At 43.2% G+C, this 57,671-nt stretch carries 46 protein-coding genes (2 of these 46 cut by a window edge); 19 read left to right on the top strand and 27 right to left on the bottom strand.

Annotation, left to right across the window (positions count from 1 at the left end; genetic code table 11):
- From queG to ACXYMT_RS04410, 12 genes are all read right to left on the bottom strand, one after another.
- A protein-coding gene (queG, locus tag ACXYMT_RS04465) for a tRNA epoxyqueuosine(34) reductase QueG (protein ID WP_459057888.1) crosses the window boundary here: on the bottom strand, nt 1–596 show its 5' portion. 328 nt of this gene lie to the left of the window's left edge; the window shows 596 of its 924 coding nt (coding positions 1–596); its start codon is at nt 594–596; the stop codon falls past the left edge of the window.
- A 63-nt stretch (nt 597–659) separates the two neighbouring features.
- A complete protein-coding gene (locus ACXYMT_RS04460) occupies nt 660–2,033 on the bottom strand; it encodes an FAD-binding oxidoreductase (protein ID WP_459057887.1) in 1,374 nt (457 codons plus the stop codon).
- A gap of 318 nt (nt 2,034–2,351) precedes the next feature.
- Nucleotides 2,352–3,674, bottom strand: coding sequence for a cytochrome P450 (locus ACXYMT_RS04455; protein WP_459057886.1), 1,323 nt, complete (start codon nt 3,672–3,674; stop codon nt 2,352–2,354).
- Between the two features lie 53 nt (nt 3,675–3,727).
- Nucleotides 3,728–4,750 (bottom strand): Holliday junction branch migration DNA helicase RuvB, encoded by a 1,023-nt coding sequence (gene ruvB, locus ACXYMT_RS04450; RefSeq protein WP_459057885.1) that lies wholly within the window; start codon nt 4,748–4,750, stop codon nt 3,728–3,730.
- 84 nt (nt 4,751–4,834) lie between these two features.
- A complete protein-coding gene (locus ACXYMT_RS04445) occupies nt 4,835–6,655 on the bottom strand; it encodes a cytochrome c oxidase subunit I (protein ID WP_459057884.1) in 1,821 nt (606 codons plus the stop codon).
- Between the two features lie 21 nt (nt 6,656–6,676).
- A complete protein-coding gene (locus ACXYMT_RS04440; RefSeq protein WP_459057883.1) occupies nt 6,677–7,804 on the bottom strand; it encodes a cytochrome c oxidase subunit II in 1,128 nt (375 codons plus the stop codon).
- A 26-nt stretch (nt 7,805–7,830) separates the two neighbouring features.
- Nucleotides 7,831–9,222: a quinol:cytochrome C oxidoreductase gene (locus ACXYMT_RS04435; RefSeq protein ID WP_459057882.1), complete on the bottom strand. Its 1,392-nt coding sequence runs from the start codon at nt 9,220–9,222 to the stop codon at nt 7,831–7,833.
- 23 nt (nt 9,223–9,245) lie between these two features.
- On the bottom strand, nt 9,246–9,923 hold the full coding sequence (locus tag ACXYMT_RS04430; protein ID WP_459057881.1) for a c-type cytochrome: 678 nt from the start codon (nt 9,921–9,923) through the stop codon (nt 9,246–9,248).
- Nucleotides 9,924–9,928: 5 nt separating this feature from the next.
- Nucleotides 9,929–10,456 (bottom strand): DUF3341 domain-containing protein, encoded by a 528-nt coding sequence (locus ACXYMT_RS04425; protein ID WP_459057880.1) that lies wholly within the window; start codon nt 10,454–10,456, stop codon nt 9,929–9,931.
- A 5-nt stretch (nt 10,457–10,461) separates the two neighbouring features.
- Nucleotides 10,462–12,246, bottom strand: coding sequence for an NrfD/PsrC family molybdoenzyme membrane anchor subunit (nrfD, locus tag ACXYMT_RS04420; protein WP_459057879.1), 1,785 nt, complete (start codon nt 12,244–12,246; stop codon nt 10,462–10,464).
- Nucleotides 12,247–12,279: 33 nt separating this feature from the next.
- Nucleotides 12,280–15,357, bottom strand: coding sequence for a TAT-variant-translocated molybdopterin oxidoreductase (locus ACXYMT_RS04415; protein ID WP_459057878.1), 3,078 nt, complete (start codon nt 15,355–15,357; stop codon nt 12,280–12,282).
- Between the two features lie 23 nt (nt 15,358–15,380).
- The gene (locus ACXYMT_RS04410) at nt 15,381–16,742 is read right to left on the bottom strand and encodes a c-type cytochrome (protein WP_459057877.1); all 1,362 of its coding nucleotides are present in this window, start codon (nt 16,740–16,742) and stop codon (nt 15,381–15,383) included.
- Between the two features lie 216 nt (nt 16,743–16,958).
- Between ACXYMT_RS04410 and ACXYMT_RS04405 the strand changes: the two genes are divergently transcribed.
- Nucleotides 16,959–17,345 carry an SPOR domain-containing protein gene (locus tag ACXYMT_RS04405; protein WP_459057876.1) on the top strand — a complete coding sequence of 129 codons (387 nt, stop codon included), beginning with the start codon at nt 16,959–16,961 and terminating at the stop codon, nt 17,343–17,345.
- 70 nt (nt 17,346–17,415) lie between these two features.
- Here the strand turns inward: ACXYMT_RS04405 and infB are convergent, their stop codons facing one another.
- From infB to rimP, 3 genes are read right to left on the bottom strand one after another with little or no spacing between them, the layout of a single operon-like run.
- Nucleotides 17,416–20,202 carry a translation initiation factor IF-2 gene (gene infB, locus ACXYMT_RS04400; protein WP_459057875.1) on the bottom strand — a complete coding sequence of 929 codons (2,787 nt, stop codon included), beginning with the start codon at nt 20,200–20,202 and terminating at the stop codon, nt 17,416–17,418.
- Nucleotides 20,203–20,233: 31 nt separating this feature from the next.
- Nucleotides 20,234–21,478: a transcription termination factor NusA gene (nusA, locus tag ACXYMT_RS04395; protein ID WP_459057874.1), complete on the bottom strand. Its 1,245-nt coding sequence runs from the start codon at nt 21,476–21,478 to the stop codon at nt 20,234–20,236.
- A gap of 12 nt (nt 21,479–21,490) precedes the next feature.
- Nucleotides 21,491–21,955, bottom strand: coding sequence for a ribosome assembly cofactor RimP (gene rimP, locus ACXYMT_RS04390; RefSeq protein WP_459057873.1), 465 nt, complete (start codon nt 21,953–21,955; stop codon nt 21,491–21,493).
- 168 nt (nt 21,956–22,123) lie between these two features.
- On the opposite strand from rimP, the gene ACXYMT_RS04385 reads away from it, so the two are divergent.
- The 9 genes from ACXYMT_RS04385 to ACXYMT_RS04345 all read left to right on the top strand — a co-directional run bounded on the left by ACXYMT_RS04385 (nt 22,124) and on the right by ACXYMT_RS04345 (nt 31,598).
- Nucleotides 22,124–22,960: a universal stress protein gene (locus ACXYMT_RS04385; protein ID WP_459057872.1), complete on the top strand. Its 837-nt coding sequence runs from the start codon at nt 22,124–22,126 to the stop codon at nt 22,958–22,960.
- A gap of 136 nt (nt 22,961–23,096) precedes the next feature.
- Nucleotides 23,097–23,309, top strand: a complete 213-nt coding sequence (locus tag ACXYMT_RS04380; protein WP_324719973.1) for a hypothetical protein — start codon at nt 23,097–23,099, stop codon at nt 23,307–23,309.
- 234 nt (nt 23,310–23,543) lie between these two features.
- Nucleotides 23,544–24,785 carry a PAS domain-containing sensor histidine kinase gene (locus ACXYMT_RS04375; protein WP_459059142.1) on the top strand — a complete coding sequence of 414 codons (1,242 nt, stop codon included), beginning with the start codon at nt 23,544–23,546 and terminating at the stop codon, nt 24,783–24,785.
- A complete protein-coding gene (locus tag ACXYMT_RS04370; RefSeq protein ID WP_459057871.1) occupies nt 24,782–25,834 on the top strand; it encodes a response regulator in 1,053 nt (350 codons plus the stop codon). Before ACXYMT_RS04375 ends, ACXYMT_RS04370 begins: the two co-directional genes overlap by 4 nt.
- A gap of 99 nt (nt 25,835–25,933) precedes the next feature.
- Entirely contained in the window at nt 25,934–26,746 is an 813-nt protein-coding gene (locus ACXYMT_RS04365) for a universal stress protein (protein ID WP_459057870.1), read from the top strand.
- A gap of 192 nt (nt 26,747–26,938) precedes the next feature.
- Nucleotides 26,939–27,673, top strand: coding sequence for an iron-sulfur cluster repair di-iron protein (gene ric / locus ACXYMT_RS04360; protein ID WP_459057869.1), 735 nt, complete (start codon nt 26,939–26,941; stop codon nt 27,671–27,673).
- An 82-nt stretch (nt 27,674–27,755) separates the two neighbouring features.
- Nucleotides 27,756–30,038 carry a nitric-oxide reductase large subunit gene (locus ACXYMT_RS04355; protein WP_459057868.1) on the top strand — a complete coding sequence of 761 codons (2,283 nt, stop codon included), beginning with the start codon at nt 27,756–27,758 and terminating at the stop codon, nt 30,036–30,038.
- Nucleotides 30,039–30,108: 70 nt separating this feature from the next.
- On the top strand, nt 30,109–31,323 hold the full coding sequence (locus tag ACXYMT_RS04350) for a hypothetical protein (protein WP_459057867.1): 1,215 nt from the start codon (nt 30,109–30,111) through the stop codon (nt 31,321–31,323).
- Between the two features lie 56 nt (nt 31,324–31,379).
- Nucleotides 31,380–31,598 (top strand): hypothetical protein, encoded by a 219-nt coding sequence (locus tag ACXYMT_RS04345; protein WP_459057866.1) that lies wholly within the window; start codon nt 31,380–31,382, stop codon nt 31,596–31,598.
- A gap of 360 nt (nt 31,599–31,958) precedes the next feature.
- On the opposite strand, the gene ACXYMT_RS04340 is transcribed toward ACXYMT_RS04345, so the two are convergent.
- Together ACXYMT_RS04340 and dinB are read right to left on the bottom strand one after the other, a co-directional pair.
- The gene (locus ACXYMT_RS04340; RefSeq protein WP_459057865.1) at nt 31,959–34,991 is read right to left on the bottom strand and encodes a DNA polymerase III subunit alpha; all 3,033 of its coding nucleotides are present in this window, start codon (nt 34,989–34,991) and stop codon (nt 31,959–31,961) included.
- Nucleotides 34,992–35,686: 695 nt separating this feature from the next.
- Complete coding sequence (gene dinB, locus ACXYMT_RS04335) at nt 35,687–36,910, bottom strand: DNA polymerase IV (RefSeq protein ID WP_459057864.1); 1,224 nt, start codon at nt 36,908–36,910, stop codon at nt 35,687–35,689.
- A 784-nt stretch (nt 36,911–37,694) separates the two neighbouring features.
- Here dinB and ACXYMT_RS04330 point away from each other — a divergent pair.
- Nucleotides 37,695–38,096, top strand: coding sequence for a hypothetical protein (locus ACXYMT_RS04330; protein ID WP_459057863.1), 402 nt, complete (start codon nt 37,695–37,697; stop codon nt 38,094–38,096).
- A gap of 61 nt (nt 38,097–38,157) precedes the next feature.
- Here the strand turns inward: ACXYMT_RS04330 and ACXYMT_RS04325 are convergent, their stop codons facing one another.
- A complete protein-coding gene (locus tag ACXYMT_RS04325) occupies nt 38,158–38,694 on the bottom strand; it encodes a CIA30 family protein (protein ID WP_459057862.1) in 537 nt (178 codons plus the stop codon).
- A gap of 437 nt (nt 38,695–39,131) precedes the next feature.
- Between ACXYMT_RS04325 and ACXYMT_RS04320 the strand changes: the two genes are divergently transcribed.
- From ACXYMT_RS04320 to ACXYMT_RS04305, 4 genes are all read left to right on the top strand, one after another.
- Nucleotides 39,132–41,057 carry an MrcB family domain-containing protein gene (locus ACXYMT_RS04320; protein WP_459057861.1) on the top strand — a complete coding sequence of 642 codons (1,926 nt, stop codon included), beginning with the start codon at nt 39,132–39,134 and terminating at the stop codon, nt 41,055–41,057.
- Nucleotides 41,057–42,103 carry a DUF2357 domain-containing protein gene (locus tag ACXYMT_RS04315; RefSeq protein ID WP_459057860.1) on the top strand — a complete coding sequence of 349 codons (1,047 nt, stop codon included), beginning with the start codon at nt 41,057–41,059 and terminating at the stop codon, nt 42,101–42,103. Before ACXYMT_RS04320 ends, ACXYMT_RS04315 begins: the two co-directional genes overlap by 1 nt.
- Nucleotides 42,084–43,289 (top strand): nuclease domain-containing protein, encoded by a 1,206-nt coding sequence (locus ACXYMT_RS04310; RefSeq protein WP_459057859.1) that lies wholly within the window; start codon nt 42,084–42,086, stop codon nt 43,287–43,289. The genes ACXYMT_RS04315 and ACXYMT_RS04310 overlap by 20 nt, the downstream gene beginning before the upstream one ends.
- Before the next feature lie 102 nt (nt 43,290–43,391).
- Nucleotides 43,392–44,012, top strand: a complete 621-nt coding sequence (locus ACXYMT_RS04305) for a dioxygenase family protein (protein WP_459057858.1) — start codon at nt 43,392–43,394, stop codon at nt 44,010–44,012.
- 177 nt (nt 44,013–44,189) lie between these two features.
- Here ACXYMT_RS04305 and ACXYMT_RS04300 read toward each other — a convergent pair whose 3' ends face one another.
- Nucleotides 44,190–45,041, bottom strand: a complete 852-nt coding sequence (locus ACXYMT_RS04300) for a DUF5602 domain-containing protein (RefSeq protein ID WP_459057857.1) — start codon at nt 45,039–45,041, stop codon at nt 44,190–44,192.
- Nucleotides 45,042–45,270: 229 nt separating this feature from the next.
- Between ACXYMT_RS04300 and ACXYMT_RS04295 the strand changes: the two genes are divergently transcribed.
- A complete protein-coding gene (locus tag ACXYMT_RS04295) occupies nt 45,271–45,828 on the top strand; it encodes a DinB family protein (RefSeq protein WP_459057856.1) in 558 nt (185 codons plus the stop codon).
- Between the two features lie 249 nt (nt 45,829–46,077).
- Here ACXYMT_RS04295 and ACXYMT_RS04290 read toward each other — a convergent pair whose 3' ends face one another.
- On the bottom strand, nt 46,078–46,566 hold the full coding sequence (locus ACXYMT_RS04290) for a DUF4440 domain-containing protein (RefSeq protein ID WP_459057855.1): 489 nt from the start codon (nt 46,564–46,566) through the stop codon (nt 46,078–46,080).
- A 343-nt stretch (nt 46,567–46,909) separates the two neighbouring features.
- Between ACXYMT_RS04290 and ACXYMT_RS04285 the strand changes: the two genes are divergently transcribed.
- From ACXYMT_RS04285 to ACXYMT_RS04275, 3 genes are all read left to right on the top strand, one after another.
- A complete protein-coding gene (locus ACXYMT_RS04285) occupies nt 46,910–47,641 on the top strand; it encodes an SDR family oxidoreductase (RefSeq protein ID WP_459057854.1) in 732 nt (243 codons plus the stop codon).
- Between the two features lie 88 nt (nt 47,642–47,729).
- Nucleotides 47,730–47,909: a hypothetical protein gene (locus ACXYMT_RS04280; protein WP_324719925.1), complete on the top strand. Its 180-nt coding sequence runs from the start codon at nt 47,730–47,732 to the stop codon at nt 47,907–47,909.
- A 201-nt stretch (nt 47,910–48,110) separates the two neighbouring features.
- On the top strand, nt 48,111–48,551 hold the full coding sequence (locus ACXYMT_RS04275; RefSeq protein WP_459057853.1) for a hypothetical protein: 441 nt from the start codon (nt 48,111–48,113) through the stop codon (nt 48,549–48,551).
- Between the two features lie 26 nt (nt 48,552–48,577).
- Here the strand turns inward: ACXYMT_RS04275 and ACXYMT_RS04270 are convergent, their stop codons facing one another.
- The 7 genes from ACXYMT_RS04270 to ACXYMT_RS04240 form a co-directional block, all read right to left on the bottom strand.
- Nucleotides 48,578–48,931, bottom strand: a complete 354-nt coding sequence (locus ACXYMT_RS04270) for a response regulator transcription factor (protein WP_459057852.1) — start codon at nt 48,929–48,931, stop codon at nt 48,578–48,580.
- Nucleotides 48,932–48,970: 39 nt separating this feature from the next.
- The gene (locus ACXYMT_RS04265) at nt 48,971–51,364 is read right to left on the bottom strand and encodes a PAS domain S-box protein (protein ID WP_459057851.1); all 2,394 of its coding nucleotides are present in this window, start codon (nt 51,362–51,364) and stop codon (nt 48,971–48,973) included.
- A 168-nt stretch (nt 51,365–51,532) separates the two neighbouring features.
- Nucleotides 51,533–52,966 carry a glycosyltransferase family 2 protein gene (locus ACXYMT_RS04260; RefSeq protein ID WP_459057850.1) on the bottom strand — a complete coding sequence of 478 codons (1,434 nt, stop codon included), beginning with the start codon at nt 52,964–52,966 and terminating at the stop codon, nt 51,533–51,535.
- A gap of 1 nt (nt 52,967) precedes the next feature.
- Nucleotides 52,968–53,798, bottom strand: a complete 831-nt coding sequence (locus tag ACXYMT_RS04255) for a hypothetical protein (RefSeq protein ID WP_459057849.1) — start codon at nt 53,796–53,798, stop codon at nt 52,968–52,970.
- Between the two features lie 4 nt (nt 53,799–53,802).
- A complete protein-coding gene (locus ACXYMT_RS04250) occupies nt 53,803–54,171 on the bottom strand; it encodes a response regulator transcription factor (RefSeq protein ID WP_459057848.1) in 369 nt (122 codons plus the stop codon).
- On the bottom strand, nt 54,146–56,611 hold the full coding sequence (locus ACXYMT_RS04245) for an ATP-binding protein (RefSeq protein WP_459057847.1): 2,466 nt from the start codon (nt 56,609–56,611) through the stop codon (nt 54,146–54,148). Before ACXYMT_RS04245 ends, ACXYMT_RS04250 begins: the two co-directional genes overlap by 26 nt.
- A gap of 326 nt (nt 56,612–56,937) precedes the next feature.
- On the bottom strand, nt 56,938–57,671 hold the 3' portion of the coding sequence (locus ACXYMT_RS04240) for a M24 family metallopeptidase (protein WP_459057846.1). Its footprint extends 583 nt past the window's final position; the window shows 734 of its 1,317 coding nt (coding positions 584–1,317); its start codon lies beyond the right edge, outside the window — the gene reads right to left on this strand; it ends in the stop codon at nt 56,938–56,940.

Below are 57,671 nucleotides of genomic sequence, written 5' to 3'. Positions count from 1 at the left end.
GCTTCTGTTGGGCAGGCATCGATACAGGCGGTGCAACTTCCGCAGTGATCGGTTACCGGGGTGTCATAGTCCAGTGCGAGATCTACAATTAATTCGGCAATAAAGAAAAAGGAACCGGTTTTCTTTGATAGGAGATTGGTGTTCTTTCCCATCCAGCCCAAACCGCTTTTTGCAGCCCAGGCCTTGTCCAGCACGGGAGCCGAATCCACAAATGCCCTGCCTTCCACCTCGCCTATTTCCTGCTGAATGTATTGTAACAGATCTTTCAGTTTGTCCTTTATTACAAAATGATAATCTGTTCCGTAGGCATATTTACTGATCTTGTAGGAATCCTCCCGCTGACTTTCTTCAGGGAAATAATTGAGCAGCAAAGAAATAACACTTTTGGAACCTTCAACAAGCTTGGTTGGATCCAGTCGCTTGTCGAAATGGTTTTCCATGTACTTCATTTCGCCGTGCATGTTGTTCTTCAGGTAATTTTCAAGACGAGGAGCCTCCTCCTCAAGAAATTCAGCCCTGGAGATACCACATGACAAAAAACCGAGGCGCGTAGCTTCGGTTTTGATTAGGTCGGAATATTTTGTTTTAAAATTCACTGTTCCCGGCAAAACTATTGCATTTATTACACAAATGTTATTCCAGAACAGGAAAATTCTCTTTCAGTCACAAGGCTTTATGTTTTGATTAATGTGAAAGAAGTTTTGTGGGTCATATTTCTTTTTGATCTGTCCCAGGCGTCTAAAATTAGTGCCATAGGAGTCTTCCACTCTTCCATCTGCCTCTTCCATCATAAAATTGACATAAGCTCCGCCGGCTGAATGGGGAATCAGTGCATTATAGTAATTCTTAGCCCAGGCTGTAATTTCCTTAGCATCTTCCGCTTCGGGAGAAACACCTACAATGACCTGAGAGTAACGGGCACCCCGGTTTGACCAGGCGGTATCTTCAGAAGCTACCTTATGAACCGCTCCATCAATGGGATATAAATGGGTTGTAGAATGTACAGTGGGCACCTGCGAACCGTGCTCTATATTGATCCTGATACTATCTTCGTTTAGCTCATTGATATAATGGGCTTTCCAATACCAATGCAAACCGCTGGGGTAAAGGGAGTCAAACATAGAGTTGAGTGCCGGCATAGGGATCTCATTCACAAAGTCCAGAATAGGTGGACCGAATTCTCTAATAGGTTTAAAAATTTCCTCTGCCTTTTCTATTGGACCGGTATAATTCCATACAACTCCACACACCTTTTGCATATGAAGCTCCTTGGGAAAAGGATCTCCGGGCGGAACCGTTAGAAAGGCGAAGAAACCGTAAAGATCATTAGATGCATTCTTCAGGATATTGTCATAAAATTTAATCGCCTCCTCTGCCTTTTCAAGAGGCCAGAACATAGGACCGGCATAAACATTTTTCACCGGAATGAGATCGAATGTAAAAGAGACTACCACTCCAAAATTTCCACCTCCTCCCCGTAGGGCCCAGAAAAGATCAGAATGCTCATTTTCATTTGCTATTACTAATTCGCCTGAAGCTAAAACCACTTCGGCTTCGAGCAGGTGATCAATGGTCAATCCTCCTTTGCGACTCAAATAACCTATTCCTCCTCCAAGTGTTATTCCGCCAATTCCCGTCGTACCAACAATACCGCTAGGCAAAGCCAGGCCATACTCGTGGGTAGCTTTATCAATTTCCTTAAGGGTATTACCCGGTTGGATAATTGCAGTTCGTTTATCCGGGTCGATTTGAATTCCTTTCATCTCTGAAAGGTCAATCACTAATCCGTCCTCACATAAAGCCAAACCGGCTCCACTGTGGCCTCCACTTCGTATAGACGCCTCAAGGTTGTTTTCCCGGCCAAAATTCACGGCCTCAATAACATCCTCCTTGTCCTTGCATTTTAAGATCATACCCGGGTGTTTATCGATCATGGCATTATAGATCTTCCGGGCTTCGTCATATTCACCGTCTTGCGGACTAATGACCCTGCCTTTGATCCTTTTCTTCAGCTCCTTAATTTTCGCCTCCATAATATTTGTTTTTAGATTAACAATTGGTTTTTCTATTTCAGTTCTTAAGAGGGGAAGTGACAAGCCGGTAATTTAACCGAGGAGGCTTTTCCAAGGGGGGAATGGAAGACTATCTTTTATGAAAAGCAACCTTAAGGTCGTCGCAACATTTTCTTAGAATGATCCGGACTTGTAAGCGAGAAATAGTTAATTGGTGGGGTATGATTTCAAGACATTCATAAGTGAATTGAAAAAATAGAAGGGGAAACACTGGATATCTGCGTAATCTTTTGAAGGACAGATATTTAAATGTAGTGAAATTTTATCAATGAATCCAGATTACCTTCTACGAAATTCAAGAAATGCATTCTTTGGTTTAAGAGTGATAAGTGGCTGAATTTCAATCTCTCCTTTTGCTCCCGAAATTTTGTATCTGTAAACAAGTTCGGCTATGGTCATAATCATTTCATACATAGCGAAATTGTTGCCTATACACTTGCGGGGCCCGGCACCAAAGGGAAAATAATTGCTGTACTTACCCTCCAGAAATCTTTCAGGTTTAAATTTTTCGGGCTCTTCCCATAGATCGGGATGGCGATGGATCTCATAGATAGAAAACAGAAGACTTGAACCTGCGGGATATGCTTTGCCTTCAAATTCATCATCTTCAAGATTTACCCTGTCTATAAAATAGGCCGGTGGATAAAGCCGCATTGCCTCTTCAACCACGCTTTGAGTATAACGGCAGTACCTTAGAAATTCCATAAGACTTTCGGAGTTCTCTTTTGCCAGTTTCACTTCTGAAAGAATTTTTTCCTGAACTTCAGGATTTCTTGCCAGAAGCTGGGTCGTAAAGGTAAGCGCATTCGATGTAGTCTCATGTCCGGCGGTGAACAGGATGAGGATCTCATCTATTAATTGTTCCTGCGTCATTGCATTGCCATCCTCATAGCGGGCATCCAGCAACATATCAAGCAGGTCATTCTCCCTCTTTCCACTTCGTTTGCGCTCTTCAATGATGCGAGTGAGGATCTCACGGGCTTCGGCAGTTAGCGCCAAATGGTGTTTTATTTTACCTGTCCATTTGAAATACCAGCTCAAATATGGCTGCCTTAGTTCGCGTACCAGCATTTTCTGAGCAGCCTCTGTGATGTACTGCAACCTGTTGATCTCCCGCTGCCCCACTGCACTGCTAAAGAGAGATTTCACAACTGTTTGAAAAGCAAGATTATTGAATACCGGAAAAATGTCCATAGGTGCATCTGTCCTGATCTTTTTTAGCTCGTCAAGAATGGCTTCCTGCACTTTGTCCAGCAGGCCGGCCAATTGCTTCTTGTGAAATGCCGGCTGAATTAATTTTCTCTGCTTTTTCCAAAGTTCCCCTTCGGCAGTCAGTAATCCGTGGCCCAGATATTTGGCCATGTCCCTGGTCTGAATTTCAGACTTTTTGTAGTTGCGCTGATTCTTCTGAAGCACATATTCGGCAAAAGCAGAGTCCCTTGAGAAAAAGATCTTTCGACCAAAACCGAGATTAAGCCGAAATGTGTTACCATGTTCTTCAAACTTTTCATGATGGAACGGCAAAGGATTTTCAAGAATACGGCGGGCACTGGTATAAAATCTGAACCTTGAAACTGTTGGTATGCCGCTGCTGTCTTTCATTGTTAGTGCTTTCAATGACCTCTAAGGTCTGGAAGACCTTGCAGATGGATCGTTTAAAAAAGTCCTCCCTGGATTCCACCTCTAACCCTCCCGAGGTGTTTGTATGCAGCCTCAGTGACTTCACGGCCCCGGGGAGTGCGTTGGATGAATCCCTGCTGAATAAGGAAAGGCTCATAAACCTCTTCAATAGTTTCGGCACTTTCGCTTACTGCTGTTGCGAGGGTAGTGATTCCAACAGGACCGCCCTTAAATTTGTCGATAATTGTGGTGAGGATCTTGTTATCCATCTCATCGAGGCCATGAGCATCAACGTTCAATGCTTTTAAGCTGTATTTGGCGATCCCGATGTCGATCTTTCCATTGCCTTTGATCTGCGCAAAATCTCTTACCCTCCTTAAAAGGGCATTTGCGATACGGGGTGTTCCGCGGCTGCGCCCGGCAATCTCGATTGCCGCTTCCATAGTAATGGGCACCTTGAGGATCTGCGCACTTCGCTGCACGATGTCGGCCAGTAATTCGGTGGTGTAGTACTGGAGTCGGCTGGAGATCCCAAAGCGGGCGCGCATGGGTGCAGTAAGTAAACCGCTACGGGTCGTCGCACCAATAAGAGTGAAGGGACTGAGATTGATCTGGACTGACCGCGCATTGGGTCCGGTTTCGATCATGATATCGATCTTATAATCTTCCATTGCCGAATAAAGATACTCCTCGACAATAGGGCTAAGCCGGTGGATTTCATCTATAAAGAGCACATCCCGCTCTTCCAGGTTCGTGAGAAGCCCGGCAAGATCACCCGGTTTATCTAAAACCGGACCTGAAGTTACTTTTATATTTACCTGTAGCTCGTTGGCAAGTATATGTGCAAGTGTGGTTTTTCCAAGCCCGGGAGGGCCATGAAATAGCGTATGATCAAGTGCGTCACCCCTTTGGTTGGCCGCCTTAACGAAAACCTTCAGGTTATCCAGCACCTGGTCCTGTCCGGCAAAATCGTCAAACTCGAGAGGGCGCAAAGCTCTCTCGATATCCATTTCTTCAGGTGAAAAGCTCTCCCCGGTGGGATCAAGGTTCTCGTTCATAAGGTTCAGGTTTGAAAACAAAGATAAAAGAAAAAAGCCTTCTCATTAGATGAAAAGGCTTTGTTCTATAGTGGTCAAAAAAGCTTAATGATTGAGCTCTTCTTCTCCTTTTTGAAGCGGAACATTCTGTGGTGCAAAATCCTGTCCTGCAATCACGTATTCTCCTTTTTCATTTGTTTTACTGTAGTCATACGCCCAGCGATAAACGTGTGGGATCTCTCCAGGCCAGTTTCCGTGGATTGGCTCTACAGGAGTAGTCCATTCCAGGGAGTTGGAATTCCATGGATTTGCAGTCGCTTTTTTACCTGCAAAGATGGAGTGGATGAAGTTGTATAGGAACACCAGCTGTACCAATGCAGTGATGATCGCAAAGACAGTGATCAAAACGTTGATCTCCAACAGGTCATCAAAATAAGGGAAAGCGGTGTTGTCATAATATCTACGCGGTAACCCAGCCATCCCTACAAAGTGCATTGGGAAGAATACTCCGTAAGCTCCTATAATGGTGATCCAGAAATGGACATACCCCATATTCTTGTTCATCATACGACCAAACATCTTAGGGAACCAGTGGTAGATCCCGGCAAACATTCCATAAAGAGCAGAAATACCCATAACAAGGTGGAAGTGAGCTACTACGAAGTAGGTGTCGTGTACGTTAATATCCAGTGTACTGTCTCCAAGCACAATTCCTGTCAAACCTCCTGTGATGAAGGTAGATACGAATCCAATTGAGAATAGCATTGACGGGTTCATTTGCAGGTTACCTTTCCAGATCGTCGTGATCCAGTTAAAGGCTTTCACTGCGGAAGGGATTGCGATCAAAAGAGTTGTAAAGGTAAACACTGAACCAAGGAATGGGTTCATACCGGAAACAAACATGTGGTGTCCCCAAACAATTGTTGAAAGGAAGGCAATACCAAGAATAGACGCGATCATCGCACGGTATCCAAAAATAGGTTTTCTGGAATTCGTTGCCAGGATCTCTGATGCGATACCCATGGCAGGAAGTATTACAATGTAAACTTCAGGGTGACCAAGGAACCAGAAAAGGTGCTCGAACAGGATGGGCGAACCTCCCTGATAATGCAAGACCTCTCCTCCAATAAAAATATCACTTAGGAAGAAAGAAGTTCCAAAGCTTCGATCCATGATCAACATCAAAGCTGCCGACAAAAGAACAGGGAAAGAAACTACCCCGATGATAGCGGTAACAAACAAAGCCCAGATGGTCAATGGCAAACGGGTCATTGACATACCTTTAGTTCTAAGGTTGATCACCGTAACTATATAGTTAAGGGAGCCAAGCAGAGAGGATGCGATAAAGATAGCCATAGAAACCAGCCATAGCGTCATCCCAAGCCCAGATCCACCAATTGCCTGTGGAAGGGCACTAAGCGGCGGGTAAATGGTCCATCCTGCAGAGGCAGGTCCAGCTTCTACAAAGAGAGAACCAATCATAATCACACAGGAAATAAAGAACAGCCAGTAAGAAAGCATATTCATAAAACCTGAGGCCATATCCCGCGCTCCAATTTGAAGCGGGATCAATAAGTTACTAAAGGTACCACTTAGCCCCTGTGTAAGTACAAAGAAGACCATGATGGTCCCATGGATGGTTACAAGAGCAAGATAGATCTCCTGACTCATTACTCCTCCCGGAGCCCATTTTCCAAGGAAAATTTCAAAAATTTTAAATGATTCGGCAGGCCAGGCAATTTGCATACGGAAGAAAATGGACATTGCAATTCCAATGATCCCCATGATGATCGCCGTAAAAAGGTATTGCTTGGCAATAACCTTATGATCCATGCTGAATATATACTTTGTAAAGAAATTACCCTCATCATGGTGGTGATCATCATGAGCGTGTTCATTAACTGGTACGTGTCCTACTGCTGACATATTTCTTTATTCTTAACTTAATTAATTTTCTACCTGAACAAGTTCTTCTCCACTTCTTTCCTTTACCATTTTTGCTGCTGTGGCAGATTCCATGGTTTCAGAATACTCCTTCTGTTCTGCGATCCAGGCATTGTATTCGGCTTCAGTCTCAACAACAACCTTCATTTGCATGTTATAATGAGCCACTCCGCAAATCTTGTTACACAAGAGGTAATACTCGAAGTTATCATAATCTGTAAGAGGTTCTTCACCCATGGCGATCAACTCCTCACTTTTCGATCTTCTTATTTCATTAATACGAGCAACCTTATCTCTCATATATTCGGTCTCGTTGATAGCATCTGTTGTTACAGTTGGCGTGAATGAGAATTGGGTGATCATCCCCGGCACTACGTTCATTTGAGCTCTAAAATGTGGGAAGTAAGCAGAATGCAGTACATCCTGAGATCTCATTTTGAAAAGGACCGGGCGGTTTACCGGAAGGTGAATTTCAGCAGTGATCACGTCATCCATGGCATATGGATCACTTTCATCAACTCCCATGGTATTTGCACCTTCTATAAAGCGAACATTAGCTTTCCCCAGGACATTGTCCTTTCCGGCGTAACGTGCCTGCCAGCTGAATTGCTTCGCGTATAACTCAATCACAAGAGGATCTTCCTCCTCTTCGATATCCATGATGTCACTCCAGGTAAATAATCCATAGATGATCAATCCTGCCAGTACGATTACAGGAATGATTGTCCAAACGAACTCAAGCTTATCATTATCGGCAAAGAAAAGTGCTTTATTTCCTTTTTTACCCTTGTATTTAAAGGCAAAATAGTGAAGTAGACCCTGTGTAATAACCTGCACGAACATGATCACGGCCATTGTGATCAACAGGAGATTATCATATTCTGCACCATGTTCTGAAGAGGCAGCAGGCAAAGCCCTGTCACCAAAAGTCCAGAAATTATATATCATAAAAATATAGAACGCAATTCCAAAGGCAAGCATCAGGTTACCCTGCGTCCTGTTATCCTTGTCACTCGCTATCTCTGATGTTTCCGTGGTATCGGAGGTCCGGGACAATTGAAAGATCCTGGTAAGCTGCCAGATAGTTATCGCAAATAATGCTACTACTACTATGATTAAAAATACCGTCATTTTATAATTTCTCTTTAAACAATCTTTTAATAATGATAATGCTCACTCTCTTTCATGAACGGATTACGCTTTGCGAGTAGCGGGGCTTTGGTCAGGGAATTGAATACCACAAAAATAAATAATCCCCCAAAAAAGGCCAGTGCACTGATCTCGGAAATTCCAATGAACCATGACTCCCCTACTGTTGCAGGCATCACCATAACATAAACATCCAGATAATGACCCAACAGAATAATTATTCCTGTCATTACAACGAACCAGTTAACCCTTTTGAAGTCACTGTTCATTAACAATAATAGTGGGAAGATAAAGTTTAGAGCTACCATTCCAAAGAATACAAGCCCATAATCTTCAATTCGCGCCACGAAATAGGTCACCTCTTCAGGGATATTTGAATACCAGATTAGCATGAACTGTGAGAACCACAGGTAGGTCCAGAAAATACTGATCCCAAACATGAACTTCGCAAGGTCATGGATATGGCTGTCATTTACAAATGGCAGGTAATTGCGGGATTTGAGATAGATAGTTACCAGTGCGATAACTGTAATACCCGATACAAACATACTGGAGAACACATACCATCCAAAAAGGGTACTAAACCAGTGTGGATCAAGACTCATGATCCAGTCCCAGGACATCATTGACTCAGTCACGATAAAGAATACAAGGAATCCTGCTGAAAGTTTAAAGTTCTTTTTATACCATGTGATATCTGTAGCATCATCCTGTCTAAGGGAATTCCTTCTAAGGTAATAGCGGAAGATGTTCCAGCCCGCAATATAAATAAGTGCACGAATAAGGAAAAAAGGAACATTGAGATAACCGCTCTTGTTCTGAATGATCTCATCGTGAGCAACAACTTCGGGATCCATCCATACAAACAGGTGGTTAAGGTGGAAACCTGAAAGGGCCAAAATGATGAACACTATTATACTTCCCGGAAGCAGGTAAGCAGTAATCCCTTCCATTACCCTGAATAGAACGGGAGACCAACCGGCTTGTGCAGCAAATTGTACCGCATAGAATGCAAGCACCCCAAGTGCGATCATAAAAAAGAAGAAGGCAGCAACATATAAAGCAGCCCATGGTTTATTCTGTAATTGATGAAAAACGTGTTCAAGGTGCACCAATTCAGCATCTTCGGCCATTGTATGCACTTCTTCATCTGTACGTTCGGTCTCTACCTGATGTTCTGATGGTACAAAGTCAAAACCGCGGGCATCGTCTTCAATTTCATCTTCGGTTTGACCTGTAAGTGGCATTTCAACAACTTCCCCGTGATCATCATGAGCGATCATTTCCCTAACCTCTTCAATAGATGCGGGCACGGCAATGAATCCATAGATCAAGCCCAAAAGCCCTGCCACCATAAGAATGATAGAAAACGTTTTTAATTTACTGGATAGCGTGTACATATTATTTAATATCTAATGTGCTGTTATTCTTGGATTTCTTCGATTGGTTCTCCTTCAGGCTCATTCTGTTTCACTTCCATTGTCTGCTCAGCATTCACAGGAGGCATCAGGTTTTCATCGAGGCTTTCAAATTCCATTTCAGGACCTCCTTCAAGGTCGTTCTTGAGCTTCATAACATAATGAGTGATCGCCCAACGCTCTTCAATTGACGTTTGTGATGCGTAAGAACCCATGGCGTTAAGCCCATAATATTGTACGTGATATACACCACCTTCGGTGATAGCTCGTCCTACGTCATCATAGCTTGGGATCCCAAGGATCTTTTCTCTCTGCACCAAAATTCCTTTACCATCTCCCTTGTCTCCGTGACAAACAGCACAGTAAATTGTATATAGGGCTTTACCCTGAGCCAGAACTTCTTCGGTATATGGAAGAGGATTCTCAAGTTCTGCTTTTGCTGTAGCCAAACCATCAGGCGAATTCTCATACTCATAAGGTCTCCACCCTCTAGAAACTGTACCTTCTACCGGAAGTTTTGCCTCCTGCTCATTAACAAATACTTCATATGCTCCATATGGTTCATAGCTTACCGTCTCGTACATATTCGGCATGTACTGGTAATTGGGTTTAGAGTTTTCCACACAGGAAACTGCACTCAATGCCAAAATGAAGAATATGGATCTTTTAAATAAACTTTTCATCGGGTTTATTTGTTATCTATTAATTTAATTTCAGAAGCACCGGTATTGAATAAAAAATCGGTTAGCTCCTCTGCATTGTGATTCCCTACTCGAACTTCCATAAGGAAATGATCATCTGTAGTTCGGATATCAGGATTCTCAGCTTTCTTGAAAGGCCACAATTTACTTCTCATAAAGAACGTAAATACCATAAGGTGGGCAGCAAAAAATACCGTTAGCTCAAACATGATCGGAACAAAAGATGGCATGTTCTGAATAAAACTGAAACTCGGTTTACCCCCAATGTCCATTGGCCAGTCTTCGATCATAATAAAGTTCATCATGGCCACTGCTACTGTCAAACCTACTATCCCGTACAGGAAGGACGTGATGGCCAATCTGGTAGGTGCCAGTCCCATTGCTTTATCCAGCCCGTGTACCGGGAAAGGGGTATAGATTTGTCCAATACTGTAGCGGGCCTCCCTCACTTGTCTTACAGCCTGTAAAAGCAAGTCGTCATCTGTGTAAAGAGCGTGTATAACTTTAGATGCCATTATTTTTACTTTTTTAGTTGGTTTGCCTGATCATTCCAATCTCCGCGATTATCGGCAGTAGGGAAATTATCGATTACCCTATCAAGCAATTTATAGTCTTCATCGGTAAGGTTCCTCACCTGGTCGTAAGTATAGATACCTACCTGGTGCAGCTTTTGCTCCATTACAGGACCAACACCATTAAGCTTTTGCAGGTCATCTGCAGCTTGGGTGGCAGGATCAAAAACTCCAATTTTATGCAACATCTCGTCGATCCTGTCTCTGTCAATTTCTGAAGTTGTCAAGCTTTCTGTATGAGTAGTAGGCTCATGTTCCTTCTTCTGATCATATTCATCTCTCTTGATCCATCCACCTTCAACATTTGAAACCGGCTCTCTCACGATGGTATTTGTATGATCTGCATGATCCCCATGCTCTTCTCTTAGCTTTTTATAACGATCACCTGAAGACTTAAGGATCGTCTTGACCTCTGCCTGTGCAATTACAGGGAAGGTTCGGGCATAAAGCAGGAACAGCACAAAGAAGAAGCCTATAGTTCCTATGAAGATCCCAATATCCACGAAAGTAGGTGAGAACATAGTCCAGGAAGATGGCAGGTAATCTCTGTGAAGTGAAGTAACAATGATCACAAAGCGCTCAAACCACATCCCGATATTCACAACAATTGAGATAAAGAAAGAGAACATAATACTGGTCCGAAGTTTCTTGAACCACATGAACTGTGGCGAGAATACGTTACAGGTCATCATCGCCCAGTAAGCCCATGCGTAAGGACCGGTTGCCCTGTTAAGGAAAGCGTACTGTTCATATTCAACTCCCGAGTACCATGCCATAAATAGCTCGGTGATATATGCAACACCTACAATAGAACCTGTGATCATGATCACGATGTTCATTAGCTCAATGTGCTGAATTGTAATATAGTCTTCCAGATTAGAAACCTTTCTCATGATGATAAGTAAGGTGTTCACCATTGCAAAACCAGAGAAGATCGCACCCGCAACGAAGTATGGAGGAAAGATCGTAGTGTGCCATCCTGGAATTACCGAGGTAGCAAAGTCAAAGGATACAATAGTGTGTACAGAAAGTACAAGAGGAGTTGCCAAACCTGCCAATACAAGGGACACCTCTTCAAAACGTTGCCAGTCTTTTGCACGTCCACTCCAACCAAAACTCAAGATTCCATAAATGTGTTTCTGAAATGGCTTTATAGCACGGTCCCTGATCATTGCAAAATCGGGCAACAGACCGGTCCACCAGAACACAAGAGAAACTGAAAGGTAGGTAGAGATCGCAAATACATCCCACAGTAGCGGGGAGTTAAAGTTGACCCAAAGAGATCCAAACTGGTTTGGAATAGGTAGTACCCAGTACGCCAGCCATGGACGTCCCATGTGAATAATTGGGAACAAACCTGCCTGAACAACTGAAAAGATCGTCATGGCCTCTGCAGAACGGTTAATTGCCATTCTCCATTTTTGACGGAAAAGTAATAGTACCGCCGAAATAAGCGTACCGGCGTGACCAATACCTACCCACCAAACAAAGTTGGTAATATCCCAGGCCCAACCAACGGTTCTGTTCAATCCCCAGGTACCAATTCCTGTAGAAACTGTATAGATGATACAACCTAATCCCCAAAGGAAAGCGACAAGAGCAATAGAGAACACAATCCACCATGATTTGTTGGCCCGCCCTTCTACCGGTGCAGCAACATCGGCCGTAACGTCATGATAGGTCTTATTGCCAAGTACTAAAGGCTTTCGAATAGGTGCTTCGTAATGAGACATATGCTTTTTATAATTAATTCTTTAAATCTTTTATTATGCTTCAGATGTATTACGGACTTTGGTCTGGTACATCACATTTGGCTTGGTTCCTACGTATTCAAGTGCGTGATACATCCTTTCATCCTCACTTAAAGCTGCAATCTTGCTATCTTCATCATTCACATCTCCAAATATAATTGCTCCCTTGTCACAAGCAGCAGAACATGCAGTCTGGAATTCTCCGTCTTCAATAGCTCTCCCTTCACGCTTGGCATCAAGAATGGTCTTTTGAGTACGTTGTATACAGAAAGAACATTTTTCCATTACCCCTCGTGAACGAACGGTTACGTCTGGATTGAGAACCATACGCCCAAGATCGTTGTTCATGTTGTAATCAAACTCGTCGTTCTTGTTGTAAAGGAACCAGTTGAACCTTCTTACTTTATAAGGACAGTTGTTTGCACAATATCTTGTACCCACACATCTGTTATAGATCATCTGGTTTTGTCCCTGACGACCGTGCATAGTTGCAGCAACAGGACATACAGTTTCACATGGCGCGTGGTTACAGTGCTGACATAGCATTGGCTGGAATACTACCTGCGGATTATCAGAAGCCATTTCCATTTCTCCGAATTGAGAAAGTGCGTCTCCAAGGCCACTCATATTCTCTTTCTTTTCCACATCCTCTGCAAAGCTCTCTTCCGAGGAGTAGTAGCGGTCAATACGCAACCAGTGCATATCACGGTATTTACGAACCTCTTCTTTACCTACTACAGGAACGTTGTTCTCTGCGTTACACGCAATAACACAGGCACCACAACCCGTACAGGCATTAAGATCTATAGACATCTTGAAATAGTGCCCTACAGAGCGGTCAAAACCATCCCAAAGATCAACATCGGGTGAAGTCACAGGAGTTTCGACGTGATTCAAGGAAACCTCGGGCATCTTATTCCACACGTGAGAATCACGGGTATTAAAGATCTCCAGCGTTGTTTCTTTAACAATATCATTTCTACCCATTAGAGTAGTATGCAACTGCAGACAGGCAAATTCATGTACACCCGCTGCTTTTTCTATAGTCACATTCTGAAAAGAAGTAAAATCTTTATATAACGGATAGGCATTAACTCCTACCTGCATTTCTTTCTGAACACCTTCTTTGTTACCATATCCAAGCGCAAGGGATACAACTCCCTGTGCCTGTCCCGGCTGAATGAACACCGGTACTTTTTCTAAAACAGTATCATCTACTTTTAGATTGACATAGTTACCATTTAAAGCCCCGTTAGACACATGTTCCATTTCAAGACCCAAGGCTTCAGCATCAAATTTTGAGATTTTAAGATAATTATCCCAGGTAGCGCGGGTAATAGGATCGGGTAATTCGTGCAACCATGGGTTATTAGCCAGGTTTCCGGCTCCCATGGATACTGAAGTATAAAGCTCAAGCTCCAAACCTTCAGACTTAGCTGCTGAAAGATTTCTTACAGCTGTTCCTTCATCAAAACTAACCGCTGTAGCAGTCTGTTCTGCTCCTACTTCAGTAGTGAACGGCGAAGTTCCTTCAAAAACACCGTCATGAAGCGCATCAACCCATGAGCTGGACCCCATTGATCCTTCCCAGGTCTGCTTCAGGTAATCTGCGTACGTGATATTATTGTCTGTCCATCTTAGGAGTACATCCTGGAACTGACTAGTATCGAAAAGAGGCCTGATGGTTGGCTGCATCAAACCAAACTTTTGTGTTGTAAATTCTATATCTCCCCAGCTTTCAAGATAATGAGGAGTTGCAGCAACATAGTTTGAAAGCAGTGCCGTTTCATCATTCTTCATGCTAAAGGCAACTCTAAGATCCACTTTGGCCATTCCTTCAACAAACTCGTCGGCAAAAGGAAGGCTGTAGACAGGGTTAACACCAGCAATCAAAATAGCACCTATCTGCCCGGCATTCATGTCGGCCACAAGCTGCTTCACTGCAGCAGTGTTCCCTTGACGAATCATTCTTGGAGAAGCTGTGTTCATAACACCACTTCCAAGACTTTCGTTAATTGCAAGAGCAAGACCTTGTGCATCAACATCAGGAATCCCTGTCACAACCACAGCGCCACTTCCGGCTTGACGTAATTGTCTTGCTGCCTTTACAAGAGCATCATCTATGTGAGCAGGCAAATTACTTGTTGACGACCTACCGGTAATATATCCATGAAGCGCGGCAAGCGCTGTTTTTTGTTGAGAAAGCGTAAGTTTTATTCTTCTGTCAGCATTTGCACCAGTCAGGGAGAAATTCGATTCAAACTGAATATGACGGGACATTTTACCATTTTCCGGAATACGTCCTTTTGCATATCCTGCATCATGACCACCACCTGCCCAATCCCCAAGGAAGTCGGCACCAATAGAAACTATAACTTCTGCTTTTGCGAAATCATAACTTGGAAGAGCTCTTCTACCATAGCGGCTTTGGAAAGCTTCAAGCGTTGCATCTTCAGAAACTGTATCGTAGATTACGTGGCGAACATTGCCATACTTCTGCGAAAACTCACTTATAAGTTTTGAAGTAGATGGGCTGGCGAAGGTTTGCGTCAATAACACGATCTCTCCACTAACATTGTTCAGCTTTTCCTTAACCTCACGATCAAACTGCTCCCACGAAACCACCTCTCCATTGGCCATTGGCCTTTGAAGTCTTTTATTATCGTACAAGGAAAGCACAGATGCATGCACTCTGGCATTGGCACCGGTAGTTCCCATTGTATTCTGTTCAATCTTTATAGGACGACCTTCACGGGTCTTTACAAGTACACTTGAGAAGTCGAACCCATCAGCCATTGTAGTGGCGTAGTAATTAGCCACCCCCGGCACGATCCTTTCCGGCTGTACTACGTAGGGAATAGACTTCATTACCGGCCCCTCACAGGCAGCCAGTGAAGCTGCTGCAGTACTAAAACCAACGTACTTTAAAAAGTCCCTTCTTGAAGTGGACGAACTCTCAAGAGTCTCCTTGTTACCCAAAAACTCATCTGTAGGGATCTCTTCAACAAATTCCTTCTGGCTGTGCGTCTCAACAATTGAGCTGGATTCTTTCAGCTCTTCAACACTTTTCCAGTATTTCTTGTTTGATGACATATGATTACTTTCTACTTTTTAAATTAATAATGGCACTTGGCACATTCAATTCCACCCATTTGGGCAACAGTTAATTCTTCTACTTCATACTTCTTAGAAAGCTCCTCATGCACTTTCTCATAATACTCATTACCTGCGGTGCGCACATTGGTCTCCCTGTGACAGTTCACACACCAGCCCATAGTTAAAGGCGCATTCTGGTACATGATCTCCATTTCTTCAACAGGACCGTGACAGGTTTGACATGCAATCCCTCCAACCTCTACGTGTTGTGAGTGATTGAAATAAGCAAAATCAGGCAGGTTGTGGATCCTTATCCACTTTACAGGTTCGGTCTCACCGGTATAAGCCTGCTGGCTAACATCCCAACCCACTGCATCATATAATTTGGCGATCTCGCCGTCGTAGAATTCTTTTGAATATTCTTCAGTAGCAGTAGCTTCCGCAACTTCACTAATTGATTTGTGACAGTTCATACACACATTAAGAGAAGGGATCCCCGAAGTTTTAGACACTCTTGCTGAGCTGTGACAAAATTTACACTCGATCTGGTTTTCACCTGCGTGAATTCTGTGAGAGAAGTGTATAGGCTGAATTGGCTGATACCCCTGATCCACGCCTACCTGCATCATCCAGCCATAAGCAAAGTATGAACCAACCAAGACCAATATGACCGCAGTTACAATAACGAGGAACTGGTTTTCAACAAAGGCTTTCCAGATGGGCTTCCCTCTTTTCTCTTTTACCGGCAGTTCAACCCCACTGGCAACTGCAAACCTTCTTAAAGTTTTATTTACCAGGTAAAGGATTACCAGCAACATTAAAAGCACAAAGGCTAAAATGCCTAGTAAAATATCTGTAGAGACACCTCCACCACCTTGTGCCGCACCAGCACCTGTAGTGGTCACCTCCTGTTTCTGAGGCACTGCCTTAGGCTGATTTACGTATGCAAGGATGTTATCAATATCACTATCGCTTAACTGTGGAAAAGGAGGCATAGCCACCTGGTTGTATTCGTTAAAGATCTCAACCGCCTGCTCATCACCTGCTGCAATTAGAGCCTGAGAATTTTTGATCCATTGATGCAACCATTCGGTATCTCTTCTTTCACCAACTCCCCTAAGTGCAGGACCAATTGAATTACCATCAAGCTTATGACAGGCAGCACAAAGTGTATTAAAGATCTCTTTTCCTGCAGCTACATCTCCACTTGAAGCCTCGGCTTCTACACTCGATTCCTCCGGACCCTGAACGGTTTCCTGCCTATCCTGATCTTCTGCAAGGGGAGACTCCTGAGCATGGACAAGGGTATTAAATGAAAAGAATAAGGATACACTTAATAGAACAATTCGGGCAGCTGAATGGCGGTATTTCACCTTTTTCATATTATAAGTTGAATTAACGTCTAATTTGGTACGATTTTTAGACAAAATACAACGTGACAAATGTCATATTTTAGTCCCTAAAAATTTACCGACAAAAGTAATACTTAAGTTCGATTTAAGAGGACAGCCAATTAATTTATAACTGTTCTAAATAACTGTTAAAGGCCGAATTGACCAGTAAAGTTATACTTTTGTATTTCAGAAAATTATGAAGATATGTTGAGAAAAAAGAAAATAATTTTATCTATAGCATTAGCTGTAGCCGGCATAACCGCCTCCCAGGCACAGGAAGGGCAGGTTACCATACATCAGGACGAGAGAATTCCCGCACTTTTGAAACAGAAAACAGGAATGGTCCAGGATGGAGTAATAGGAGACCGCTACAGGATCCAGTTATTCTCCGGAGATAATAACGAAGCCAGTAAAGTGATCAAGGAATACAGGTCTTTATTTCCAGAATGGTCTTCTACCATAGTTTTTGAAACTCCAAACTATAAAGTATGGGTAGGAAACTTTAGGAATAGTCTTGAAGCTGACAGAGCTTTGCTACGCATCAAAAAATCTTTTCCTGCAGCTTTCAGGTTCAAACCAGAAAAGAGATAAATCTCCATTAATATTTTGAGGAACAAAAAAGGGGCGCAATTTGCGCCCCTTTTTAATTTATGTGATCTAACTATTTAAGTTTCTTTTTCACCGCTACTTCCTGGAATGCTTCAACTACATCACCCTCATGGATATCATTGTAGTTCTTGATTTGCAATCCACAGTCATAACCTTTGGAGACTTCCTTCACATCGTCCTTAAAACGTTTTAAAGAAGCCAATTCTCCTGTATAAACAACAACTCCGTCGCGAATAAGTCTTATGCGTGAATTTCTGTAGATCTTACCATCTGTAACCATACATCCTGCAATACTACCAATTTTTGACACTTTAAAGATCTCTCTGATCTCTGCGTTACCGGTTATCTCCTCCTTCATAACAGGAGAAAGCATACCTTCCATCGCATCCTTAAGATCGTTTATAGCATCGTAAATGATAGAGTAAGTACGGATGTCAATTTCTTCCTTATCGGCTACCATACGGGCATTACCGGCCGGTCTCACGTTAAATCCAATGATGATCGCATCTGAAGCTGATGCCAATAACACATCACTCTCAGTAATTGCACCAACTCCTTTATGAATAATGTTCACCTGAATTTCTTCAGTAGACAATTTCTGGAAAGAATCTGTAAGCGCTTCCACAGAACCGTCCACGTCACCTTTAAGAATAATGTTGAGTTCCTTAAAGTCACCAAGAGCGATACGACGTCCAATCTCATCAAGCGTAATGTGTCGCTGAGTCCTGACTGACTGCTCTCTTTGCAACTGGGTACGCTTGGCAGCAATATCCTTAGCCTCCCGCTCATCGGTCATTACCTTGAACTTATCACCTGCCTGTGGCGCACCATCAAGACCAAGTATAGATACAGGCGTTGAAGGACCTGCTTCCTTAACATCTTTTCCTCGTTCATCCTGCATGGCTTTTACTTTACCGCTATGTCTACCGGCAAGAACGTAATCCCCTATTTTAAGAGTACCAGATTGTACTAGAATAGTTGATACATAACCTCTACCTTTATCAAGATAAGCTTCCACAACAGTACCGTTAGCCAGCTTGTCTGGATTGGCTGTAAGCTCCAGGATCTCGGCCTCAAGTAATACCTTCTCAAGTAACTCTTTCACTCCAAGACCCGTTTTGGCCGAGATATCGTGCGACTGTACTTTACCTCCCCAGTCTTCCACCAACAGGTTCATACCTGCCAGTTTTTCTTTTATTTTCTCGGGGTTTGCCGTTGGCAAATCCACTTTATTGATCGCAAATACAATTGGAACTCCTGCTGCCTGCGCGTGAGAGATCGCCTCTTTTGTTTGAGGCATCACATCATCATCGGCCGCTACAACGATAATAGCAAGGTCGGTAACCTGAGCTCCCCTGGCACGCATTGCGGTAAAGGCTTCGTGACCCGGAGTATCCAAAAATGTGATTTTTTGACCATTTTCCAGTTTCACACCGTAGGCTCCAATGTGCTGTGTAATTCCACCACTCTCCCCTGCAATAACATTCTCCTTACGAACATAATCGAGCAATGAGGTTTTACCGTGGTCAACGTGACCCATTACAGTTACAATAGGCGCACGCGGTTGAAGATCCTCGGGATTTTCCGGGGCAACTTCTTTAGGTTCATCAAGATCGGCAGTAACAAATTCTACTTCATAGTCGAATTCTTCGGCTACAATAGAAAGCGTTTCAGCATCCAGACGCTGGTTCATGGTCACCATCATTCCAAGAGACATACAGGCAGAGATAATTTGCGTTACCGGCACATCCATCATGGTAGCGACTTCACTAACCGTAACGAATTCGGTAACCTTCAATACCTTGTTCTCTTCTTCCATCTGGGCATCCTCGGTCCTTTGACGGTGAGTATCCCTCTTGTTTCTACGGTACTTGGCACCACGACCTTTTCCTGATTTCCCCTGAAGTTTTTCAAGAGTCTCACGTACCTGCTTTTGTACTTCTTCCTCGCTTGGCTCTTCTTTGGCAACCGGGCGGGTACGTTTTCCTTTATTTGTTTTTGAAGCACCTCCGGTTTGTCCGGGAGCACCTTTCACATCTTTACTTATACGACGACGGCGTTTCTTGCGCTTGTCCTTATCATCTTCTGCTTTCTTGTCGTCTTTCTTCTTGACCGGTTTCTTGAATTGAGAAAGATCTATCTTCTCTCCGGTAAAGTTAGGACCGCTAAGCTTTTGATACTTGGTTGTTACAGTAGAGGATTCTTCTGGAGAAGCTTCGGGCGTTGCTTCTTCTTTAGGCTGCTCTTCCTTCGCCTCCGGCTTTTCGGGCTCGGGACTTTCCTCCTTAGCTTTTGGAGCCTCGGGTGCCTTTTCGGCAGGTTTGGGAGTTTCAGCTTTAGGAGTTTCAGCTTTGGGAGCTTCAGCTTTAGGAGCTTCAGCTTTAGGAGCTTCGGGAGCTTTTGGAGCCTCGGCCTGTGGCTGTTCAGGCGCTTTGGTCTCTTCTGCGGGAGCTTCTGGTTTTACTTCCGGGGAAGCTGCTTTTGGCTTGTCAAGATCGATCTTTCCAACCTGTTTTGGGCCTTCCAGGTTAGACTTCGCTCTAATTACTTCCTGCTTTTCTTCCTGCTTACGCTTCTCTTCAAGTTCCTTTTCTCTTTCAAGACGAAGGCTCTCTTTTTCCTTGCGCTTTTCTTCTCCTACTTCCTTTGCCTCAACCTTCTTACTCTTATCGGTCTGAAACTCATCAGAAAGCACCTGATAAATCTCGCCCGAAATTTTTGTGGTGGGACGCGCCTCTATTTCGTGGCCCTGGGAATTGAGAAATTCCACAGCACGATCCAACGAAATATTGAATTCACGTAGCACCTTATTTAATCTCATTGTTTTTGCTTCAGCCATAAATTGCCCTCTAAATTATCCTCTTTTATTCTTAACTATTGTTCTCTTCTTCAAATTCTTCTCTAAGAACCTTCATTACATCTTTGATGGTCTCTTCCTCAAGATCGGTTCTCTTCACAAGATCATCAACATCCTGCTCCAATATACTCTTTGCCGTATCAAGTCCAATTTTAGCAAACTCTTCGATAACCCACGCATCGATCTCATCTGCAAATTCCCTCAATTCAACATCTTCTTCAACACCTTCTCTAAAGACGTCTATTTCATAACCTGTCAATTGTCCTGCCAATCTTATATTATGTCCTCCACGACCAATGGCTTTCGACACTTCTTCAGGCTTGAGCATTACTTCTGCCCGCTTGTTCTCCTCGTCTATTTTGAGAGAGGTAATTTTTGCAGGGCTCAGTGCTCTGGTGATCAACAACTGGTTATTACTGGTATAGTTGATCACGTCAATATTTTCATTCCCCAGTTCGCGTACGATACTATGGATCCTGGATCCTTTCATACCTACACAGGCACCAACAGGATCAATACGGTCATCGTAAGAATCTACAGCTACTTTTGCTTTTTCACCGGGGATCCTTACCACCTTCTTAACATTAATCAGGCCATCAAAGACTTCAGGGATCTCCTGCTCAAAAAGTTTCTCCAAAAATAACGGAGAAGTTCTTGACATAATGATAGCAGGTTTATTTCCTTTTAGTTCAACACTTTCAATGATCCCCCTCACATTCTCCCCTTTCCGGAAGAAATCTGAAGGTATCTGCCTGTCTTTAGGAAGGATGATCTCATTACCTTCATCATCCAGCAAAATAATTGCGCGATGGCGTATGTGGTGAACTTCTGCAGTATAGATCTCACCTTCAAGCTCCTTAAAGTGCTTATAGATGTTTGTATTATCGTGCTCGTGAACCTTAGATATAAGGTTTTGGCGCAGGGAAAGAATGGAACGACGACCAAGGTCGATCAATTTCACTTCTTCAGAAACATCTTCCCCAACTTCAAAATCGGGTTCGATCTTACGTGCTTCGGTCAAAGAGATCTCCTGGTTTGGATCTTCCACTTCTCCATCGGCCACAACTACACGGTTTCTCCAAATCTCAAGGTCACCTTTATCGGGGTTTACGATAATATCAAAGTTATCATCCTCCCCATACTTCTTCTTAAGAGCACTTCGCAGAACCTCTTCCAGGATAGCCATTAAGGTTGGCTTGTCAATTGACTTGTCATCCTTAAATTCTGAAAACGATTCTATCAACGCGATATTTTCCATATCCTTTGTCTGTTAAAATGTTATTTTCACTTTTGCCTCTTTTACATCCTCTAAAGGCAAGACAGCTTCTTTATTTACGGTCACTTTACCTTTCCCTACCGGCTTAGGCTCTCTGGCTTTCCACTTAAGAGTGAGCTTTGCATCCTCAAAGGCGACTAGCTCTCCTTCAAATTCCTCTCCCTTTACAGTGGTCACTGCAAGAGTTCTTCCAATATTCTTTTGGTACTGCCGCGGCATTTCCAGCGGACTTGACACTCCTGCCGAAGATACGTCCAGAGAAAAATCCTCCTCTTCGCGGTCCAGGTTATGTTCGATCTTGCGGCTTACCGCAATACAGTCATTTACAGACACTCCCTTATCACCATCTATGATTACAGTAATATGGTTCGCGTCATTAACATTAAGCTCAATTAAAAATAATGAATTATTTTCTTCGAAAGCTTCCTGCAGTAATTTTTCTACTTTCTCTCGTAACATTCCCGGGTCCGGCTATAAAAAGAGGGGACTTTCGTCCCCTCGTTGTTCTTTTTTTCGCTTCAACGGTGCAAATATAGTAAACTTTTTGTAGAACGAAAACAAGAATTAGAATGAAAAAATATTTGTAGTTTTATAACTAAATCAACCTTACCTATTTACAATTATCTTATGAAAAAGATCCTTGTGCCGACCGACTTTTCGGAGCAGGCAGAAAATGCCCTCAAAGTAGCCGCCCAACTTGCTGAAAAATTCAATGCTGAAATCTACCTTTTACACCTCATAGAATTACCCGCAGATATGGTGAACCCGGTAGGAGAAACCCGCTCAAATGACCTGCCCGAAGCCCTCTTCTTCATGAAGCTGGCCAAAAAGAAATTTGCCGATCTTCTTTCCCGCCCATATCTTAGAGGTCTTAAAGTGCACGATACAGTAGAGATCAACAAGGCTTTCAACGGGATCATAGATGCCAGCAAAAAGCACGGCTGCGACTTTATAGTGATGGGCTCCCAGGGAGCTACGGGACTTAGGGAAATGTTCATTGGCTCCAATACAGAAAAGGTTGTAAGAACATCAGATATCCCCGTGCTTGTAGTGAAGAATGAACATCCTTCTTTTGAGGTTCACAATTTTATTTTCGCCACCAATCTCGAAACTACTGGAAGAAAAACCCTCCAAAAGGTCATTGCTTTGGCCGAGACCTTCAAAGCGCGCCTGCACCTTGTCTATATCAATACGGCCAATGAATTTGTCACGACAGACGATTGCGATAAAAAACTAAAAAAATACATGGAAGGGGTAGCTTTTGATAATTACGAGTTCCACGTATTTAATGATGATTCAGTTGAGCAGGGTATCCTCAATTTTTCAAGAAAAATTAACGCCGATGTCATGGGGATCGCTACCCACGGTCGCAAAGGATTGTCTCACTTTTTCAACGGAAGCATTAGCGAAGACCTTGTGAATCACGCAAATAGTCCTGTGGTAACCTTCAAACTTGAAAAGTAAGATCCAGACCTGGTTCCGGGAGCCTCTTCTAATAAAATTAACCTATTGAAAACCATACGTTAAATTTGCGTCAAAGGTGTAAAATCACCCTGAAATAATTTGCCGCAAATGTATCTTTACCCCATATTTTCATTATATGGTATTAAAGGCAAGTTTTCAATTAGCCTTCCTGGCTATAGAGATCATTCTCACTTTTTACAGCAATGTGCTGGAGGATAATCTCATGGTCAAATTTCTTCTTTTTGTAATTACCGCTGTACTTATAGCAATGGGAGTGACCAAGCTTGCCAGTCGCCTTTTACCGGCAGATAAAGACTATGTCTCTATAGAAGATGAACAAGAAGTTTAGTTGCAGTTTTGCAGCCGCAAGAGTGAACAGGATGAAGGATTAGAACTGTAGAATTGCAACGAAGGATCCGGAAGGGGAATAATTTTCTTTCGGGTCCTTTTCAATTTAGCACCTCTCAAAAATGCCCTTTTTAAAGTCTCCTTATCAGAATGGCTGAGTTAAGTCAAAATGCTTAAATTTGGAGCTTCACTCCAAAAAAGAATGTTGGGTACACCCACAGATAAGCACCTGAAAATGTTTGAAAAAGACGAGAATGTGTTCAATGTACTTTTTGAAGCAGCTTCAGAAGGTATAATTGTTGTTGATAAAGCACAAACTATAGTAAGCAGCAACTATGCTGCAGATATCATGTTTGGGTATGAAAAGGGAGAATTAAAAGGCAAACCTCTTAATTTGCTCATCCCACCTAAATATCGCTCTGCCCACCCCTCCCACTTTAAAGGCTTTCTAAAAGACAGTGAAAAAAGACAGATGGGTCACGGGAGAGATCTGTACGGAGTGAAGAAGAACGGAGATGAATTCCCTGTGGAGGCAGGACTTAACCCATTCAAAATTGGGGATGAGCAGTATGTCATGTCTCTTGTCATTGATATTTCTATAAGAAAGGAAGCACAGCGTCAAATCACCGAGCTCAACAATGAGCTGGAAGGCAAAATAAAGGTAAGAACAAAAGAGCTCGAGGAAAGCATTGAAAAACTTCAAGACGCCAACAGCAGCCTTGAACTTGAGATCAAGCGCAGGAAAGAAGCCGAGAATCGCATAAAAAACGCCTTACAGAAGGAAAAGGAACTGAACGAACTCAAAACCAAATTTCTCTCCCTTGTTTCCCATGAGTTCAAAACCCCCCTTAGTGGTATATTGACCTCTGTTGTACTTGCAGGTAAGTACAAGCTGGAAGAACAGCAGGAAAAACGTGAAAAACATCTTGCCACTATAAAAAGTAAGGTGCACTATCTGGACAACATTCTCAACGACTTTCTATCTATAGAGAGGCTGGAAAGTGGCAAAGTGAATTACAAATTCACAGATTTCAATCTCAGTAAACTTATCAACGAGGTTGTCTATAATGCCAACGTCACCCTTAAAAGCGGTCAAAATATTGAATACACCCGCGATGTGGAAAATGTAGTGCTCCACCAGGACGAAAAGATCCTTGAGCTGGTTCTCTCCAACCTGCTTAGCAATGCAATCAAATATTCCCCCGAAAACACCCTTATCAACTTCGAAATAGAAGTAGATGGCGAGATCATTCGTTTTAAGGTGACAGACCAGGGAATGGGAATTCCTAAAAAGGATCAAAAGCATATTTTTGAAAGATATTTCAGGGCCGAAAATGCCCTTTTGAACCAGGGAACCGGGATAGGGCTCAATATTGCCAAAGTTCACCTGGAAAACCTGGGTGGCACCATCAGCTTTAGCAGTAAAGAGAATGTTGGAACCCAGTTTATTGTAGAACTTCCTATTATGAAAGAATGAAAAAAGTACTTTTTGTAGAAGACGATACAGTAGTACGTGAGAACACTGCCGAACTACTGGAACTTGCAGATTATAACGTCATCACGGCAGCTAACGGTAAATCGGGTCTGGCCATTGCGAAACAGGAGTTGCCAGACATTATTATTTGCGATATCATGATGCCCGAAATGGATGGGTATGGAGTGCTTCAGGCTTTATCTGAAGATCCAAAAACCCGTCATATTCCGTTCATATTTCTTTCAGCAAAGACAGAACATAAAGATATTCGAAGGGGAATGGATCTGGGGGCAGATGATTACCTCACCAAACCATTCGAAGAAGATGAACTTATTAGTGCCATAGAAAGTCGCCTCGCAAAAATGGCAATTTTGCGCAAGCTTCAGGAAAACGGAAATGAGACCGCCGAGGTTGAACCTCAGCAAAAGATCAATTCGTTGCAGGAGTTAAGGGAAGAGGTGAAAAAATACGACGAACTTACCTTTAAAGCAGGGGAAACGATCTACGAGGAAGGTAGACTGGGCAATCATTTCTTCTTTGTAGATAAAGGAGTGGTAAAAAGTCACCGCATGGATGAGTACGGGAAAGAACTCATCACCTCTGTCTATAAGGAGGGAGATTTCTTCGGAAACACTTCCTTTAAAAAAGCCGATGCTTATTCTGAATATGCTACCGCGATGGAAGAAACCAGGGTTTATGCAGTTTCTAAAGATGAGTTGAAGCATATTTTAATGAACAACAGCAATATCACCCTGGAACTGATAGATGTAATGGGAGAAAATATTGCAGGCATAAAAGAGCAGCTTCTGGAAATGGCCTATGGGTCGGTTAGAAAAAAGGCTGCACGTACCATTCTGCTATTTTCACAAAAGATAAGAAGGCATCCAACCCAGAGTATAAGGATCTCCCGAAGTGATCTGGCCAGCGTGGCCGGGATGGCTTCAGAAACCCTTATCAGGACCTTATCCGATTTCAAAAAGGAAGGTCTGTTGGAAATAGAAGGCCGCAATATAAAACTACTTAATGTCGAAGCGTTAAAGAGGATAAGTTGATCCTCTTTTTCTGCTTTTTGAATAAATCAATAACTGATTTTCATCATTTTTTCCGCCCGGCTTCCTCTATATTTTTGCGAGGTAAATTAGATGTGACTGATGATGAATATCTTATTGCCAACCGATTTTTCCGGAAATAGCAGGAATGCTGCGGCATATGCGTTGCAGTTCTTCAAGGATACTCCCTGCCATTTTCACTTGCTACATGTGCTCCAGGTGCCGGCAGATAGAATGGCAACAGGACATATGTCAATGTCACCTGCTATCAAGGATAATTTTGAAAAACTGCTAAAGTGGCTTGAAAGTATTCGCACTAATTCCAATCACACTTATCACACCTGTTTTAAAGCAGATTATCTCATCAATGCTGTGAGAGCCAAATGCCAGGAAAAGCAAATAGACCTTATTCTAATGGGCACCAAAGGCAAGACCAACAATGAAGGCGTCGTCATAGGCAAAAACACATCAGATGTAATGATGAAGGTAAAATGTCCCGTACTTTCCATTTCTGAACATGCCTCCTATAAGGAGCACCGCAAAATCCTTTTCCCTACAGATTATAAGATACACTATGGCAGTAAGGTCTTACGCACCTTATTGAATCTTGCGTCTTTATCTAAGGCCAATGTCAAGATCCTGGAGATCTTTAATAATGACAAGGAACCCTCTGCCGAGCAGATAGAGAACCGGGAATTTCTGCAGGATTCCTTCTCACCAAGGATCCCGGTATTACAAACCTATTATACTTCCAGAGACCAGAATCCAAAGAAAATCCTGATTTCCAACCGCGATGTAGATATGATCGTATTAGCGGCGAAAAATCTCAATTTATGTCAAAAATTTTTAAAGAACGAAGAGAATGAGAGTATTCCATTTATCAACCAGCTGCCATTACTGGTATTACATGGATAGTAATTTGTTTTAGATTAGTATTATTAGTTTGTTTTTTAAGAAGGCACCCTTTTAACCGGGGGTGTTTTTTTTATTTAACATCATTACCAGGACAAACTTGTCCTTTATGATTCCGCTCATAAACCATCCCTTCCCTATCCTCCATCTTTGTACTTGAAAAAAAACTCCTGTTAAACCTAATAACCTTTACTCATGGAAAACTTAAAAGATAGAACAGTCGCAGAGATGGTTACTAAAAACATTAAAACTGCCCACATCTTTAAAAAATATGGTATTGACTTTTGCTGCGGTGGCGGCATCAGTCTTCAAAGAGCATGTGAAAAATACAAGGTCGATTACAACTTGCTTAGTGAGGACCTGCTGAGTGTTGATCAAACCCCTTCGAGAGCTACCAACTATAACAGCTGGGAGCTGGACTTCCTCACAGATCACATAATTAATGTGCACCATACTTATGTAGAAGAGAACATTCCGCTGTTACTGCAATATTCCGAAAGGGTAGCGCAGGTCCATGGCGCTCATTATACAGAGCTGTTGGCAATAAGAGAACTGGTAAAGCAGGTGGTTGGCGAGCTAAGTGCTCATATGAAAAAGGAAGAATTGATCCTGTTTCCGTTCATTAAAAAAATGGTGAATGCTAAAAAAGAAAATTCAGATTTACCCGAAGCTCATTTTGGAACTGTAGATAATCCAATCAAAATGATGGAGACAGAGCATGAAGATGCCGGGGAAGTGCTCAGAAAAATTGGGGAACTGAGTAACAATTATACTCCGCCGCAGGGTGCCTGCAATACTTACAGAGCCTTTTATGCAAAACTGGATGAATTTGAGCAAGATCTGCACCAGCACGTTCACCTTGAGAACAATATACTTTTCCCAAAATCTCTTAAGCTGGAGAAGGAACTAAGAGCCAATCAAGTCAAATAATATTAATGCTAACCCAAAGCCCGAATAGGAGGAAACAGATCTCTGACTGCTCTTCCTCCATTTCGGCATAACCTTGTACAACATGAGTAAAGAAAGAAAACTGTGGATCGCTTTCCTGCTTGTCATCACCGTATCCTTTGCCATTCTTGGATACTACGGATTTGAGATATACCAGAAAGCACCTCCAATGCCCGAAAGAATAGTCACCACCCAGGGAGAAGTGATCTTTGAGGGACAGGATATAAAAGACGGGCAGAATGTATGGCAAAGTATGGGCGGCCAGGAAGTCGGTTCTATATGGGGTCATGGTGCTTACCAGGCACCCGACTGGACTGCCGACTGGCTGCATCGGGAAGCCCTGTTCATCCTTAATGAGTGGTCCCGGGAGGAATACAGCACAAAATATGAAGAGCTTGAAAGTGAACGCCAGGCGCTACTGGAGAGAAGGCTAAAGCTGGAACTAAGAAAGAACACCTATAATGAAGCAGATGGCAGCATTAGCATTTCACCAATGCGGGCCAAAGCAGTCGCATTTCTCAGTGACTATTACCGCGGACTCTTTATGGAGAATCCTGAACTGGATGAACTAAGGAACTACTATGCTATTCCAAAGAATTCTATCAAAGACGAGACCCGTATGCATCAAATGGCCGGTTTCTTCTTTTGGGCTACCTGGGCCACGGTCACCGAAAGACCCGGCAGTGATGTGTCTTACACACATAACTGGCCACCAGATGACCTGGTAGGCAATAAAGCCACCGGAGATCTCTTGATCTGGACCGGCTTCAGCATTATCCTACTGCTTATAGGAATAGGGTTAATGGTCTTTTACCACGCGAAGATGAAAGAGGAAGAAGATCCCGAAAGACCTGTAAAAGACCCATTAATGAAGCAGACCATCACTCCTTCCATGCTGGCTGTCAAGAAGTATATGTGGATCGTAAGTATACTTATTCTTGTCCAGGTTACCTTTGGAGTAGTTACGGCACATTACGGCGTCGAAGGTGACGGTTTCTACGGGCTTGACCTTGCCGAAATTTTGCCCTACTCCATCTCACGCACCTGGCACGTACAGCTCGGCATTCTCTGGATCGCGACAGCATGGCTGGGCACAGGCCTTTATATAGCACCTGCCGTTTCGGGCAGAGATCCAAAGTTCCAAAAGTTTGGAGTGAACTTCCTCTTTGCCTGTCTGTTAGTCATTGTTGCCGGTTCTATGGCCGGACAATGGATGGGGATCATGCAAAAACTTGGATTGGCAGAGAATTTCTGGTTCGGGCACCAGGGATATGAATATGTGGATCTGGGTAGGTTCTGGCAAATATTCCTGTTCGTAGGACTGTTCGTGTGGCTCGCACTTATGGTAAGACCGCTTATTCCTGTGATCAAACAAAGAACTTCAGAAAGGAACCTGCTAATCATGTTCCTGATATCCTCTGCTGCCATTGCGCTTTTCTATGGTGCCGGGCTCATGTGGGGTCGTCAAACAAATCTTGCAATCGCCGAATACTGGCGCTGGTGGGTGGTGCATTTATGGGTGGAAGGATTCTTTGAAGTCTTTGCAACTGTTGTATCGGCCTTCCTTTTTGTGAGACTTGGATTACTGCGCACCAAAACTGCAACCCTAAGTGTGCTGTTGGCAACCGTGATCTTCCTTTCGGGAGGAATCTTAGGAACTTTCCATCACCTTTACTTTAGCGGGACCCCAACTGCCGTGATGGCCCTGGGTGCAACCTTCAGCGCTCTTGAAGTAGTTCCGCTGGTACTATTAGGTTATGAAGTCTATGAAAACTACAAGCTTTCTAAAGCCACCGAATGGCTTAAGGATTACAAATGGCCTATCTACTGCCTCATAGCAGTTGCATTCTGGAATTTCCTGGGAGCGGGTATCTTCGGCTTCATTATTAATCCCCCTATTGCTCTATATTATATGCAAGGTCTTAACACCACTGCAGTACACGCGCACACAGCACTGTTTGGAGTATATGGTTTCCTTGGAATTGGATTAATGCTCTTTGTCTTACGAAGTCTCTACAGAACACAAGTGTGGAATGACAAACTGCTGAGTTTCTCCTTCTGGTCCATCAACATTGGATTGATCCTGATGGTACTTCTTAGTGTTCTGCCAATTGGCCTGCTACAAACAGTGGCCAGTGTAAATGAGGGAATGTGGTATGCACGTTCTGCGGAGTTCATGCAGCAGCCGGGAATGGATACGCTTCGATGGCTTCGAGCTGTTGGAGACACCATCTTCGCCATAGGTCTTTTCGCTTTTGTATGGTTTGTTTTCTCTCTTGACAGCCGCAAGAAACAGGCTATTGACAAGAAAGAAGAAGTCCTTGAAGAAGAAGAGGTATTAGTCTAAAAGGTTGATAGTTGAAAAGGGGAGGTCAAAAATGCATTTTTTGCCTCCCCTCTTTTTTATACTTTTAACAATGATCAAACTTAAAGCGCACACCAATATTGCTTTGGGATATTTTTTTCTCGTTGGGTTATTGGGAGTCCTCCTAAGATTCTTTTTCGTCATTCCCATTCCGGCAAACTTTCGTTTTGTGGTTCATGCCCACTCGCACGTGGCATTGCTAGGCTGGGTGTACATTGGCCTCAGTACGCTCATTTATAAGATTTATTTTTCTGAAGTTAGCTTCGGAAAGACCTACAGGCGAATTTTCTGGTTTGCTCAATTTACGATCCTTGGGATGCTGGTCACCTTTCCTTTCACGGGATATGCTCTTTTTTCGATCAGCTTTTCCACACTTTTTCTTTTCGCCTCTTATTTTCTTGCCTGGTTTGTCCTGAAGAAGACTCCCCCAAAATATAAAGCCACCTTTTCCTTCAGGCTTATCAAGGCTTCTTTGTGGTACATGGTCTTTTCCAGTATTGGGCCGTGGGCGCTCGGCGGAATAATGGCAACCTTAGGAAGCGGAAGTATCTGGTATAAAATGGCTATTTATTTTTACCTGCATTTTCAATACAATGCGTGGTTCATACTTGCTCTTCTCGGGATCTTTTTCTACTTCCTGGAACAGCAAAACCTGAAGCCTCAAAAAAGGGATTTTCAAAGCTTCTTCTGGCAACTCAACGCCGCAGTAATTCTGAGCTTTTTCCTTTCTGTGCTTTGGGTGGAACCCCATTGGATGTACTATGTACTGGGTGGAATAGGAGCAGTTCTTCAAATCACCGCATTCCTCAAATTCTGGAAGATGATTTCCCCATTCCGGAAACAGCTGCCGTTTTCGTCATTTTTGAGACTGCTGCTCAAGATCGCCGCCGTCCTTCTTATGATCAAGCTCATCCTGCAGTTGCTTTCAGCTTTTCCCTGGTTCGCCCGGCTCGCCTTTAATTTCCCCGATTTCGTAATAGGCTACCTGCACTGGGTTTTCCTGGGAGTGGTGAGTATTATTCTTTTCGCATTCCTTGCCCATAGCCAGCTTATACGGTTTTCAAAATGGGTTTTTTGGTTTTATTTTACTGCCTTTCTAATGACCGAAGCTCTCATTTTTTATAAAGGCTTTGCGACCTGGATGGAATTCCCACTTTTTGAAGATTACTATCGACTCCTGGCCTACAGCAGTATCTTCCTCCCACTGAGTGTTGGCGTCCTTCTGTTTAAAAACCTCCTAACAAAGGGTCAAACTTCTGCTAAATAGGTCTCATTTAGTAGTCTCTTAACTCAATGTGCGCCATCACTTTACTATCTTGAAGTATGAGACAAAATGCACACATATATGTGATCATCAGTTCCTTGATTTTGGCACTTATCGCAATGATGGTATTTTATAATGTTTCCTATCCTATAGTTTTCTATACCGTCCTCTTCGGACAAGCCTTCTGGATCTTCACCGTTTACAAAGTCCTCACCGATGATTATACTACAGAAAAAACTTTTGACGACTGGTATGAGGATCACCCTATGAATCAGTAGGCAGTGATCAGTGGTTAGTGAGCAGTTTTTTTGGGAGTTTATAGTCGGGAGTTCGGAGTTCAGAGAAGTAGCTATTGGGTTTTTCAAACCTATTGATCACTGATCACCGAACACTAATCACTTTTTCACCCCTAAATCCCTTTTAGGAAACTTTTCTTTTTCCTCTGATAATTGATTATTGATCATTATTAATTGGAATTTTTCCCGCAGATTCCCCAGATTTACGCAGATTCTTTTTGTGTTCTTCATTTTGCCTTTGTAGGTTTTGTGTGAAACTTTTCATTTTCAAATTTTCAAATCATCACATCTTCAAATCTCTTTTTTTGGACTTTTTACTGCCAACTGAGCACTGACCACTGCTCACTTAAGAATCATCCCATTCCCATCTTCCTTAAAAGAGATCTTCATTCTTGTACTGCTTATATATCGTGGATCGCCCACTGTTTCCTGCCTTTCAAGCCATTCGATATTGATGCAGATATAATCCAGCTCCTCCACCACTTTTCCTTTGCATAAATAGATCCCCTTGCTGTGTAGCGGAAATCTCTCTGCAGCACGTGGAAACTGGACTACGTCAAAGATATCTCCGGCGCGATCGTAAAAAGTTCCGAAGCACATGTACTGCCGGTTCACGGTAGGCGTACGTTTGGCAGTGATAAGATGCCCATAGATCTCTATGGTCTTGCCAATATATTGCTTCAAGTCTTTGGCCATCACCACCCCCGGTCGCTGCAGCTTTTGATAGGCTTCAGGTTTGAGGAGTTTGAAGTGATCGTGCAGGGAGAAGCCCAGCAGCTCCATCTGGTCATAGGCATCGATAAGCATCGAATGGGATAACTCGGGCAGATCAAAATCCCGGTGCTGCGGACGGAACAGCAAGGTTTGTCCACCTTGGGTACGGGTGCGGTTAAGCTTAAAATAAGCTTTCCATAAAAGGTGATGCTTATCCACCCCTGTAAAGCGGAAGGCATCGATCTTCAGCAGGATACTCAGTTGCTCTATGGAGATGGGCACCCGGTCGATAAAGTCATCAAAGGATTTGAAACTTCCGAAGAAATTGCGATCCTCCAAAATGCGCTGCACCACTTTTATTTCCAGTTCCTTAATATAGCCCAGCCCCAGGTAAATATCCTTCCCATAGATCACTGTGTGGTGGTCGCTTTTGTTGATGCAGGGGGGATGCACCTTCCCGCCACACTTACGTATCTCCTGAATATAGGTCTCCACATCATAGAATCCGCCGCCATTGTTGAGGCAGGCCACCATGAACTCCAGCGGAAAATAGTATTTAAGGTACAGACTCTGGTAGCTCTCCACCGCATATGAAGCCGAATGTCCCTTCGGAAAAGCATAGCCGGCAAAAGACATGATCTGGTTCCACACTTCTTCGGTCAATGCCTCGGAATAACCTTTGTCCCTGCAATTCTTCCGGAATTTGTTCTCCAGCTTTCGAAAGTCCACTTCATTTCGTTTTTTTCCGCTCATGCCACGGCGCAGAATATCGGCTTCATCGAGGGAGAGTCCTGCGAAATAGTGGGCGATCTTGAGCACATCTTCCTGGTATACCATGACGCCATAGGTCTCATTCAGGATCTCGGCCAGGACGGGATGCGCCTGCTTGCGGCGTTCGGGATCACGATGGCGTTTGATGTACTCCTCCTTCATTCCGCCGTTGGAAACCCCTGGCCGGATGATGGAACTCGCAGCCACCAGCCCCAGGTAATCATCTGTTTGTAATTTCTGAAAAAGTCCGCGCATGGCGGGTGATTCCACGTAGAACACCCCCATGCAATCGCCGGTGCGCAGCAGGTTGTTGATATTGGGATCATTCTTGAAAGCCGCCACATTCTCCATGTCTTCAATTTCAGCCTGTGGCTGATTCTCCTTAATGATCTCAATGGCATCGGTGATCTTGGAAAGCCCGCGCTGCGCGAGTATGTCAAATTTGAAGATACCCACATCTTCGGCGATATTCATATCAACCTGAATGGTCGCAAAGCCCTTGGGCGGCAAAAAAGTAGAGGCATAGCAATGTACCGGCTCCTGTAAAATGGCGATTCCGCCGGAGTGTACACTCAGGTAATTAGGAAATCCGGCTATTAAGTCGCTGTAGCGAAACACCAGCCGTTCCATCTCATCCAGGCTTTTAGGGTCAAAATAGCCGGCCGAGAGCTTGTCGATCTCTGCCTTGGGCAGCCCAAACACCTTCCCCAGCTCCCGTATCACGGCCCGCCGCTTAAAAGTGACATAGGTAGCGAGCAGCGCCGTGTTCTTATATCTCCTGAAAATATAATCGGTCACGTCCTGCCGGTCCTTCCAGGAAAAATCAATATCAAAGTCGGGCGGAGAGTGGCGGTGGGCGTTGATGAAACGTTCGAAGTACAGGTCGAGCTCAATAGGATCAACATTGGTGATGCCGATGATATACGCAACCACTGAATTCGCTCCACTCCCCCGGCCTATGAACGGATAGTTCTTCGACTTCGCATAGGCTACAATATCGTGGTTGATCAAAAAATAACTCACAAAACCCAGGCTAATGATCGCCTGCAGCTCCTTCTCCACCCGTGCATAAGTTTCGGGAGTGGCATTGGGATAGCGGCGCAGGAGGTTCTTATAACAAAGTTTCTTCAGAATTTCGGCGTCTTCTTCTTTGCTGCTGCTAAAGATCTGCAGGTTCCGGTTTTGGCGGGCGCTGTCAAATCCAAAATTCAACTCGCAGCCGTCAATGAGGCGCTGCGTGTTTTGAAGAATAAAAGGATAATCTGCAAAGGCTTCAAAAAGGGCATTTTCAGGCAACATTTTATGAGAGGGTGAACCCTGCTCAGCTTCGGGTAGCTGACTCAGCAGAATGTTTTTATCGATCGCCCGCAACAGCCGGTGGGCGTTGTAATCTTTTTTATTCCGGAAACTCACTGTTTGCAGCAGCACCAGTTTGTCCTGTAGCCGGAGATATTTTGAGAATTTCAGCTTCCGCAGACTTTCCACCGAAACGCCGATAAATTCATCCTCTCTAAAATGCCATTTTTGGCACCTTATCACCTGCTCCAACGGATAAATGAACCAGCAATCCTCCAACGGCGGAGCATCTTCCGCAAACTCTTTATCCACATGCAAATGAGCCGCGAGATGATCGTTGAGTTGCTTAAAACCTTCATTGCTTCGCGCCAGCCCCACGTATTGTTGCTCCACCCCATTCCGGAAGTCGATCCCAATGAGGGCCTTAAAATCATATTTTTGAGCAGTCTTCAAAAAGCTGAGGCAGGCCGAGGTATTGTTGATATCGGTCACCGCCACAGCCGAAGCCTTATTCTCTTGCGCCAGGACACACAGCTCCTCTTCGGGAAAAGTGCCGTAGCGAAGAGAGTAGTATGTGTGGTTGTTTAGAAACATTGTTTTAGACGTTAGTCTTTAGTCGGTAGACGGTAGATTAGTTCATAGTTGATAGTCGATAGTTCGGAGAAAAATCAAGACCGCTGCGCTGCTAGAACCAAGAGCCAAGAGCCAAGACTTTTATTAGTGTTAAGTTCAGAGTTATGAGTTATGCTTTGAGCTGTTGGCTTTTAGCCATTGGCTTTTTTAATTGCTTATTGGCAATTGTGAAAAGCCACGAATACACGAATCTTTTTCAGTTTACCCCAACCCTAAAGGGAGCTGAAAAAGAACTGAACACTGCCCACTTCTGAATACTGACCACCGAACACTGAGTACTTTTTCACCCCTAAATCCCCTAAAGGGGACCTTTCTTTTACTCTATTAATTGTTAATTATTCATTGCCTTTAATCAAACCGTCTTTGCAAGCGATAGCGAAGCAATCTCACAATCGGGGAGCAGTCTTTTTGTACTTTCTAATAACAATGAGCAGAATTCCTCTGAAGACCGAGCACCGAACACCGAGTACTTTTTCACCCCTAAATCCCCTAAAGGGGACTTTTTGTACTTTACTAAAAAAGTCCTAATCAACTTTGGAATTTGGGAATTGGGAGTTGGTGCTTCTTTTCCTTCATTCTCAAATCCTCAAATCACCACATCTTCAAATCAAATTTTGAACTTTGAATTTTAAACCTTGAACAGCCTCCGCAGGAGGCTAACTCTGCCTATGCGCATGCAACATGGGAGGGGCGCCGTTGAACGGGTTCTCCATTCGGCCTACGCTTATACCTCCAATGGTTGATGCTCTCATCACACTATCCTCCCCAAACCGGTTGCGAATGCGGTCGATGGAATTATACAAATTCAGCATCTCCTCGCTGTCGTCGAACAGGTTGATCTGGTAATGTCCGCCCACGAGTCCGGTGAATTTCACTCCCACCAACCGAATGAGCAGCCGCCTGTTGTACAGCTGCCTGAATAGCTCCCATATCTTTGGGATCAGCACATGATCGGCGCTGGTGTAAGGAATACTTGCCTGTTTGGTGTAGGTGTTGAAATCTGAATACCGAATCTTCACACTAATATTCGAGGTAAGCCTGTCTCCGCGCCGCAGCTGGTACGCCAGACTTTCGGTCATGGCTGTGAGCGTGGCATTGAGCTGTACCATATCGATAGTATCCTTGTGAAAAGTGCGTTCGGCAGAAATGGATTTCCGCTCGTGGAACGGGATGATCGGTACCTCATCTATTCCATGCGCCCGCTTCCAGATGGTACGCCCGTTCTTGCCCAGCACGCTCTCCATCATCTCCACCGGCATCTCCTGTATGGTCTTTATCTCCCTTACCCCCAACCCCAATAGCGTCTGAAAGGTTTTGCTGCCGATCATAGGAATTTTCCTGACTGACAAAGGTGCCAAAAATGACCTTTCGGCGCCGCTTTCTATAAGGATCTGGTTATTGGGTTTGGCCTCGCCTGTGGCGATCTTGGATACTACCTTATTCCGCGAGAGTCCGAAGGAAATTGGGAGTCCGCTTTCACGAATGATCTCCTGTCGCAGCTCGCTCGCAAAGCGATAGGTGCCGAAGAACTTATCCATTCCGGTAAGGTCGGCATAGAATTCGTCGATACTGGCTTTCTCAAAAGCGGGTACTTTATTCTGAATGATCTCTGTCACCTGGTGGGAATATTTGCTGTAGGTACCGGTCTCCCCCTTGATCACTGTAGCCGCGGGACACAGCTGCCGGGCTACCTTCATCGCCATCCCCGAATGCACTCCATAGCGGCGCGTCTCATAACTGCAGGCCGCCACCACGCCGCGATCTCCCAGGCCACCCACCAGCACCGGCCTATTGTTGAGCTCGGGATGCAGCAACCGCTCTACAGATACAAAAAATGTATCGAGATCGAGGTGTAAAATAGCTTTATTCTTCTCCGTCATTTGGATATTTTCCTTTTATTTGGAAATATTCCAAAATTACAAATTTATAGGATCAAGAAAAGAGAGGAGGTGTTAAAAATGGAAAAATTCCTTTCGGAGTTCATGAAAAGAAGTCAAGACCGCTGCGATATCAGAATCAAGAGCCGGGACTTTATTAATCTTAAGTTCAGAAATATGAGGTATGCTTTGAGCTGTTGGACTTTAGTCTTTAGCTTTTTTAATTGCTTATTGGTAATTGTACAAAGCCACGAATACACGAATCTTTTTCAGTTTACCCCAACCCTAAAGGAAGCTGAAAAAGAACTGAACACTGCCCACTTCTGAATACTGACCACTGAACACTGATCACTTTTTAACCCCTAAATCCCCTAAAGGGGACCTTTTGTACTTTACAAAAAATTCCAAATCAACTTTGAAATTTGGTGCTTGTTTATTGCCTTTAATCGAACTGTCTTTGCAAGCGATAGCGAAGCAATCTCACAATCGGGGAGCAGTCTTTTTGTACTTTCTAATAACAATGAGCAGAATTCCTCTGAACACCGAGCACCGAACACTGATCACTTTTTAACCCCTAAATCCCCTGAAGGGGACTTTTCAATTTGAAATTTGGAGCTTGTTTATTGGTGATTCACATTTGTTCATTGATTATTGGTTATTGATCATTGTAAAAGCTCGTCTTAAATTATTTCCACCTTCGCATCTTTTTATTCAGTAACTTTTATCGCCCATAAGAACATGAAAAACAAAGCATTATAGCCAAATAAGAAATTTTATAACACCTTTCATGAAAAATCTCTATCCCTTCCTCTTGATCCTGCTTTTCCTGCAATCCTGTAGTGTATACCACTCCAAATCCTTGTCGGCAGAAGAAGCTGTGGCAGCCAATAATAAAGTAAAAGTAGTTACGGCCCAGGAGCAGAAATTAAAGTTCAGAAAGCTCACGATGGAAAACGAACAGTTAAGCGGACTCACAAAACCGGGTTCAGCCACTGCAAAAAAGTTAGACGGGTTGCCTTCTCAGCCTCAGGGGCGCTTTGTGAAGATCGATATTTCGGAAGTTGATATTGAAAAGATCAAACTGCGCAACAACACCCTTTCCACCATTATCAATATTGCAACCCCTCTTGTGGTGGTGTTCACCGGCTTGGTGGTCCTGGTAGCAACCTCCTTGCCGTATGGATATTAGCTATTGTGAATGGTTAATGGTAAATGGTTATTGTTGATTGTTAATTGATAATTGATAATTGTCATTCAACCAGTTCGATCTTATCTATTTCCAACCTAAAACTCTCCTCCTTCTTGTTACCAATAAGAAACCGGATCTCCTGAATAGTATCGGCAGAGAAGTTTGGAATGTCGAGCTTTCGCCCGCGGTAGACAGGTTCCATTTCCTTAAGCGGCACTTCAATGGTCTGCCAGTCACCGGTAGTGGTAAATTCGTGAATATAGGAAGCCTTATCCTGCAGGTCGGCTTTTATCCTGAATTGGTAAGCCTTACCGTCGCCTTTCACACGAATTACCGCCTTTTTATAACCCTCTATATCTTTTGGAGGAAAATGATACTGTAAAGAAGCGAAGCCGCCGTTGTTTTCCAGGGAAACTTGTCCTTTAAAAACAGCATTCCCCTCTTCACTGTGCTCCAGGTCACTGGAAGATCTCCCTCCCATCACCACATCATTCTCTATTTCCCATCCCGACCAGTCGGTCGTTTCACTAAAATCAAAGAGCAGTAGATCATTCATAAGCAGGAAGGTTAAGATCACAAGGAATCGAAGCTGAAACATTTTTTCTTTTCAAGTTAGCTAATATCCGCAACAAACTGCAGCCGGAAATGAGGATTGGCTAAAGATTAATAAATGAATTGTAGGGAGTCTTGAGTCAATAGACAGCAGAATCTCTAATAGTTGAGAGTTTGTAGATGTTCATTTTCTTAGCCTTTGGCTTTTAGCCATTAATTCCCGGACCTGCAGTTTTATAATGAGAATAATTTATTGCTGCGGAAACAAAGGGTCTCAAAAATGACATTTTTGAGAGGTGTTGCTGCGGAAGGAGATTCTGAAAGAGGTGTCAAAAATGGCTTTTTTAAATGGTGTTGCTTCGGAAGGATTGTTTAAATACAACCACAACAGTTTGACTTTATTTTCCTACATTTATTTCTTCTGAAGCTGATGCTAAAGATCTTCCCTGCATTTCTAATTATTTATCTCTTAGTAGTTAAACTATGGATATTCCCAGCAATATAACAGGTGAACACCTCGAAAAGGCCGTTGAGAAAATTAATATGGAAGGAATTCCTCCAAATGGAAACTCCCTGTATTATGATGTTCTGTATAAAGACAGACGTTATCCTCCAAAATTAATTGTTTCTTATGCAAATCTCTTTGCCAATGGTAAAATTTTAGACCGTAAATCGTTTAGAGGAGGATTAGAAACCCCTTGTTTTGATTTACTTGAAAAGAATCATTTCAATGTTGTTCCAAAAAATGGAGCTGAAGAAATATTTTATCCTGAGCTCAAGAAATTTCTGAAACAGAGTGAGACAGGAAATTTAAAAACAAAAAACCTCTATAAAAAGACTTTTAAGGGATTAAAGGTGAAGGTGAGTTTCGGCCAGGGAGTTCCGGCACGAATTCCATGGATTTCATTTCTAATGCCACCGCACACTACTAGCGAAGGTATTTATCCAGGTTTTCTGAATTATCGGGACATAAATCTTCTAATTCTTTCTTTTGGAATAAGTGAGACAAATGAGCCACCAATGATGTGGCCTCATCTTGAGAATAAAAAATCAATAAAACAGTATTTCCAAGAAAATGGCTTAGGTGAGCCTCAGAGATATGGAGACTCCTATGTTTATAAAGTTTATAATACTTCGAACCTCCCCGACGCTGAAGAAATTGAAAGAGATCTTGATGAGGTTATTAGCATCTATAAATCGATAAATAACGAAGACGAAGCAATGCAAAATGGATTTTTTCAGCAGCAGAATTCCAACCTAGATTTCCAACAACCAAAAGATCCAAAGAAGATAGAAAAATTGAATACAGCCGCTTTCTTAAGAGATTCCGCAAGTGGTGGATTACAATTCTCAAAGAAATTAATTGACCGCTTTGTCTCTTCATTATGTACCAAACCTTTTGTAATCCTTACAGGACTTTCCGGCTCGGGAAAAACAAAATTAGCTCAAGCGTTTGCCACATGGATTTGTGACAATAAGAATCAATTTTGTATAGTTCCAGTGGGCGCCGACTGGACAAATAGAGAGCCGTTGCTGGGATATTCTAATGCCATTGATCAGGAGGAATATGTAAAGCCAGAGAATGGAATTTTAGACCTTCTAATAAAAGCTAAAGAAGACAAGCAAAACCCTTATTTCATTATTCTGGATGAAATGAACCTTAGCCATGTAGAAAGATATTTTGCTGACTTCTTAAGTATTATGGAAAGTGGCCAGGATATTACGCTTTATGAGGATGATCAAGAGAAAAACGGAGCTCCTTCCAAGGTGTCTTGGCCGAAAAATGTATTCATAGTGGGGACTGTTAACATTGATGAAACCACTTATATGTTCAGCCCAAAAGTTTTGGATAGAGCCAATACTATAGAATTCCGAATTACTGCTCATGAAATGGAAGCTTTTCTCAATAACAACAGCAAGCCAGATCTTTCTGTTCTACAAGGAAAAGGAGCAAACATGGCAGCCGATTTTCTAAGAATTTCTTCTAACACTGTTTATGAAAAACCGAAGAACGCTGTCAATGATACTTTGCTAAACTTTTTTAAAGAACTAAAGAAAACCGGGGCGGAATTCGGCTATCGAAGTGCAGCAGAAATTCACCAGTTACTCTATAATCTTTCTGTTATTAATATGGACCTGCAAGAAGATGAAAAACTAGATATCGCTATAATGCAAAAGTTACTACCAAAATTACATGGCTCCCGAAGAAAACTGGTACCCATCCTTAAGACCTTAGGTCAGTTTTGTTTAGCCTCCTCCAATGAAAATATTGAAAAAGAAGTCTTTCTGAGATCCGATTTTTCATTTATTAATAATGACTCCGTAAGATACCCGTTGACACTAGAAAAAATATCCAGAATGTACAATGGAGTTGTTGAAAATGGTTTTGCCAGTTATGCAGAAGCTTAATGGCAAAAAAAGAACTTGAAATACCACTAGATACAATTGAGAAGGGTCTCTTTTTAAAGATAAGAGCCAAAGCATCACAATCTATCTTCAAAATTGAAGATGCAGAGGATTTTGGAGAAGCTACTTTTCAAATTAAAGAAGGTTATTTTTATCATTACCAATTTTCAAAACCCTCATACCATTTTGAAAACGATGAAATAATTGAAAAGGATCCCTTCATCTCTTCCCAGGGTAGAATTGCACCGAATATTTATGTGGGCACTCTTAACATTCCTGTATTTCGAAGGGAAACAGGTGAAGTAGGGACTGTTAGTTTAGAAGTACAATCCTCCAAGACTAAATACCGCAACGACTATCGCTTCATGCTAGAGAGTATCACTGAACATTGCACAGATCTCCTAATGCAAGTCAACTCTCCTGTTTCACAAAATTTTGAACCCGATTTCACCAAAGGAAGCGAAACTCTGTATCAGAGGTTTACTTTTATAAAATCTGTAATTGACACAGAGGAGTTTAATGAAGCTGTTCACAGAATAATAACCTCACCTAATACAGCCTGGTGCAGAATTTCTGAGGAAACTGATATCAGAAATATTGGCAAACTTAAAAATTATCATGTAAGACAGTTTTTGACCCGCTCTCAAAGAACACATCTTGAAGAAAGTCATAGCCTTTACAGTAAGGGTTTATCAAGTCTGCCTGCGCGAATTCATTCAGACTTAAAAACAGAGACAGTAGATACTGCTGAGAACAGATTCATTAAACATGCTTTACAGAGCTTTTTGAAGTTGTGTAATGATATTAAAACTGCAGTTAAACCAGGAACCAGAATCGACAATGAAGTTACTGCTACTACTGAAAAACTCGAACGACATTTGCATCACACTTTCTTCGCAGAGATTTCCCGTGCTCAAATGTTAAAACTTAACAGTCCTATTCTTCAAAGGAAAGAAGGCTATAGGGAAGTGCTAAAGGCATGGCTAATGTTTGATCTTGCTGCCCGCTTAGTTTGGAAAGGAGGAGAAGATGTGTACTCCCAGTGGTAAAAAAGACATAGCTACTTTATATGAATACTGGTTGTTTTTTACCTTATTAGATATACTGAAGGAACTGTTCGAAATTTCTCCTAAAGACTTAGAAGATCTTATCAAACCTACCAATGATCACCTGAGTTTACAACTGGCCATGGGAGAAAAAAGATCTATAAGGGGAATATATGATCAAGGAACAAGAAAGCTGCGGATAAATTTTTCCTTCAACAGAACCTTTTCTAATTCAGGAGATCATCCATCACCAGGGAGTTGGACAAAATCAATGCGGCCGGACTACACCTTATCGTTCTGGCCTGCCGGTATAACGGAGGAAATGGCAGAGAAGGAAGAATTAATTGTTCACATTCACTTTGATGCAAAGTACAAGATTGACAACCTTGTTCAAATCATCGATCAGGATCAGGATCTTAGTGAAGAAAAGAAAGAGCAAATTAAAGGCACCTACAAAAATGTCGATCTTCTCAAAATGCATGCCTATAAAGATGCCATTAGAAGAACGGGAGGTGCATACATCCTATATCCTGGCACAGAGACTTCAGAAAGAAAAGGATTTCATGAAATTTTACCTGGATTGGGGGCCTTTCCTGTCCGGCCCTCAAGAACAAACAGTGGCATAGAAGATCTTAAAAGTTTCATTGTTCGCGTTATTGATCACTTTCTTAACAGAGCTTCACAAAGAGAACATTTAGCCTTCCGTATTTTTGATATCCATAAAACCCATCCGGAGGAATTAAAGGAACCATTACCGGAAGCCTATGGAAATAATAGATCATTCATTCCGAATGACATAAATGTTTTGGTTGGATATTTCAAAGGAGATAACCATCTGAAATGGATAAAAAATAAAAAATATTACAACATCCGTATAGATGATCGTAAAGGAGCCATTCCTTTAACTGCCTCTGAACTTTCTGCCAAATACTTACTTCTTCACACCAAAACTGAAGAACTTTCCGGTCGGCTTTATAAAATAACCGGAAAAGGCCCCAAAGTCTTTTCTAAAGAAAAAATGATTCAAGAAGGATATCCAACCAAACAAAGCTATCTCGTGTTTGAAGTCGAAGAAGATAACTCACCAGAATTTCATGGAGTAGAATGGAATTTTAGAAATCTTGAAAGATTTGAAGGACCAAATCCATTTACTGTCACTCTAACTGAATTGATGAAAACAGTAGTCTAACTCTTTTATTAGAATTCTTTTTCATCCTTCTATGAGGTGAGTTCCTCCTCATCTAATAAAAATTTCGCTAACTTAACCATCTAATTACCAAAACATTAAAAAATGACAAAAAGCAGCGCCATTTTATTTTTATTCCTGCTACTTACCTCCTGTGCCAATTCCCAGGAGGCAAGTCCGCAGTTGGTGGGGGGACCCTGTGAAGGTTGTGAAGCGGTTTTGGAATATGGGGACAAGGAACTTGATGCAGTTGATACGCTACCCGAATTTGAGTCGGCTGCCAATAAGCTAAAGCTCACGGGCACCATCTATGAACCCGACGGGAAAACTCCGGCAGCAGGAGTGATCATCTACATCAACCACACCAATGCCAAAGGCATCTATCCCACCCGCGGCGATGAAGAAGGCTGGGCCAAACGTCATGGTTACTTAAGAGGCTGGGCAAAGACGGGAAAGGACGGGAAGTTCACTTTTTACACCCAGGTTCCGGGAGAGTATCCCAGCAGGAATTCTCCTGCACATATACATCCTTACATCCTGGAGCCCAATGGAAAATATTACTGGATGGAAACCTACTTTTTCGAAGGTGACGAGTTATTAAGCAATGAACATATTTCCTCCAATCCCCGCGGCGGAACTTCGGGCGTGGTGGAGCTCCGGGAACAGGATGGCATGAAAGTGATCGAAAGAGATTTTATCCTTGGAAAGAATGTTCCGGAACATTGAAAAGTCCAGGGATCAAGGTTCAAGGTTCAAGGTTTAAGGTTTAAGGTTTAAGGTTTAAGGTTTAAGGTTTAAGGTTTAAGGTTTAAGGAAAAAATAAAACCTGCAGGTTCCAAATGGATCTTGCAGGTTTATTTCATTTTATGCTTTCTATTGTGATTTCTGATCACTGTTCACCGATCACTGATCACTACCTCCACCATACCAAACCATGTCACCCATGCTTACCACATAATCCTTGTGTTTGGCATCATAGTACATCTTATAGGTAGTGGGATAATACCCGCTTCTCTCAAATTTTTCAGGTTGGGCGATGTCAAAGTTGGTCCCATCTGCATGGTTTATCAGGTAATCTACAGTGACCATAGGTTCCATAAAGATGAAACTGTCATCATAGCTTCCGTAGATAAAGGTATGAGTAAAGGGATAAGGTTCATCACCCCGCACCCAATGCACACCCATATTAGGCACTAGTTGTGCAAATGCGGGCACCTCTGGAGGTGGCGGAAAATAATTATCAGGCTGATAGACTTCATCGGGATAATCCACTCCTTTTTCAGGATCTGTTATTCCCATCTTGTATTCTGTACTCACCATATAGAAATGAAGATCGAAATGTTCTGCTCCATACAGCATTTCGGGCTCATGTCCATGAGGGTTCCAATTGAGGTCCACATGATCAAAGGCCAGTCCCTCCATCTTATTTGGCAGGCGCAAAGTTGCGACATACTCCTCATCCGGAAGGCCTTGCAGGGACTTTTCTGAAATGCGTACTCCAATCTCTACCGGTACTCCGCCACGGGTCATGGTCACCATCGCCTGCACGACTCCATCTCCCATTTTTTGGGCAGGCCCGTAAAACGTACTCGTTTTGGAGGTAGCGGGATTATTGGCTTTCATTTGTAGATCCACAGAGGACTCGAAGGTCTCCGGCACAGCTTCTTTTTCACAGCCGGTAATTAGCACAAGAAATAAAAGGGGGAGTAGGTAGGAAATTGATCGGGGCGACATAAGAAAGATACTCCTCTTCATGACGCTGATTTTTAGTTACTTACGCTAAAGTACTCTAAAAAAACAATACCATCAGCTATTAGAATGTTAAACCCAGGTATGTGTGCTCTTTTTTTCCGGCAGATCTGCTACTTCGGGAAATTCTCCTCCTTTCCTTCCGCACATTTTTTGAATTTTTTTCTGAAGTAAAAATATCCTGTTGAAATAAATCCATAACTTACTCACTTCCAGAACCTTTTTTGAATAAGAGATGAAATTACCCACCCAGAACCTGCTCTCCGATCTTATCGCACGCACCGCTCAAAACCTGAACCTGGCTAAGCATCTCGATTCTTTAGCTCCCGGAGTTCTCAACTACAAGAACAGCCCCGACAGCTGGAGTGCTTTGGAGTGTTTGGCACATCTCAACTTCTACGGTGACTTTTACCTGCCCGAGATCGAAAGGCGCATCAAAGACTCCCGTTATCCCGCCGAGGCTGTTTTCAAAGCGGGCCTGCTTGGAAATTACTTTGCGAAGATGATGTTACCGGGTGAAAAAATGAAGCCCATGAGGACCTTGAGATCCACCAATCCAAATGGAAGTAATCTGGAAAAAGGGACGATAGAAAAGTTCATTCAGCAACAAAAAATAATGCTTGACCTCCTCGACAGGGCCCGTAAGGTGAGCCTGAACAAGACCAGAGCTTCCATAAGTATCGCTCCCCTACTGAAGCTTAGATTAGGAGACACTTTTAGAGTGGTGATCTACCATAATGACAGGCATATTGCGCAGGCATTGAGGGCAGTGAAGGAGGCGGAGGAAGCCTGATGTAAAAACCTTATTCACATAAAGACCACTAAGACAAAAAAAGCCTACAAAGCTTTTTCCCATCAGATAACGCTTATTGAGCCGATCTTCTTCGGCTGCTTCCTTTACACACCCGGTGCACTTTTTTAGAAACAGGAGGAAGAGTAGCTGTTAATTAAAAATTGTTCACTGACAATTAAAAAACAAAAGCCCCACCTGATCGAACAAGTAAGGGCTTCTGCATATTGGCGGTTAGCCTGTAGTAATACTTTACTCTTCCATTGGCATAGGAGGTGAATTGGTTACAGGAGAGACATCAATTAATTTGATCTTCCAGTCTTCATCCATGCGCTCCCAAATAACGGTATAGGTTCCTTGCAGTTGCAGGGTATCATTCTCTCTGGTGGAGTGTGTGTAGGTTCCCGCTTCAAAAGCAAAATTCTCTCCTTTATTCTTAACCACAGGAGTAGTTGCAAGCTCGTTCATCCAGGAAGCACTATTGTTTATCCAGGCCGTTACACTGTCATTGCGCAGAGCTCTGCCCTCCATGAATAACACGGCATCATTAGCAGTAGCTGCCCTAAGGCTCGTGGAGTCGTTCGCATTCCAGTTATCACGCCATTCGGTCATGGCTTCATCTGCATCCCAGCTGTCTTCCATAACTACTTCTTCTACTTCTGCGGCCTCTCTTTCCCCGTCGTTACAGGCGCCAAAAATAAAGAGCAAGGCCAAAAAAAGTATTGTTTTTAATAGTTTCATTGGTTAATTTTTGTTGGTTACTATCTCTAATTTACTAATAAACAGAAATTTGTGTGAAAAATCTGCCGGTTTTTAGATGAACGACCTATTTTTTGGTTCAAAGGATGGATATGAGTCACTCCTGCTCCTCCTGAAACTTTTCTCCTTGCCTGTCTTCGCTGCTCTCCAAGCTAAAGCCGGAAACATTTTTCGCGGCATCAGGTAGAATTGTCACTCCAGGTTCCCAAGGCCCGTAATTCATTGAACAGGAGGAGCTATGCAATAACATCTTAGACGTTAAATAACTGTTATCCAACACCTCATCCTCACTTACAAGTCTTATCTTAAAGAGAAACAGGATATTATGGAATTACAGGACAAGGTGGCGGTAGTGACCGGGGCCAGTAGCGGAATTGGGAAAGCAATTGCACGCGCGCTCTCTGAAGCGGGTTGTAAACTGGCACTGGCCAGCCGCAGTGTAGACAAATTGCGGGACCTGCAGGAAGAATTGAACAACAAAAGCCTGGTGGTGCGAATGGATATCAAGGATTCTGAAAGTGTACAGGGAGCCTTTAAGGATATCTGGGATGAATTTGGCGAGGTACACATCCTGGTGAACTGCGCCGGAGTGATGCCGCTCACTTACCTTAAGAATCAACACCTGGAAGAATGGCTGGAAACCATTGAGGTCAATGTCAAGGGAACCTTGCGCTGTATCAACTCTGTGCTCCCTGCCATGAAGAACCAAATGGACGGGCACATCGTCAATATAGCTTCTGTTGACGGGATCGAGGTCTTCAAGGGCGGCGCTGTATACGGAGCTTCGAAAGCGGCCGTTATCGCCCTTTCCCGCGCCATGCGAATGGAGCTCTCCCCCGAATTCAACATTCGGGTCACTTCCATTGAACCGGGTACTGTGGCAACAAACCTTAGAGATGACATTACAGATAAGGAACTGCTGGAGGAAAAGGACTATTCTAAAGACGAACCTAAGCTGGACCCAAAAGATATTGCCAATGCAGTTCTTTATGCCGTAACCCAGCCCGACTCGGTCAATGTTAACGAACTCCTTATCAAGCCTACCGGCAAAGCCTAAAGGGTTAAAAAAGTGTTATTTGGAAAGGCTTTAACGCAAGAAATGGCGATCCTTCCCGATATTGGATCTGAATCTAAAAACCAACAAGATGGACTTGAAGAAAAATGCAAAAGATGCAGGTGAAAAAGTAGTAAAATTATGGGCTGCCAAAAAAGGACTCCAGTGGACAGGAAGTCTCCTTAAATGGGGAGCCATCGCCGGAGCCGGATATTACGCCTACACTCTGGTAAGAGACAATAAGGATACTATTAAAGCCAAGCTGTCTTAATAAATATTAAAGACTGTTGATAGTTGAAGCTGCGGGAAAAATTTATTTGTGATATTCATTATCAGAATTAAAATTTTTTCCTGCAGCTTTTTTTTGATCCCTGTCCTGCAGTGCATGCGGGAAATAATTTTATGAGAGCCTTAAACAGCTCCTATCCTGAAGTTCCGGAAAAAATTTGTGAATCCCTCATCCCCTTTTATTATGACAGAAGTACTGGATTACCTGGACCGGGAAAGATTAAAGATCAGCTTCTCAACCCTTATCATTAGGGTAAGCAGCATCAATGAATACTTTGGCCCGCTGGCAGATTTCGTAAAACAAGCGGATCTCTACGGGGTCACTAACGGAAAGATCTATCTCATGGCCGAAATGATGGAACCGCCTTATGGCCTCTATAGCCTGGTGGACCACCATTTCATTCCTCTTGGCCTGGAAGAAGGGCGGGATTATGTCTTCGTGACAGAACAGCTTCCTCTGGGACTTGATGGTAAGGAGAATCCGCTGCTCAATCAACCTATTCCCGAGCTTGAGAAGGTCACATGGCTCGACAGCATCATCACCCGGGAGGGAAATTATGTTTGGTACATGGAAGGTGCCGCAACAGGACCCAAAAATAAGACCTCCTTAAAAAGAGCTTTTTAAGACCCCTTATTTTTATTGATCAGCATTTACTTCGCATAGAATTGCTTCTCGATTCTCTTTATTAGCTCATCCACATCAAATGGTTTAGCAATAAAATCATCTGCTCCTCCGGTACCACTTATTTCGGCATGAGCAGACATAAGCACCACCGGAATACTGCTTGTTTCCTCACTTTCCTTTAGTTCTTTACACAGATCCAACCCGTTGCCATCGGGCAACATGATATCCAGCAGGAAAAGGTCTGGTTTTTCCTGTGGCACTACCTTATGAAAGGCCCGGGCATTGGGGAATGCCTTCACAGAATACTGGTGTGTCGTCAATAAAAATTCTACCAGTTCTCTTATCCCATCGTCATCCTCAACAACAAATATCTCTTTCATTTGAATATCTTTTTAAAGGAGAGCAAGTTGCCTTTCTCCCTACATCACCTTCGTTTTTTCTAATTCCTTTTTGTGCAGCGGCAGCGATAGTGCGAATTCAGATCCTTTTCCAAATTCACTATGTACATCTATCCGCCCGTTATGCCTGTCAATGATCTGCTTGGTGAGGTATAACCCCAGTCCCAAACCACTTATACCTTTGGTGCTCTCTGCCCTGTAGAACCTTGTAAATAGCTGCTGCCGCTGTTGTGCTGTCAATCCTATGCCTGTGTCCCTCACCTTGATTACGGTATGACCGTCTATAACTTCCATGCTCACATAGATCTCCTCGGCATTGGGGGAATACTTGATCGCATTGGTCATAAGGTTGAGGATCGCCTGTTCAATTCGCTGCCTGTCTGCCTCTATAACGGCTTTTTGTAACCCCAGCTTCGCAACTACTTTATGAGATCCCGATAAATAGGAGAAAGTTTCCACGATCTCCCCAAGCATCGCTCTGAGATCGAATACCTCAAGATTGAAATCCAGCTGACCCGATTCTATACGGGACATATTTAAAAGATCTTCTATCAGGGTGTTCAGCTTCTCAACCTGGTAAAGAGATTTACCCAGGAACAGCTGGGACATCTTGTCACTTTCCTTCTTGGTCAACACCTGCAGGTAGCCTTTGATCGTCGTGAGAGGTGTCTTTAATTCGTGGCTTGCAAGTGCAATGAATTCATCTTTTTTATCACTCAGGGATTTTACCTGCTCAAAAAGTTGTGAATTATCCAGCGAGACAGCTGCCTGTGCCGCTATATTCACAACCAGTAGTTCATGTTCTTCGGTAAAGACGCCTGCCTCGGGATGGCCATAGAGAAGTCCGCCAATCACACCTCCAGATTTCGAAACCACCGGAACAGCCAGATAGCTCACTACTGAAAAATGCCCTTTTGGCATTCCTTTAAAGGGGGCATTTTTCCCAAAGTCGGCATGCCTGGTCACATCATCTATACGCACCACTTTCTTATCAATGAAGGTAGGCTGAAAAAGATCTGTATGTCTTGGCATTGGCATCCCCTCAAAGGCTTTTCTTGGTGCACCCGAAAGGGTAAACAACCTGAAAGTATCCCCATCCAGGCCTGTATTATTGTAGAAAAAAGCGCCAAAAGCTGCACCGGTAAGCTTAGTGGTGGCATCTGTCACCCGCTGAAGGATCTCCTGCACATCGAGATTTTCTGAAATACTTTTACCTACAGAATTCAATGTTTCCAGATTCTGAATATACTTTTGCATGGCCGCCTGGGCCTCCTTTTGCTGTGTGATGTCCCGGGCGACCTTTGATGCCCCAATGATATTCCCGTGGCTGTCCCTCACAGGAGAGATTGTAATGGACACAGGAATTTCCCTGCCCGTCTTGTGTTTTCTTATGGTCTCAAAATGCTGAATTTTGATCCCGTTACTAATCTTCGCCAGGATCAGTTCTTCTTCGTGAAGACGTTCTTCAGGAATCAACAGGGTTATGGATCTTCCCAGCACTTCGGCTTCAGAATATCCAAAGATCTCTTCGGCTCCCCTGTTCCAGCTCATTATGATCCCCTTTAGGTCCTTGCTTACAATAGCATCATCTGATGACTCCACAATAGCCGAAAGTATCGCCTGCTTCTCCTCTCCTAAAAGTTTTTCTGAAATATCCCGTGCTACTTTTGAGGCTCCCACTATCCTTCCGAAGATATCTTTAACAGGTGAAACTGCCAGGGAGACCGGAATTTCCTTTCCCTCCCTGGTAACCCGCCGCGTCTCAATGATATCCATTCGCACACCATTTTTTATGTTGGTGATGATCTCCTTCTCCTGCTCCATGAGATAAGGCGGGATGAGCATGGTGATATGCTGCCCGAGAGCTTCTGCCTCGGAATAGCCAAAAAATCGTTCTGCTCCCGGATTCCAGCTGGTGATCTTTCCGGAAAGATCTTTACTGATGATGGCATTGTTGGAAGATTCTACAATCGCCGAAAGGGTTTCCTTTTTAACATGATCTGCCTTAAGATCTGTGATGTCAACCAGCGTGTTATAGGCTCCGGCAAGTTTCCCCTCCTCATCAAATAAAGGCTTGGGAAATGCTAACAGGAACTTATAAAGACCATCCGGGCGCTGAATCCTTATTTCGGATCTTCCCTCTTGCTTTCCTGTCTTTAGAACCCGGGCAATAGGGTAATCTTCCACTAGCATGGGAGAACCATCGGGATAGAAGATCTTCCACGAACCACACCACAAGTCTTTGAAAAGAACAGGTTTCCTGCCCCACAGTTCTACCGCAGCATTATTGAACCAGGTCAATTTACCTTCTGCATCACAAGTATAGCTGGCCACAGGGGAGTTTTCCAGCAAGTGCTTTGGTCCCGGGTCAAATCCTTCCGGGGAATCTGCTCCGAATTTCTCTATGCTTTGCATTAAATTCTAATTGTAGGGTACCTTTTAGGGTAAATGCCACGACAAATTATAAAACCGGTGGCAAAGGCTAAAGATAAGTTTTCAAGGCAGAAATAATACCTCAATAACAAATCTTATAATAGCTTTAACAACAATATAAATGTATTTAAAAAAGCAAAAGAAGAGTGCTTAGCCTGCTTGCTTTTCGAACCCTTTTCGGGTCATCTCACCCCAGCCTTTATTACCTCTCAATTTCTCCCAGTTACCTCTTATTGCTGCAAGCACAGTAAAAGGATGAAAGATGATAGGTTCAAGCAGAGCAACAAAAGTAAGTTTTCTGAGATCGGCAAGACTCTGGTATTTTTTGAAGGTTGCTTCTTCGGTGTATAGCGCGATCATCGAGAACATCACTGCAAAAGAGTACACAAAGAACAGGAACAGGAAAAAATATCCCCAGCTAATGACACCAAACAAGGCCATGATCATAGTAATTACAATCCCCGTCAATTCTATTATCGGTGCATAATATTCAAAGAAAAGCCAGTAAGGATAGCTCAACATGCCAAGGATCTTATACCTGGGATTAAATAGCATTTTACGATGGGTGTAAAGTGTTTCGATCGTACCTCGCATCCACCTGCTGCGTTGTTTCCGCAGAATAGAATAAGACTCAGGTGCCTCAGTCCAGCAAAGTGGATCGGGGATATATTGCACAGTATAAGGCTCTTTTTGTTCGATCATGAACCGCCGCATTCTCACGATCAATTCCATATCTTCTCCAACGGTATTTGTATCGTAACCGCCGCAGCGCATAGCGATCTCTTTATCGAACATACCAAAGGCGCCGCTAATTATAAGCAGCCCATCCAATTTACTCCAGGCCATCCTGCCCAGAGTAAAAGCCCTTAAATATTCTATTACCTGTATGCGTGCCAGGAGGTTCCCGGGCGCTCTTACCTCAACTAGTTTCCCGGATTTGATGATACAGCTGTTAGCTATTCTTACGACCCCACCGGTCGCAATGATCTTCTTACCCGAAGCCTCCATATAAGGTTTCGCAAGTTTTAACAGCACATCCTTATCCATGATACAATCCACATCTATACATACCAGGTAAGGATTCGTAGAGACATTCATCCCGGTATTTAAGGCATCTGCCTTGCCACCATTATGTTTATCCACAACGATAAGCCGGGAAAAAGCTTTATTTGAAGAACGATATATGGCTTTGACCTCCCTGGTAGGAATTTCTGGTTTATATACCCTATCTGAAGGAATAAGACTAAAAGCTTCTGTAAGCACGGCCATTGAATTATCCTTACTTCCATCATTTACAACGATCACATCATAGTTATTGTAATTAATAGCCAGCAGGGACTTTACATTTTCAACTATGGTCCTTCCTTCATTATAGGCAGGGGCAATAAGAGATACTTTTGGTGCGCTGTCCAGAGCCAGCAAAGCCTTATAATTTACGAACCGGTTCTGTCGCAAATAGCTTTTTAGAGAAAAGCCGGAGATAACAGCCAGAATGACATAAGAAAGCATTACCGTTACCGCAAACAGCAAGATGAGATAATTGAATATTAAAATTCCCGTATCTAAGATCCCTATCCCTGTCATACTAATGGACTAATTCGATTTTAGCGAGAACTTCTCCGATCTCCTTCTTTAGGATAGCATCCCCGGTTTCAGAACATAATTTTAAAAGGGCCTCACTATGCTCTGCCATTTGATAATAATTAATGAGCCGTACCGTAAGGAGCACCACGGTTCTGTTGGGGCTCTCCAACAGCCTTACAAGATTGGAAGGCGCCGGGATCTTATGCTTCTTTACTGTGAAAAGTATATTGCTCTGCACCCAGTCATTGAGCAACAAACCCGACTTTTGAAATTTTGTGATCTCTCCAATCCCACGCATTTTGATCAAGGCAAGGAGAACTTCCATTTTCACGAGCTTGTTTGGATGAGTGATACGCGAAGCAATCCGGCTATAGGATGCGTTGTGATTAAGGGTTGAAAGATCTCTAACTCCTTCCACTATATAGGGCCACCTGGTAGATTCCAGCCGTGCTATTGAATAGTCGACCAGCCCACTGGCTTCAAAGAACTGTTCCAGTTTTTTACTGTAAATCCCGCTGTAATTGTCGTGCAGGGAAATAATCGCCTTAATAGCTATTCTTTGGAAAAGCACGTCCTTCTTCATTGCCGTGAACAAAGGATCGCTCAAGACCACTTCAAGACTGTTGTTTTCAAAAAGGTAAGTAAAGAGGATATTTTCTAAAGCGGCCTGATAATCTGCCTTTTTTTGGTCCTCCCGGAGTCGTTTGGTCCTTTTTAGAAGCGTCAATGCAAAAAATAACAGCGCAGTTAAAAAGGTAGCTATCACTACGAACAGCACCAGTTTTTCCATCATGGGAGAAAGTGGGTCTCCCAACGCTGCAGCATACCGCAACACCTTACTGTCTAACCATTAATTTGTTGATCCTTTTAAGCAGTACCGGCGGACTGAAAGGTTTGGTAACAAATTCATCGGCTCCCAGTTCAAATACTTCCAGTTCTGTAGCCTCCACACCCGAAGAAGTTAGGACGATCACCGGAATTTCTACACTTTGAACTTCTTTCACTGCCTGCAGTACCTGTTTACCTCCTGCAAACGGGAGGTTAAGATCGGTGATCACAAGATCTATTGAATTTGCTGCTGTTTCGATAAAATCTATAGCGTCACTGCCATTATCGAAAGCTTCAACTTTGAACTGATTAGATTTGAGGTAAAATACGAGAGATCTTCGAAGCATCTCATCATCTTCCACAAGTAGGATATTCATTTTGGGGGTATTTATTTTTTAAGGTAATAAAAATGTCGTCAAGTTGCCTTTTTAAAGCCATGAGTTTTTGTTGGGTCTGTTCGGGGCTTAGTCCCTCTTCGAGTTGCTGCAACACTTCAGGATTTGCTCCAATTACTCCAAAGGAACCTTTTAGCTGATGGGCCGTTGCACTTATCTGTGCAAATTCCTGCTTTTCCAGTTGTACCTGCATTTGCTGAAGGGATTTCTGCGAGTTCTCCTTGAACAGTTCCACCATCTCCAGCTGAAACTCCAGGTTACCACCAGACATCTCCACCAGGTTCTCCAGAGATACTGCTGCCCGGTCCATATTCTTGTCCCCTACATTAGTCTTCCCGGTCCCGGGAGAGATCCACCGGTTGATCATCTCAAATAGTTCCTCTTTTTTAAAAGGCTTCGAGAGATAGTCATTCATACCATCCTTGAGACATCTCTCCCGTTCAATATTCAGAAAGTTCGCTGTAAGGGCAACAATTGGAACTGTTGATTGAAGTTCCTGCCGAATGATCTTTGTGGTTTCTCTCCCGTCCTGTTCCGGCATTTGAAGATCCATAAGCACAAGATCATAATCATTTTTTAAAAACAACTCAATTCCTTTTTTGCCGTTGCCCGCCACATCTACGGTATATTTGTTTTCCTTTAGGATCGCTTCGATGAGTCTTTGATTGAGTTCATTATCTTCACAAAGAAGGATTTTACCCGGTGTTAGAACTAACTGAGCTTTTTCTGCAGCGTCTGTTGTCTGTTCCTGTGGTGCTTTTCCGGCCGGATAGGGTATAGAAAAGCTGAACCTGGACCCTTTTCCCACTTTGCTCTCCACGCTTATAATCCCGTTTTGTCGTTCTACCAGCTGCCGTGATATATTAAGACCAAGACCTGTACCTCCAAATTTCCTGGAAATACTGTCATCTGCCTGTGAGAACCTCTCAAAGATCTTCTCCAGTTTGTTTTCCTGAATTCCCATTCCGCTATCTGTAACTGAAAATTTTACCATGGCGGCATCACCGTGATCACCGTCGGGTTCCACCCTAAGTTCAACACTTCCTTCGTATGTGAACTTTAACGCATTTCCCAGAAGATTAAGCAACACCTGCGATAGTCTGTTGCTATCTCCGATCAGGTACTCCGGCACCTCGGAGGCGATTGAATACGTTAGTTTTAGCTGCTTTTGTTTTGCTTTAAGATGGAGGATGGAGAATATATTCTGAACTACCTGATGCAATTTAAAAGTGATCGCATGCATTTGGATAATTCCGGCTTCAATCTTTGACAGGTCAAGAATGTCGTTGATGATGAACATGAGATTATCCCCGGCCGTTTTAACAGACTTGAGGTACCCGGTTTTTTGAGGATCGCTTTCCTGTTCCAGCAAGAGTTCGGTAAACCCTAGAACGGCATGAATTGGTGTTCTTATCTCGTGACTCACATTAGCAATAAAGCTATCCTTCTGCCGGTTTAGAGATTCCGCAGCCTCTTTGGCTTTCTGCATCGCCTTTTCGGCCTCGATCTCAATAGTTATATCCTGGGCGATCTTGATAATCTTGTCAATATTTCCATTCGGGGATTTTACAGGATTGTAGGTGGCCTGCATCCAAACCTCCTCCCCATTCTTTCTCACTCTTTTGAATCTACCGGCTTTGTATTCCCCATTTTCGAGAGCCTGCCAGAATTTGTCATTTTTGACACCTCCTTTAGGATCAACCAGTTGTGAGTGATGCATTCCACTGAGTTCTTCCCCGGTATATCCAATGAAACTTCTAAAGATAGCATTGGTAGAAAGGATATGGCCATCGGGAGTAAACTCTACCACACTGTTAGATCTTTTTATAGATTCCAGGAGATGTTGATACTCATTTTCCTTCAAAAAGAGCTTTTCTTCGGCTTCCTTTATTTTCTCATTAAGGATATGCTCCAGCTCTTCCGCCAGATTCTTATTCTTTCTCCGGGCCTCAAGCAGGGACATAACCTGTCTGGACAACAGCTTTAAAGAATTTCTTTGAGATTCAGAAAGCTTCCGGGGTTTAGTATCGGCCACACATAAGGTCCCGATATTATAACCGTTAGGAGCTTGCAGGGATATACCTGCGTAATACCGGATTCCGTTTTCTGCCTTGACAAATGGATTATCCTTCACTCTGTCATCTTCAAGAGCATTCGAGATCTCCAGGATCTCATTTTGTAGCAGCGTATACTGGCATATGGTCTCATTCCTGGGAAGCTCGCTTTGTTCCAGGCCTACTTTAGCTTTATACCATTGCCTCCTTTCATCGAGCATGGAAATAATAGCTACAGGCACATCGCAAATAGCAGCGATCAACTGCACAAGCCCCTCGAATTCTTCCTCGGGTGCAGAGTCTAATACATCGTAAGATAAAAGAGTTTGCAGCCTCTTAATCTCTTCGGAATCTGAATGTTTGTTCACAGCTCCAAAAGTATACTAATTGAGAAATATTCAAGCCCGTTTCACAGTTAAAGCCGAAAATATTCCCTGAATTCTAAATCTTCTAACCCGATAGATCCGGGAACAGACAATGAAAGATCCCTGCAAAAGCATTAGCTGCATTTGAAACAAGCCCGGTTAAAGAAGCTCTGACTAAGTCCGGAAAGACCGTTGGAGAAATCAGAAATCAGATTAAGACAAAAGAAGTTCCCATAGTATAAACAGAAATGATCATGCTTACAGACTGCAGGCCCTGGTCCTGTTCGTACTTTTTATCATCTGCTTTCTTGCCAGCACAAGAGTTTACATCAATGGAAAGGTATGAGGATGAGCCCGGTTTGTCTCCCGTCTATGTATCTGAAACCTTCCTTTTCCCAATAACCTGCTTCTTCCAGCATGATGCGGATATCCTTATTCCATTCGGGTACTGTAACGGTAGTATTGAGCTCTATAGCGTAGACCGTCTCTGGAAACAATTGGTAGTCTCCCGCACCCGGAACACCCTCCTGGGCATCCCACATCCCGATAGTAGGCCCCGCCGAATGTCCATAGAGGCCCAGAGGATGCGTATAAATTGAGGGTCTTAGACCTTCCTGCTTTGCCTCCTCAAGCGCCAATTTTAAGATCTCATTACCGGTTCTTCCCGTTTTAAAATTTTGGGTAAGGATATCCTGAAGCCGGTTTCCCTGTTCCAAAGCGTTTTGCAGAAATAAAGGAGCTGCTTTTTCCCCTTTTTTAAGCACATAAGCGTGTTGTTGACAATCGGTGTTCAGCCTCAAATAAGAGATCCCAAAGTCGCAATGCAGGAGATCCCCCGGCAAAATGACCTTATCGCTGTAACCTGCAGAAAAAGCTTCGATATGATCCTTCAAGCCTTCCTCCTTTCTCTGTATGTCCACCGTAGGATGGAACCAGGTCTCTAGTCCCAGATCTGTAACCCTCTGCCTCATCCACCAAACCACATCATCTGTAGTCGTCTGCCCCGGGACGATCACTTTCGAACTGAAGGCTTCGCCGATTATCTCTTTGGTAAGGCTCACCA

It is taken from the genome of Salinimicrobium sp. CAU 1759, from assembly GCF_054482715.1.
Note: the sequence above shows the minus strand (reverse complement) of the source record. Positions and strands in the feature narration are given on the sequence as shown.

What these genes read in the sequence shown, in the direction of transcription:
- nusA (WP_459057874.1), bottom strand. Translation starts at nt 21,478, where the DNA reads ATGGAAAATATCGCGTTGATAGAATCGTTTTCAGAATTTAAGGATGAC.
- ACXYMT_RS04310 (WP_459057859.1), top strand. Translation starts at nt 42,084, where the DNA reads ATGTGTACTCCCAGTGGTAAAAAAGACATAGCTACTTTATATGAATAC.
- ACXYMT_RS04430 (WP_459057881.1), bottom strand. Translation starts at nt 9,923, where the DNA reads ATGAAAAGTTTATTTAAAAGATCCATATTCTTCATTTTGGCATTGAGT.
- ACXYMT_RS04415 (WP_459057878.1), bottom strand. Translation starts at nt 15,357, where the DNA reads ATGTCATCAAACAAGAAATACTGGAAAAGTGTTGAAGAGCTGAAAGAA.
- ACXYMT_RS04285 (WP_459057854.1), top strand. Translation starts at nt 46,910, where the DNA reads ATGGAATTACAGGACAAGGTGGCGGTAGTGACCGGGGCCAGTAGCGGA.
- ACXYMT_RS04380 (WP_324719973.1), top strand. Translation starts at nt 23,097, where the DNA reads ATGGTATTAAAGGCAAGTTTTCAATTAGCCTTCCTGGCTATAGAGATC.
- ruvB (WP_459057885.1), bottom strand. Translation starts at nt 4,750, where the DNA reads ATGAACGAGAACCTTGATCCCACCGGGGAGAGCTTTTCACCTGAAGAA.
- ACXYMT_RS04320 (WP_459057861.1), top strand. Translation starts at nt 39,132, where the DNA reads ATGGATATTCCCAGCAATATAACAGGTGAACACCTCGAAAAGGCCGTT.
- ACXYMT_RS04355 (WP_459057868.1), top strand. Translation starts at nt 27,756, where the DNA reads ATGAGTAAAGAAAGAAAACTGTGGATCGCTTTCCTGCTTGTCATCACC.
- ACXYMT_RS04435 (WP_459057882.1), bottom strand. Translation starts at nt 9,222, where the DNA reads ATGTACACGCTATCCAGTAAATTAAAAACGTTTTCTATCATTCTTATG.
- ACXYMT_RS04425 (WP_459057880.1), bottom strand. Translation starts at nt 10,456, where the DNA reads ATGGCATCTAAAGTTATACACGCTCTTTACACAGATGACGACTTGCTT.
- ACXYMT_RS04405 (WP_459057876.1), top strand. Translation starts at nt 16,959, where the DNA reads ATGTTGAGAAAAAAGAAAATAATTTTATCTATAGCATTAGCTGTAGCC.
- ACXYMT_RS04375 (WP_459059142.1), top strand. Translation starts at nt 23,544, where the DNA reads ATGTTTGAAAAAGACGAGAATGTGTTCAATGTACTTTTTGAAGCAGCT.
- ACXYMT_RS04455 (WP_459057886.1), bottom strand. Translation starts at nt 3,674, where the DNA reads ATGAAAGACAGCAGCGGCATACCAACAGTTTCAAGGTTCAGATTTTAT.
- ACXYMT_RS04315 (WP_459057860.1), top strand. Translation starts at nt 41,057, where the DNA reads ATGGCAAAAAAAGAACTTGAAATACCACTAGATACAATTGAGAAGGGT.
- ACXYMT_RS04275 (WP_459057853.1), top strand. Translation starts at nt 48,111, where the DNA reads ATGACAGAAGTACTGGATTACCTGGACCGGGAAAGATTAAAGATCAGC.
- ACXYMT_RS04330 (WP_459057863.1), top strand. Translation starts at nt 37,695, where the DNA reads ATGAAAAATCTCTATCCCTTCCTCTTGATCCTGCTTTTCCTGCAATCC.
- ACXYMT_RS04340 (WP_459057865.1), bottom strand. Translation starts at nt 34,991, where the DNA reads ATGTTTCTAAACAACCACACATACTACTCTCTTCGCTACGGCACTTTT.
- ACXYMT_RS04270 (WP_459057852.1), bottom strand. Translation starts at nt 48,931, where the DNA reads ATGAAAGAGATATTTGTTGTTGAGGATGACGATGGGATAAGAGAACTG.
- nrfD (WP_459057879.1), bottom strand. Translation starts at nt 12,246, where the DNA reads ATGTCTCATTACGAAGCACCTATTCGAAAGCCTTTAGTACTTGGCAAT.
- infB (WP_459057875.1), bottom strand. Translation starts at nt 20,202, where the DNA reads ATGGCTGAAGCAAAAACAATGAGATTAAATAAGGTGCTACGTGAATTC.
- ACXYMT_RS04445 (WP_459057884.1), bottom strand. Translation starts at nt 6,655, where the DNA reads ATGTCAGCAGTAGGACACGTACCAGTTAATGAACACGCTCATGATGAT.
- ACXYMT_RS04345 (WP_459057866.1), top strand. Translation starts at nt 31,380, where the DNA reads ATGAGACAAAATGCACACATATATGTGATCATCAGTTCCTTGATTTTG.
- rimP (WP_459057873.1), bottom strand. Translation starts at nt 21,955, where the DNA reads ATGTTACGAGAGAAAGTAGAAAAATTACTGCAGGAAGCTTTCGAAGAA.
- ACXYMT_RS04385 (WP_459057872.1), top strand. Translation starts at nt 22,124, where the DNA reads ATGAAAAAGATCCTTGTGCCGACCGACTTTTCGGAGCAGGCAGAAAAT.
- ACXYMT_RS04300 (WP_459057857.1), bottom strand. Translation starts at nt 45,041, where the DNA reads ATGAAGAGGAGTATCTTTCTTATGTCGCCCCGATCAATTTCCTACCTA.
- ACXYMT_RS04365 (WP_459057870.1), top strand. Translation starts at nt 25,934, where the DNA reads ATGATGAATATCTTATTGCCAACCGATTTTTCCGGAAATAGCAGGAAT.
- ACXYMT_RS04350 (WP_459057867.1), top strand. Translation starts at nt 30,109, where the DNA reads ATGATCAAACTTAAAGCGCACACCAATATTGCTTTGGGATATTTTTTT.
- ACXYMT_RS04460 (WP_459057887.1), bottom strand. Translation starts at nt 2,033, where the DNA reads ATGGAGGCGAAAATTAAGGAGCTGAAGAAAAGGATCAAAGGCAGGGTC.
- ACXYMT_RS04370 (WP_459057871.1), top strand. Translation starts at nt 24,782, where the DNA reads ATGAAAAAAGTACTTTTTGTAGAAGACGATACAGTAGTACGTGAGAAC.
- ACXYMT_RS04440 (WP_459057883.1), bottom strand. Translation starts at nt 7,804, where the DNA reads ATGACGGTATTTTTAATCATAGTAGTAGTAGCATTATTTGCGATAACT.
- ACXYMT_RS04295 (WP_459057856.1), top strand. Translation starts at nt 45,271, where the DNA reads ATGAAATTACCCACCCAGAACCTGCTCTCCGATCTTATCGCACGCACC.
- ACXYMT_RS04280 (WP_324719925.1), top strand. Translation starts at nt 47,730, where the DNA reads ATGGACTTGAAGAAAAATGCAAAAGATGCAGGTGAAAAAGTAGTAAAA.
- dinB (WP_459057864.1), bottom strand. Translation starts at nt 36,910, where the DNA reads ATGACGGAGAAGAATAAAGCTATTTTACACCTCGATCTCGATACATTT.
- ric (WP_459057869.1), top strand. Translation starts at nt 26,939, where the DNA reads ATGGAAAACTTAAAAGATAGAACAGTCGCAGAGATGGTTACTAAAAAC.
- ACXYMT_RS04250 (WP_459057848.1), bottom strand. Translation starts at nt 54,171, where the DNA reads ATGAATATCCTACTTGTGGAAGATGATGAGATGCTTCGAAGATCTCTC.
- ACXYMT_RS04305 (WP_459057858.1), top strand. Translation starts at nt 43,392, where the DNA reads ATGACAAAAAGCAGCGCCATTTTATTTTTATTCCTGCTACTTACCTCC.
- ACXYMT_RS04410 (WP_459057877.1), bottom strand. Translation starts at nt 16,742, where the DNA reads ATGAAAAAGGTGAAATACCGCCATTCAGCTGCCCGAATTGTTCTATTA.
- ACXYMT_RS04265 (WP_459057851.1), bottom strand. Translation starts at nt 51,364, where the DNA reads ATGCAAAGCATAGAGAAATTCGGAGCAGATTCCCCGGAAGGATTTGAC.
- ACXYMT_RS04325 (WP_459057862.1), bottom strand. Translation starts at nt 38,694, where the DNA reads ATGTTTCAGCTTCGATTCCTTGTGATCTTAACCTTCCTGCTTATGAAT.
- ACXYMT_RS04290 (WP_459057855.1), bottom strand. Translation starts at nt 46,566, where the DNA reads ATGAAACTATTAAAAACAATACTTTTTTTGGCCTTGCTCTTTATTTTT.
- ACXYMT_RS04260 (WP_459057850.1), bottom strand. Translation starts at nt 52,966, where the DNA reads ATGACAGGGATAGGGATCTTAGATACGGGAATTTTAATATTCAATTAT.